At 61.9% G+C, this 56541-nt stretch carries 53 protein-coding genes and 1 tRNA gene (2 of these 54 cut by a window edge); 22 read left to right on the plus strand and 32 right to left on the minus strand.

What is annotated here, in order from left to right:
• A protein-coding gene (gene nadE, locus NKI61_RS02030) for an NAD(+) synthase (RefSeq protein ID WP_352560399.1) crosses the window boundary here: on the plus strand, positions 1-183 show its 3' end. Its footprint begins 822 nt before the window's first position; 183 of the gene's 1005 nt are visible here — the last part of the coding sequence; the start codon falls outside the window, past its left edge; its stop codon occupies positions 181-183.
• 176 nt (positions 184-359) lie between these two features.
• On the opposite strand, the gene NKI61_RS02035 is transcribed toward nadE, so the two are convergent.
• The 5 genes from NKI61_RS02035 to NKI61_RS02055 all read right to left on the minus strand — a co-directional run bounded on the left by NKI61_RS02035 (position 360) and on the right by NKI61_RS02055 (position 6558).
• The gene (locus NKI61_RS02035) at positions 360-1475 is read right to left on the minus strand and encodes a hypothetical protein (RefSeq protein WP_352838753.1); all 1116 of its coding nucleotides are present in this window, start codon (positions 1473-1475) and stop codon (positions 360-362) included.
• Positions 1472-2200, minus strand: coding sequence for a N5-glutamine methyltransferase family protein (locus NKI61_RS02040; protein ID WP_502899829.1), 729 nt, complete (start codon positions 2198-2200; stop codon positions 1472-1474). The genes NKI61_RS02035 and NKI61_RS02040 overlap by 4 nt, the downstream gene beginning before the upstream one ends.
• Before the next feature lie 169 nt (positions 2201-2369).
• Positions 2370-3476 carry a glycosyltransferase gene (locus tag NKI61_RS02045; protein ID WP_352838754.1) on the minus strand — a complete coding sequence of 369 codons (1107 nt, stop codon included), beginning with the start codon at positions 3474-3476 and terminating at the stop codon, positions 2370-2372.
• 1 nt (position 3477) lies between these two features.
• Positions 3478-5076, minus strand: coding sequence for a GumC family protein (locus NKI61_RS02050; protein WP_031202660.1), 1599 nt, complete (start codon positions 5074-5076; stop codon positions 3478-3480).
• A gap of 219 nt (positions 5077-5295) precedes the next feature.
• Positions 5296-6558, minus strand: a complete 1263-nt coding sequence (locus tag NKI61_RS02055) for a VpsF family polysaccharide biosynthesis protein (RefSeq protein WP_352560405.1) — start codon at positions 6556-6558, stop codon at positions 5296-5298.
• Positions 6559-6938: 380 nt separating this feature from the next.
• On the opposite strand from NKI61_RS02055, the gene NKI61_RS02060 reads away from it, so the two are divergent.
• Complete coding sequence (locus NKI61_RS02060; protein WP_198024378.1) at positions 6939-8042, plus strand: acyltransferase family protein; 1104 nt, start codon at positions 6939-6941, stop codon at positions 8040-8042.
• Positions 8043-8084: 42 nt separating this feature from the next.
• Here NKI61_RS02060 and NKI61_RS02065 read toward each other — a convergent pair whose 3' ends face one another.
• Positions 8085-9125: a glucosamine inositolphosphorylceramide transferase family protein gene (locus NKI61_RS02065; RefSeq protein ID WP_023691692.1), complete on the minus strand. Its 1041-nt coding sequence runs from the start codon at positions 9123-9125 to the stop codon at positions 8085-8087.
• 608 nt (positions 9126-9733) lie between these two features.
• On the opposite strand from NKI61_RS02065, the gene wecB reads away from it, so the two are divergent.
• From wecB to NKI61_RS02080, 3 genes are read left to right on the plus strand one after another with little or no spacing between them, the layout of a single operon-like run.
• On the plus strand, positions 9734-10888 hold the full coding sequence (gene wecB / locus NKI61_RS02070) for a non-hydrolyzing UDP-N-acetylglucosamine 2-epimerase (protein WP_352838755.1): 1155 nt from the start codon (positions 9734-9736) through the stop codon (positions 10886-10888).
• On the plus strand, positions 10881-12218 hold the full coding sequence (gene wecC, locus NKI61_RS02075) for a UDP-N-acetyl-D-mannosamine dehydrogenase (RefSeq protein ID WP_023820697.1): 1338 nt from the start codon (positions 10881-10883) through the stop codon (positions 12216-12218). Before wecB ends, wecC begins: the two co-directional genes overlap by 8 nt.
• Positions 12215-13018, plus strand: a complete 804-nt coding sequence (locus NKI61_RS02080; protein ID WP_031246989.1) for a WecB/TagA/CpsF family glycosyltransferase — start codon at positions 12215-12217, stop codon at positions 13016-13018. Before wecC ends, NKI61_RS02080 begins: the two co-directional genes overlap by 4 nt.
• Positions 13019-13058: 40 nt before the next feature.
• Here NKI61_RS02080 and NKI61_RS02085 read toward each other — a convergent pair whose 3' ends face one another.
• Complete coding sequence (locus NKI61_RS02085; RefSeq protein WP_352838789.1) at positions 13059-14498, minus strand: lipopolysaccharide biosynthesis protein; 1440 nt, start codon at positions 14496-14498, stop codon at positions 13059-13061.
• 167 nt (positions 14499-14665) lie between these two features.
• Here NKI61_RS02085 and NKI61_RS02090 point away from each other — a divergent pair, with 167 nt between their 5' ends.
• The gene (locus tag NKI61_RS02090) at positions 14666-15784 is read left to right on the plus strand and encodes a glycosyltransferase family 4 protein (protein ID WP_023737707.1); all 1119 of its coding nucleotides are present in this window, start codon (positions 14666-14668) and stop codon (positions 15782-15784) included.
• An 18-nt stretch (positions 15785-15802) separates the two neighbouring features.
• Here NKI61_RS02090 and asnB read toward each other — a convergent pair whose 3' ends face one another.
• Together asnB and NKI61_RS02100 are read right to left on the minus strand one after the other, a co-directional pair.
• Entirely contained in the window at positions 15803-17692 is a 1890-nt protein-coding gene (gene asnB, locus NKI61_RS02095; protein ID WP_023737708.1) for an asparagine synthase (glutamine-hydrolyzing), read from the minus strand.
• 222 nt (positions 17693-17914) lie between these two features.
• Positions 17915-19156, minus strand: coding sequence for a glycoside hydrolase family 5 protein (locus tag NKI61_RS02100; protein WP_031253214.1), 1242 nt, complete (start codon positions 19154-19156; stop codon positions 17915-17917).
• 14 nt (positions 19157-19170) lie between these two features.
• On the opposite strand from NKI61_RS02100, the gene NKI61_RS02105 reads away from it, so the two are divergent.
• From NKI61_RS02105 to NKI61_RS02115, 3 genes are all read left to right on the plus strand, one after another.
• Positions 19171-21177 (plus strand): heparinase II/III family protein, encoded by a 2007-nt coding sequence (locus NKI61_RS02105; protein ID WP_352838756.1) that lies wholly within the window; start codon positions 19171-19173, stop codon positions 21175-21177.
• 203 nt (positions 21178-21380) lie between these two features.
• Complete coding sequence (locus tag NKI61_RS02110; RefSeq protein ID WP_023686296.1) at positions 21381-22373, plus strand: sterol desaturase family protein; 993 nt, start codon at positions 21381-21383, stop codon at positions 22371-22373.
• Positions 22370-23524, plus strand: coding sequence for a GNAT family N-acetyltransferase (locus NKI61_RS02115; RefSeq protein ID WP_023696861.1), 1155 nt, complete (start codon positions 22370-22372; stop codon positions 23522-23524). The genes NKI61_RS02110 and NKI61_RS02115 overlap by 4 nt, the downstream gene beginning before the upstream one ends.
• A 306-nt stretch (positions 23525-23830) precedes the next feature.
• Here NKI61_RS02115 and NKI61_RS02120 read toward each other — a convergent pair.
• Positions 23831-23907: transfer RNA gene (locus NKI61_RS02120), tRNA-Met, on the minus strand.
• Positions 23908-24143: 236 nt separating this feature from the next.
• Between NKI61_RS02120 and NKI61_RS02125 the strand changes: the two genes are divergently transcribed.
• Positions 24144-25103, plus strand: a complete 960-nt coding sequence (locus tag NKI61_RS02125) for a Gfo/Idh/MocA family protein (protein ID WP_023669941.1) — start codon at positions 24144-24146, stop codon at positions 25101-25103.
• A gap of 64 nt (positions 25104-25167) precedes the next feature.
• Here the strand turns inward: NKI61_RS02125 and mnmA are convergent, their stop codons facing one another.
• Positions 25168-26358, minus strand: coding sequence for a tRNA 2-thiouridine(34) synthase MnmA (mnmA, locus tag NKI61_RS02130; RefSeq protein WP_023683624.1), 1191 nt, complete (start codon positions 26356-26358; stop codon positions 25168-25170).
• A gap of 255 nt (positions 26359-26613) precedes the next feature.
• Between mnmA and sciP the strand changes: the two genes are divergently transcribed.
• Positions 26614-26889: a CtrA inhibitor SciP gene (gene sciP / locus NKI61_RS02135; protein WP_013529904.1), complete on the plus strand. Its 276-nt coding sequence runs from the start codon at positions 26614-26616 to the stop codon at positions 26887-26889.
• Between the two features lie 64 nt (positions 26890-26953).
• Here sciP and NKI61_RS02140 read toward each other — a convergent pair whose 3' ends face one another.
• Complete coding sequence (locus NKI61_RS02140; RefSeq protein WP_352838757.1) at positions 26954-27883, minus strand: NADP-dependent oxidoreductase; 930 nt, start codon at positions 27881-27883, stop codon at positions 26954-26956.
• Positions 27884-27974: 91 nt separating this feature from the next.
• Between NKI61_RS02140 and NKI61_RS02145 the strand changes: the two genes are divergently transcribed.
• Positions 27975-28376 (plus strand): winged helix-turn-helix transcriptional regulator, encoded by a 402-nt coding sequence (locus tag NKI61_RS02145; RefSeq protein WP_023691645.1) that lies wholly within the window; start codon positions 27975-27977, stop codon positions 28374-28376.
• Between the two features lie 109 nt (positions 28377-28485).
• Here the strand turns inward: NKI61_RS02145 and NKI61_RS02150 are convergent, their stop codons facing one another.
• A complete protein-coding gene (locus NKI61_RS02150; protein ID WP_023669945.1) occupies positions 28486-28863 on the minus strand; it encodes a flagellar export protein FliJ in 378 nt (125 codons plus the stop codon).
• Between the two features lie 449 nt (positions 28864-29312).
• On the opposite strand from NKI61_RS02150, the gene ctrA reads away from it, so the two are divergent.
• A complete protein-coding gene (gene ctrA / locus NKI61_RS02155; RefSeq protein ID WP_006203583.1) occupies positions 29313-30008 on the plus strand; it encodes a response regulator transcription factor CtrA in 696 nt (231 codons plus the stop codon).
• A gap of 85 nt (positions 30009-30093) precedes the next feature.
• On the opposite strand, the gene NKI61_RS02160 is transcribed toward ctrA, so the two are convergent.
• The gene (locus NKI61_RS02160; protein ID WP_023669946.1) at positions 30094-30462 is read right to left on the minus strand and encodes a response regulator transcription factor; all 369 of its coding nucleotides are present in this window, start codon (positions 30460-30462) and stop codon (positions 30094-30096) included.
• Between the two features lie 244 nt (positions 30463-30706).
• Positions 30707-31336, minus strand: a complete 630-nt coding sequence (gene chpT / locus NKI61_RS02165) for a histidine phosphotransferase ChpT (protein ID WP_023669947.1) — start codon at positions 31334-31336, stop codon at positions 30707-30709.
• A 391-nt stretch (positions 31337-31727) separates the two neighbouring features.
• On the opposite strand from chpT, the gene NKI61_RS02170 reads away from it, so the two are divergent.
• Both NKI61_RS02170 and NKI61_RS02175 read left to right on the plus strand, forming a co-directional pair.
• Complete coding sequence (locus NKI61_RS02170; protein WP_245259859.1) at positions 31728-32264, plus strand: DUF1134 domain-containing protein; 537 nt, start codon at positions 31728-31730, stop codon at positions 32262-32264.
• Between the two features lie 155 nt (positions 32265-32419).
• Entirely contained in the window at positions 32420-33580 is a 1161-nt protein-coding gene (locus NKI61_RS02175) for a coiled-coil domain-containing protein (RefSeq protein ID WP_352838758.1), read from the plus strand.
• Between the two features lie 38 nt (positions 33581-33618).
• On the opposite strand, the gene NKI61_RS02180 is transcribed toward NKI61_RS02175, so the two are convergent.
• From NKI61_RS02180 to NKI61_RS02205, 6 genes are all read right to left on the minus strand, one after another.
• Positions 33619-34413: a TrmH family RNA methyltransferase gene (locus NKI61_RS02180; RefSeq protein WP_352838759.1), complete on the minus strand. Its 795-nt coding sequence runs from the start codon at positions 34411-34413 to the stop codon at positions 33619-33621.
• Between the two features lie 71 nt (positions 34414-34484).
• Complete coding sequence (locus NKI61_RS02185) at positions 34485-34823, minus strand: ArsR/SmtB family transcription factor (protein ID WP_023669951.1); 339 nt, start codon at positions 34821-34823, stop codon at positions 34485-34487.
• A 153-nt stretch (positions 34824-34976) separates the two neighbouring features.
• On the minus strand, positions 34977-35747 hold the full coding sequence (locus NKI61_RS02190; protein ID WP_352838790.1) for a HugZ family pyridoxamine 5'-phosphate oxidase: 771 nt from the start codon (positions 35745-35747) through the stop codon (positions 34977-34979).
• A 35-nt stretch (positions 35748-35782) separates the two neighbouring features.
• Complete coding sequence (locus NKI61_RS02195) at positions 35783-36949, minus strand: CaiB/BaiF CoA transferase family protein (RefSeq protein WP_352838760.1); 1167 nt, start codon at positions 36947-36949, stop codon at positions 35783-35785.
• Positions 36950-36955: 6 nt separating this feature from the next.
• Entirely contained in the window at positions 36956-37717 is a 762-nt protein-coding gene (locus NKI61_RS02200) for a 3-hydroxyacyl-CoA dehydrogenase (RefSeq protein ID WP_023686192.1), read from the minus strand.
• Positions 37718-37823: 106 nt separating this feature from the next.
• Complete coding sequence (locus NKI61_RS02205) at positions 37824-38360, minus strand: GNAT family N-acetyltransferase (protein WP_023686191.1); 537 nt, start codon at positions 38358-38360, stop codon at positions 37824-37826.
• A gap of 271 nt (positions 38361-38631) precedes the next feature.
• Here NKI61_RS02205 and NKI61_RS02210 point away from each other — a divergent pair, with 271 nt between their 5' ends.
• Positions 38632-39618: a glutathione S-transferase family protein gene (locus NKI61_RS02210; RefSeq protein WP_352838761.1), complete on the plus strand. Its 987-nt coding sequence runs from the start codon at positions 38632-38634 to the stop codon at positions 39616-39618.
• Between the two features lie 16 nt (positions 39619-39634).
• Here NKI61_RS02210 and NKI61_RS02215 read toward each other — a convergent pair whose 3' ends face one another.
• Positions 39635-40135: an NUDIX domain-containing protein gene (locus tag NKI61_RS02215; RefSeq protein WP_031195394.1), complete on the minus strand. Its 501-nt coding sequence runs from the start codon at positions 40133-40135 to the stop codon at positions 39635-39637.
• 71 nt (positions 40136-40206) lie between these two features.
• Here NKI61_RS02215 and NKI61_RS02220 point away from each other — a divergent pair, with 71 nt between their 5' ends.
• On the plus strand, positions 40207-41133 hold the full coding sequence (locus NKI61_RS02220) for a metallophosphoesterase family protein (protein ID WP_352838791.1): 927 nt from the start codon (positions 40207-40209) through the stop codon (positions 41131-41133).
• Here NKI61_RS02220 and NKI61_RS02225 read toward each other — a convergent pair whose 3' ends face one another.
• From NKI61_RS02225 to leuA, 4 genes are all read right to left on the minus strand, one after another.
• Positions 41134-41751: a hypothetical protein gene (locus NKI61_RS02225; RefSeq protein ID WP_352838762.1), complete on the minus strand. Its 618-nt coding sequence runs from the start codon at positions 41749-41751 to the stop codon at positions 41134-41136.
• 84 nt (positions 41752-41835) lie between these two features.
• Positions 41836-42639, minus strand: a complete 804-nt coding sequence (locus NKI61_RS02230; RefSeq protein WP_352838763.1) for an alpha/beta fold hydrolase — start codon at positions 42637-42639, stop codon at positions 41836-41838.
• Positions 42640-42742: 103 nt separating this feature from the next.
• Positions 42743-44512, minus strand: coding sequence for a tetratricopeptide repeat protein (locus NKI61_RS02235; RefSeq protein ID WP_352838764.1), 1770 nt, complete (start codon positions 44510-44512; stop codon positions 42743-42745).
• A gap of 193 nt (positions 44513-44705) precedes the next feature.
• Positions 44706-46382 carry a 2-isopropylmalate synthase gene (leuA, locus tag NKI61_RS02240; protein ID WP_352838792.1) on the minus strand — a complete coding sequence of 559 codons (1677 nt, stop codon included), beginning with the start codon at positions 46380-46382 and terminating at the stop codon, positions 44706-44708.
• Between the two features lie 482 nt (positions 46383-46864).
• Between leuA and NKI61_RS02245 the strand changes: the two genes are divergently transcribed.
• From NKI61_RS02245 to NKI61_RS02255, 3 genes are read left to right on the plus strand one after another with little or no spacing between them, the layout of a single operon-like run.
• Positions 46865-48031: an ATP-grasp domain-containing protein gene (locus NKI61_RS02245; protein ID WP_352838765.1), complete on the plus strand. Its 1167-nt coding sequence runs from the start codon at positions 46865-46867 to the stop codon at positions 48029-48031.
• A 5-nt stretch (positions 48032-48036) separates the two neighbouring features.
• A complete protein-coding gene (locus tag NKI61_RS02250; RefSeq protein ID WP_023683642.1) occupies positions 48037-48813 on the plus strand; it encodes an esterase family protein in 777 nt (258 codons plus the stop codon).
• Entirely contained in the window at positions 48813-49127 is a 315-nt protein-coding gene (locus NKI61_RS02255) for a nuclear transport factor 2 family protein (RefSeq protein ID WP_031208974.1), read from the plus strand. The genes NKI61_RS02250 and NKI61_RS02255 overlap by 1 nt, the downstream gene beginning before the upstream one ends.
• A 10-nt stretch (positions 49128-49137) precedes the next feature.
• Here the strand turns inward: NKI61_RS02255 and NKI61_RS02260 are convergent, their stop codons facing one another.
• Complete coding sequence (locus tag NKI61_RS02260) at positions 49138-50673, minus strand: MFS transporter (protein ID WP_352838766.1); 1536 nt, start codon at positions 50671-50673, stop codon at positions 49138-49140.
• Between the two features lie 146 nt (positions 50674-50819).
• Here NKI61_RS02260 and NKI61_RS02265 point away from each other — a divergent pair, with 146 nt between their 5' ends.
• Positions 50820-51716, plus strand: a complete 897-nt coding sequence (locus NKI61_RS02265; protein WP_352838767.1) for a LysR family transcriptional regulator — start codon at positions 50820-50822, stop codon at positions 51714-51716.
• A 53-nt stretch (positions 51717-51769) separates the two neighbouring features.
• Here NKI61_RS02265 and NKI61_RS02270 read toward each other — a convergent pair whose 3' ends face one another.
• The 5 genes from NKI61_RS02270 to NKI61_RS02290 all read right to left on the minus strand — a co-directional run bounded on the left by NKI61_RS02270 (position 51770) and on the right by NKI61_RS02290 (position 55406).
• A complete protein-coding gene (locus NKI61_RS02270; protein ID WP_352838793.1) occupies positions 51770-52522 on the minus strand; it encodes an SDR family NAD(P)-dependent oxidoreductase in 753 nt (250 codons plus the stop codon).
• A gap of 45 nt (positions 52523-52567) precedes the next feature.
• Positions 52568-53656 (minus strand): AbrB family transcriptional regulator, encoded by a 1089-nt coding sequence (locus NKI61_RS02275; RefSeq protein ID WP_352838768.1) that lies wholly within the window; start codon positions 53654-53656, stop codon positions 52568-52570.
• Positions 53657-53736: 80 nt separating this feature from the next.
• Complete coding sequence (locus tag NKI61_RS02280) at positions 53737-54045, minus strand: putative quinol monooxygenase (RefSeq protein WP_352838769.1); 309 nt, start codon at positions 54043-54045, stop codon at positions 53737-53739.
• A gap of 79 nt (positions 54046-54124) precedes the next feature.
• Complete coding sequence (locus tag NKI61_RS02285; RefSeq protein ID WP_352838770.1) at positions 54125-54904, minus strand: SDR family NAD(P)-dependent oxidoreductase; 780 nt, start codon at positions 54902-54904, stop codon at positions 54125-54127.
• A 73-nt stretch (positions 54905-54977) separates the two neighbouring features.
• Entirely contained in the window at positions 54978-55406 is a 429-nt protein-coding gene (locus NKI61_RS02290) for a DsrE family protein (RefSeq protein ID WP_023669972.1), read from the minus strand.
• Positions 55407-55506: 100 nt separating this feature from the next.
• Between NKI61_RS02290 and NKI61_RS02295 the strand changes: the two genes are divergently transcribed.
• Positions 55507-56541, plus strand: partial view of a hypothetical protein gene (locus NKI61_RS02295; protein ID WP_352838771.1) — the 5' portion only. The gene runs 63 nt beyond the window's last position; the window shows 1035 of its 1098 coding nt (coding positions 1-1035); its start codon is at positions 55507-55509; its stop codon lies off the right edge, out of view.

Raw genomic sequence — 56541 nt, forward strand, 5'->3', positions numbered from 1 at the left:
ATGGATCTGTGTCTCTACGGCCTCAACAACGGCGTGTCCGCCGAGGTGGTAGGGCAAGCGGCGGGATTGGCCGCCTCACAGATCGAACGCGTCTGGGCCGACATCGCCGCCAAGCGAAAGGCGACGCGCTATCTGCACCTGCGCCCGCAGCTCGTTGACGGCGTGGACGAAGTCGGCTCCTGACCTGATGCATATCGAGCAAAAGTGATCCGGTTTGCGATACGACATGCATCAAGGAAAAACTTAGAGCGCATCGCATGAACCCGATTTCATGCGAGGCGCTATAAGCTCTTGTTTTTAAGCGATTCCGGATGGAAAACCGCGCACCCTTTTCCTGGAATTGCTCTAGGCGGAACGCTTCAGGTGAAGCGGCCGCCGATCAACTGGCTCCACTGCTCGCCCGCAAGCCCGTTCAGAAAGACCTGCGCGTTCTTCATGGCATCCAGAAGCTCGGGATCGCGTGAATGCACGACGGTCGAGGCGACCGGTATGAAGGCTATGCGTCTTACAAGCATGGCCTCCAGAAGTGTGGGCTGGACGCGGCCGCGCAAGCCGGAGACACCGCGCCGGGCGGCATGCTCGACCAGGCAATCGATCACCGGCCCGGCCTGGCCGGGAAGAGCGAGGACCTGCAGCACGCGGCCGATCCCGTCGGGTCGAGCGTAGTAGGCGAAAGCGCCGACATTGGCGCCGTTCGGCGATGCCACCGACACGCAGACAAGCTCTCCGAAATCCGGCTTTTGCGCCGCATCGCCCAGAATATGGTCGAGCTGACCTTCCGCCCACTGCGGACGTAGCGGAAACTGGGCGCAAAGCGGCTCCAGCAGCCCCGCAAAGCTGCCGCTGTCGATCTCGGAGGTCCGAAATGCCCCCCGGCTCGATGCGTTGGCGACGACGCCGGTCCAGCGTCGTTGACCGCCCTCCATTTTGCGAAGGTAGAGCCGGTCGACCATCCGGGCGAGCGGGTTTAACATCCAGGCAAGCTTCATGTGACTGGCAAAAAGACTGAGCATGAAGGTCGCCGGCCGCATCACGCGAACCCAGTCAAGGCTGTATTGCGGCAGCACAACGCCGCGAAGCCGCGTCCACAGTTTCACGGACGTATCATTGGCGGTTTCGCTGAAGGAGATGTCCTGCGGACCATCGAGGAAGGCCTTCAACAGGCGGGCACCGGCCATCGGATCGGTCTCGTGATCCTCGACCATCAGCGAGCTGCAGATGGCAGCGTAGAGCTGCCGGCCGTTGAATTTCATTGGCAGCGCATGAACGCCGACGAACCCGGAAACCTGGCCGGCGTCATTGACATGGACAAGCGAACGGAGCCCGCTGCCCCAGTCGGGTGCGTCCAGATAAAACCGCCTCATGTAATCGACGAGGGAGGCCGGCCCTGGCCCCCGCTTCTTGCGCAGCATGCGTTGAAACATGCCCGCGACGGCCGCAAGGTCGGCCTGATCGAGGGCGCGGACGACGCTCACGCCGGGCTCCCGGTTCCGGGAACCCGGCCACCATGTTTGCGCGCCATGGCGACACGGGGCTGGCCGTCGGCCGTCACGGCAAAGGTTGGGGTTTCGTAGGATTTCGTTCTCGATAAAAGGGTTGCTATCTGCCGATCTTGACCTTCGCCGAACTCAAATAGCAGCCATCCGCCTGGCTTGAGGAAAGCTGCGGCATCCCGGACCAGCCTTTGGAGGATCGAAATACCGTAAGGGCCGCCGTCGAAAGCTTCCCGAGGTTCGTTCTCCAACAGATGCGCGCTTTCGCTATCGAGACGGGATGAGGAAATATAGGGCGGGTTGCACACAACCATGTCGGCAGCGCCGTGGAGGCCGTCACCCTCGATCGCGGCAAATAGGTCGCCTTGCCGGACCTTGATCCTGTCCTGCAGGGCGAGGCGCACAACATTGCGGCGGGCAAGCGAAACCGTGCTGTCGGTCAGGTCCGCCGCCCATGCCCGAGCCCGAGGACATTCGCTGACGATGCCCACGGCAAGATTGCCGCTGCCGCAGCACATGTCGATCAGGATCGTTTCGTGCGCCTGTTCGCCAAGAATGGCCGCGGCCGTCCGGCCAAGCAGTTCCGTTTCGGCTCGCGGCACCAGGACGTCAGGCGCGAGTTCCAGCTCAACCCGCATGAAGCGGTGCAATCGCGGCCAATTGCGATCGTTTGCACGGCCGGCAGGAAGGCTGTGATGCTGCGGCAAGGAAAATCCCTATCCTGAGGATAAAACGCGGGTTCCCTGTTGTTACCAACTCCGGGTAAATTGATGTTAAAGATCATGATTGGATTGGGAGTAACCGGCCTATGTTGGCGGCGTCCTGTCCCATCAATGGCAAATTCCTGTGCCGCCGCAGGCCGATCCATGCGCTAATTCAGAGCAACGCCTCGTACCGGTCTCCGATCTTTTCAATTTCGAAATCCGCCGCCCTGCTTTTCAGGATCGCGGCGGTTGTCGGCTGGTCGAGCATTCTGGCCATCGCCACTGCCAGAGCCCCGGCATCGCCGACCGGCACCAGGGCGCCGACGCGGCCGTCATCAAGTATTTCGCGCGGGCCGTGCGGCGCGTCCGTGGAGACCACCGGAATCCCCGCTGCCATGGCCTCGACCAGAACATTGCCGAAGCCCTCGCTGGTCGATGATAGGACGAACAAGTCAGCTACGGCGTAGCAGGCCGTCAGATCATTGACATAGCCCGCAAACAGAACGTCTGCGCCGACACCGGATTCTTCGGCATAGGCGCGCAGCTCGTCGGCCAGCGGACCCTCGCCGAAGATGACAAGCCGAGCCCGGCGGCCGGCGCGCAGCACAGCGAAGGCCCGCAGCAACGTCCAATGATCCTTAACCGGCACCAGGCGTCCGGCGGTGATGATGACGGGGCCGTCGCCCAGCGCCGCGAGCTCTGCCTGCCAGGCGTAGGAGCGTTGCTGGGATGCCGCAACCGGCGGCAGCGGGTTGTTGATGACCACGACCTTGGATTTCGAGAAGCCTCGGGCCACAAGATCGCCGCCGACACCCTCAGAAACCGCGATGGCCCTGGTGGCGCGGGCCGCAACCAGGGCCGAAAGCCAGACCGCCATTTTCGCGCCAAGGCTGCCGGAAGGCAGTGAGGCGGCGGCGTGGAAACTCGGGAAGAACCGCGCCCTGCTTCGCGCGAGGGAAAGCGCCAGCGCCACGACCAGATTGGCGAATTCCGGGGCGCTGTAGATCGCGTCGGGAGAAAGGCGGCCAAGCAGGCCCGCGCTTCTCACGATACCTTTCAGTGTCGCCCACTTGCCATAACCCTCGCCGCGAATGAGGAGGCCGAAATCGACCAGATGTACGGCAGGCGAAAGCAGGGCGGCATTGGGCCCCTGCGCGTTCCAGGTAAAAAGCGTGACGTTGTGGCCGCGCGATGCCAGTTCATTCGCCATCAGGACGAATACACGCTCGGCGCCACCGCCCCTGAGGCTGGCAATGTGAAAGACAATCCGCTTCGCCATTTCAGGCGCGGCTGGCAATGACGTCCGGGCGGTTCGGCGGAAGACGCATGTCGCGCACGATACCCAGGGTAATGGCGAGCAACATGCCAAGGATCATGCCGCCAATTGCCCCCAGGCCGATCATCACGACGGTGCGCGGGGGCCATGAACGGCCCTTTGGCGGCACTGCGGTGGAAATCACCTGCACATTGGTGCTGTCGATCTGTTCGCGCTCGGTTATCTGGCGTGCCCGCGACAGGAAGCTCTCATAGATAGCCGTCTTCGACGCGGCGTCACGTTCAAGCTCACGCAAGGCGACCTCGGAATCGCTATCCGAGAACACGTTGCCCTTCAAGTCATTCATCTTGGCATTGAGGGAGGCCGACGAGGTTTTGGCGGCATCGAGATTGACCTTCGCCAGGCGCAGGGTGCGCGCGTATTCGGCGCTGAGTTGCGCGCTGACCGTGTTGTACTCCGTCTTCAGCCTGACGATCGACGGATGACGGGGGCCAAAGGTCATCGACTGCGAATCGATCTGCTGGCGCAGGCCGTTGGCCGTTGCGCGCAGCGCCACAAGCGCCTCCGACGTGGCGGGACCGGAATTGGTGCCGTTTGCGCCGGCGGCAAGCAGGGCGTCGTAACTTGCCTGCGCGGCGATGACGCGCGATTGCGTCTCCACGATCTGGCCGTTGAGCTGGGTCATGGTTTGCGAGGAAACAAGCTGCCCATTGCTGGTGGCCAGATTGTGGCTGCGCCTATAGGCCTCGACCTTCTCTTCGGCCGCCTGCACATCGCTCTTGAGCTGGCCCAGCCGCCCGTCCAGCGCGGCCGCGGCACGGCTGGCGCCGGAAGCCTCGGCGCTGGCCAGCTCTTCCTGGAAAGTCTTGACGATATCCTGCGAAATCAGGATCGCCTTAGCGGGGGTTTCCGCCGATACCATCAAGGTCGTGACAAACGACTTTTCATCCGCGATGCTGCTAACCCGTTCCGCCAGGTTCTTCAGGGCGGTAAGCTTTGGATCGGGTTTGGCGCCGTCCGTCCCTGTGCGGCTTCGGTCCGCGTCGAAGAACTCAGGGTCACTGGCCAGGTCAAGATCGTCTACAACACGTGAAAGCACGCTGCCCGAGGTCAAGATGCGCTCTTTGCTGCGCGCGCTGAGCAGCTGTCCATCGACCTGGGCCGATTGCGGGTAAAGATCGTTCGGAACAACCTGAAGATTGGCGGGATTGATGAGGATGTCCGTGGTCACGGTGTAGCGCTGCTTGCTCAGCAGAGCGTAGGCACCGCCGATGATCCCGCCGGCGATTGCCAGCAGGCATACCAGAGCAAGGCCGGCGCGCAGCCAGACAAACAGACGCCCGAAATCGAGTTCGAGAAAGGTTCCGATCTTGTTGAGCGTCACCGTCGTGACGGGCTCGGCTACAGGCGGCGCCACGGGTGCAGGCGACACAGGGGCCGACGTTACAGGGGCCGACGTTACAGCGGGTGCCGCCGCATGTGCCATGATCGGCGCGGTTTGTTGCGGCTTTGGCCTGCTGGCGCGCCGCGCATTTTCGATCCGTTCATAGGGGCTAATGCCGGCGGCGGCCGCGGTTGGAGGAGGACCGGAAGCGGCGGACATCATGCTAACCCTTTAATATTCAATACGCACAGCCTGCTTTACGGAAACATCGTTAACATTTCATTTTCCAGGCGTGTCAGGCGCGTTCCGGAACAGCGATCTATCCACCCTTCGTCGGTATTCTGCCACGCCCGTCGTAGCCTGGCAAAGCGTGCAGGCGTTTCAAATGGAAATACAAGAGGTCGTTGCGAGGGCACCCACAAGGAACGGGCTTTGGCGTCATGTCGATGTTGATTCTCGTTGGCCTTGAAGGGGCGTGCCGGTTTGGCGCCCATCCGGCTTTCGATAAGCGAGCAACAAGATGACGAGCAGCATGATATCCGGCGCCTTCGAAGAAAGGGCATTGTTTGACAATGCCGCGAGAATGGACGCGGCCGCTGCGATATGGGCGGCCCGAGGCGTATTGCGCAGGAGCTTGAAAAGGAACCGGAAGAAAGCAAAGGCGAAGAGCAGGGCGATCGGCAGGCCGAACAAAAGCGTAAGAACGACCGGCGTGCTTTCGATGAAGGGGAGGTTGAGCTTTTCGTTGACGATCTTCAACAACTCGTTGGGATTCATGCCAAGCAGGATGTCCCTCCATTCAACAAACTTGAATACATCGTAGATCTTGACGCGCGCGTCGTAATTTTGATCAAAGAGCGTGTTGCTGAATCGGTTCAGCAGCCCCGCCGAAAAGAGTATCGCAATCATTATGGCGCCACCGGCCAGCGTCAGCATCAGCACCAGGAGTTTGGCCTGGCGTTGATGTCTGGGTGACAAGTCCGGCCAAGGCAGGAACACGAGCAGGAACAGGATCTCGCCGCAAGCGAGCAGCAGGGCGGTGCGCGCGCCCGAAGCGGCCGTGCCGATGAAGAGAATGAAGATGCAAAGCGCACACACCCAGATGCGCCACCGCGTCAATGCAACGAAACCTATGGCGGTGGTGCAAAGCGCGCCCAGCGCCAGCGGATGGGCCGACAGTCCGATCGGCCGAAAGTCCAGCTCAACGAGGGGATAGGGCAGGAATCGATGCTGGGTGACGGCCTCGATCGTTCCGATGATGGCGCTGAGGACAATCATGCCGACGATGACATTGCCAAGCGCCCTGCGCACATGGTCACCCAGGGCAAGCATGATCATCGCCGCGGCACAAGAGACCAGATAGGAATCGATTATGAAGCCGGCCGAGCCGGCACGGCCTATCACGAAGAGATAAGGCACCAGCCACAACAGCAGCAGCGAATATAACAATGTCGCCTTGAACAGCCTGACTTCATCGCCTTCGAGCCGAATTGGCCGGGTCGTGGCGATGACGACAAGCAGCAGAAAGATCGCATAGGTCCCGATATGCAGCTTTTCGGGAAACGACCCTCCCTCCGTCGAATAGGACATCACCATATTCATCAATTGCGGAGAGATGGTCGAGCGGAGCAGGAAAGCGAAGGCCGCGAGGAGAAAGAACAGGAGTGTGAGGGCGTCTTGGCGGCTGGCCTGCGCGGTCACGAACTGTTGCTCTGTGGGGGTGACACTCACGATTATCTGACCAGCGTTGCGGCTTGCGATTGAGATGGCAGGGGACGAACGCACCCCCGGGTACATTTTCCTGCACGAACGTAAAGGAATATGGATAACCCGATCTTAACAGTGGCGATGCCCGGCATGGGCCGCCACATGTCAGCTTTGTCGAAAAGCCGGACACCGCTCATTGAAATCTCACCAAAGTGCGCCGAAGGGAACGAATGCACGCAATGCACTTGTTGCGCGACATGCATCGGCAGCCGAATTTACGCTATTCATGAAGTCGGTAACTCACACTTAATTGGCCGGTCGTATTGATGGCGATGCTTTGCACGGCGCCCGACGCGCTGCCTGTGGACGGCACAATGGCATCAGGCGCCGGCAAAGCGCAGGAGATCAAGGTGAAGAAATTCTATTCGATTCAGTATCTTCGCGCCTGCGCCGCCTTGCTGGTTCTGTTCGCACACGCCTTTTCCTATCAGATTGGCGTGGACAATCTGATTATTGTGACGGCGGGCCGCCTGGGCGTCGTTCTGTTCTTTGTCATCAGCGGTTTCATAATGGTCCATATTACGGGAGATGGTCCGTTTTCCGCTGCCACCTTCCTGAAACGCCGAGCAATCCGGATCATCCCCCTTTACTGGCTTTTCACTAGCCTCGCCGCGGTTCTGGCGGCGCTCGCGCCAAGTCTGTTCCAGAAGACCGTCTTTACGTGGCCCCACTATCTTCAGTCGCTCCTCTTCATTGTTCACGAAGCGCCTGGACGGGATAGCGCCAGTCCAATCCTCTCACTCGGCTGGACGCTCAATTACGAGGTATTTTTCTATATCGCTTTTGCGGTGTTCGCATTCCTGTCCGTGACCTCGCGCGTATTTGTGCTGACGGTCTTTTTCATTGCGATGTGGATAGCCGGGCTGTGGCTGGCTCCCACCAACCCTGTTATCCAGTTCTATCTCAACCCTTCTCCGGTGGCATTCGTCATCGGTATGTGGATAGGGCGGCGCTATTTGGACGGTGATTTCACTTCCGACATACGCCATGCTTGGATATTCGGCGTAATGACCGCTGCGGGCGGGGTGCTTTCATTCGTCGATGACGGTACGCCGCTCTTGGGTCAGATCAGCTTCGCGGGACAAGCAATGTGGGCGGCGGGCCTACTTCATCTCAGCCTCATTCTGGAGCCGAAACTCAAGCACTGGAGCCTTCTCGAGCAGTTGGGCGACGCTTCCTACGCGCTTTATCTGTCGCATATCTTCGTGATCGGCGCTGTGGCGTACCTGGCCAGACGCACCGTCGGATACGAGCATCCGACAACGGTATTGTTGGTGTCGGTGGTCAGCATCGTGGCAGCCTGCCTCGTCAGTCTGGTGATTTACCAGATGATCGAGAAGCCGATTCTTCAGACCCTGAACGGCAAAAGGAAGACGAGAAACACACCGCTTCCTCATATTGCCACGGAGAACAAATAAGCAGGCCAAGCAACGGGACGGTCACGGCTTTCAGCGCTTCAGTCAGCCCGCGCTGTCCACGACCTCGACATTGCCGGCGCGGTTAAGCGTATGAATGCCCGTGCGTGCCCATGCCGGACCCGCGCCGATCGGCCGGGGCGAGGCGAAGCGGACATCGGACGCGTCGAGTCGCTCGAGCTGCATCAGCCCCAGACCACCGCCATAGGCCCTCGATCCGTTCTGCACCGGCAGCACCAGGGCATCGTCCTGGCGGATAAAGGCGCCGCCCGGCCGGGTGGCCGAATGATCGACGGCAATGGGATTGAGCGGATGGGCGACCCATGGCCCGCGCAGCGAGGGCGCGCAATAGACCGCCATCGTGTCCGACGCGCTGCCGTAGCCGAACCGCTCCGTTCCAACCAGCCAGAAGCGACCGTCGGATTCGAGCAGCGTCGCGTCGTTGAAATCCCTGTCCGCCATCAGCACCGTGTCGCGGACCCAGCGGTCGGGAAACTGCGCGGCGCGATAGAGCACAAGTTCGCGAGCCGAACCACTTTCGGGGATCATGAAAATCTCGCCATCGTGTGCGAACACCTGCGGATACGACAGGTGGTGCGCTTCCTCCAATACAACCCTTGGAACACCGAAAGTGCCATCGTCACCGAGCTCGGCGACGGAAATCACGCCGCGACTCGTCGCGTAGGGGAATTCCTCGACAAACAGATGATGGCGGCGGTCGGCCTCGAAGACGAACGGGTCGGCATAGAAGCGTTGGCCATCGTCCGGCAGGACTGTGAACGGTTTGCCGTCGAGTTGCCCGGTTTCGGCGATGCCTGGTCCGTCGATCACCCGATAGGCAACCTGCCAATAGAAGGGGCGTCGTCCCCGCCTGATTTTTTGCACGGCGCGATCGATCAAAGCCCTGCCAAAAAAGGGCACATAGTGTCGAACAAAACTGTCGTTCTTCAGGATCGGCACCGGGTTGTCGCTTACCGGCACAAGCTTGCCCGCAAAGAAGCGGGCGACGGTTTGCATGATCAGCGACATGGCGCCGGCGAGCAGGTCGTTGCAGCTTCGGGATAGCCAGAGCCTGTCTGCCAGCATCGGTCTAGCCTGGGCCACGACAACGCCATCGAGGCGAGCGCCAAGTTCAGGCAATTGTCCGCTCGCCAACATTGCGGCAACCCCGGCTGGAAAGCTGTTGCGACCGCAAAATTCGAGCCTCAGGACTGGCGCGTCTTGCCCCGTTGCGCTGGCAGTGAGATCTATGACGAGGTCCGGAGGGCCGCGATCGATGGGCGGCAACGGCTCGGACCGGCCCGCCAGCGAGGGACCGAAACGCCGGCTCTCGATCGCCAAGACAGTGTCCAGCCCCCGAGCGGTTGGCGCCGGCGCTGGCGCGTGGCAACTCGAGACCACGTAACCTGCCGCATCCAACCGCATAAAAAGCTCATTTTCCCAGCGCCGGGATCCGACGGCGTGGCCGATGATTAAAATATTAGTCAACCCAAGTTATTCTCGTTAAAGCAAAAAATGGCTTGCTCTGGTATCTTTCCCCACAGTTCCTGGCAAGGGTTGCCCAAGGGGGGCTGCGGACTCTAGCGTTAATCATACGTTAAAATTTTTGGATACGAAGGCGGTTCAGGGCGCTATTGTTAGGCTGAAAGCACATGTCAGCCGAGCGCCCACGCTTTCGGTGACCAGGGTCAACCATGAACGCCGTTTCACATCCGAGATTGCCCTCAAGGCGAAAACTGCTGATCGTGTTCGGCACGAGGCCGGAGGCGCTCAAATGTTTTCCGGTGGCGCGCGCCGCGCTCGCCCATCCAGGCTTTACCACGGAAATATGTGTGACGGGCCAGCATCGCGAGATGGTCGATCAGGTCATTGAATTGACGGGCCTGCCGGTGCACTACGATCTCAACATCATGCAGCCAGGTCAGACGTTGTTCGAGGTGACCTCGCGCGTGCTCCTCGGAATGGCGGGGGTGCTGGAGAAGGCGAAGCCGGACATCGTCATCGTCCAGGGCGACACAACCACCGCGATGACCGCGGCTCTAGCTGCCTTCTACAAGCGGATTCCGGTTGCCCATATCGAGGCGGGATTGCGCAGCCACAACATCAACTCTCCCTTTCCGGAGGAACTGAACCGCAAGATTGCCGGCAACATCGCCACCTGGCATTTTGCGCCGACCACCGAGGCGCGCGACAATCTCATCGCCGAAGGAAAGGCTGCGAACACCATCTTCGTAACCGGCAATACCGTGATCGACACGCTGCTGCATTTCTCCAGCGAGATCGATGCCGACAAGCTGATGAACGCCAAGCTCGCCGCTCGTTTCCCCTTCATCGATCCGACCAAGAAAATGATCCTCGTCACCGGTCATCGCCGTGAGAATTTCGATGGCGGCATCCAGAGGATCTGCACCGCGCTGAAGGCATTGTCGGCGCGCAGGGATGTGCAGATCATCTACCCGGTCCATCCCAACCCGAATGTGCGCTCCGTGGTCGACGCCGAAATCGGGACGGTGCCGGACATCCACCTGATCGACCCGCAGGACTATTTGCCGTTCCTGTACCTGCAGAAACAGAGCTACCTGGTGTTGACCGACAGCGGCGGCGTGCAGGAAGAGGCGCCTTCACTCGGCAAGCCGGTGCTGGTGATGCGGGAAAACACGGAGCGACCCGAAGGGATCGCCGCTGGTACTGCCCGGCTGGTCGGTACCGATATCGAAAAAATTCTGGCCAATGCCAATAGCCTGCTCGATGATGAGAGCGTCTATCGCGGCATGGCGGAGAGGCACAATCCATACGGCGATGGCCAAGCTGCGACCCGGATCGTTGAGGAATTGCTGAATCATGGCTGAAATCAAAACCGTTTCCGTTATCGGCATGGGCTATATCGGCCTGCCGACCTGCGCCATTTTTGCCAGCCGCGGACTCGAAGTCATAGGTGTCGATATCAATGAGGCGGTGGTCGCGAAGGTCAACCGCGGCGAAATCCACATCATCGAACCGGACCTGGATGGTTTGATCCAGAAAGTCGTCGCCAATGGCAAGCTCAAGGCATTCAGTACGCCTCAGCCGGCCGATGCCTATATTATCGCCGTTCCAACTCCGATCACCCCGGACCGCAAGCCGGATGTCAGCTACGTGCTTGCGGCAGCGCGAAGCATCGCTCCGGTGCTAAAACGGGACGACCTGGTGGTGCTGGAATCAACATCGCCGGTCGGTACGACGCGTGTCATGACAGCGCTGCTCGCGGAACTGCGACCCGATCTCAAATTTCCCGTCGCACATGGCGAGGAAGCTGACGTCCTGGTCGCCTACTCTCCCGAGCGCGTGCTGCCGGGAAAGGTGCTGACCGAACTGATCAACAATGATCGCTCGATCGGCGGGCTGTCCCGAAAGTCTTCGGAGCGGACAGCGGCACTCTATTCAAGCTTCGTCGCCGGCGACCTGTTCATAACCCAGGCCGAAAGCGCGGAACTGGTTAAGCTGACCGAAAATGCGTTCCGCGATGTCAATATCGCCTTCGCCAATGAGCTTGCGGCGGTGTGCCAGGATCTGTCGCTCAACGTCTGGGAGGTAATCGATCTCGCCAACCGGCATCCTCGCGTGAACATCCTGCAGCCGAGCCCGGGCGTGGGCGGCCACTGCATTGCGATCGATCCGTATTTTATCATCGACGCCGCACCGAACAATACGCGGCTGATCAGTTCGGCACGGCGCATCAATTCCGAGCGACCCTTGTCGGTGGTCAGGGACATCGAGGCATTGCTCGACCCGACCCGCAAGCAGACGATCGCCTGTCTTGGCCTCAGCTTCAAACCCAATATCGACGATATGCGCGAGAGCCCGGCTGTCGAGGTTGTTAAGCTTCTGTCCAAGATTCCCAATATCAAGATCGTCGCTGCCGAGCCCAATGCGCGTCAGTTGCCACACGAGCTCGAGGGCAGCGGCGTCATGTTCACCGATGCACTTTCCGCTATTGACCAATCCGATATCGTCGTCCTGCTGGTCGACCATCGACAATTCAATCTGATCGATCCCGAAGCGCTCAAGGACAAGAAGCTCGTCGACACACGGGGCCTGTGGACCTGGCGCAAGGCGCGCAAGCCCGACGCCCGCATCGAAGGCAAGAAATCCGAAATGGAACGCTCGCAGTCTCTCGCTCGCACCGGAGAAGCGGCATGAACTCGCATGACCCGGCATGGGCGCAACACTCCCTATTGGCATCACGCCGCCGCGAGTTTCTCGGTGCGACCATCCATGCGCTGACCATGGCCGAGACGCTGGCCATCGCAGACGAGGCGATGGCGACGCGGCGGCCGCTTCATCATGTTGTCGTGAACGTCGCCAAGCTTGTGAACATGCGCAAGAATGCCGAACTGCGCGAGGATGTCGTCGGGGCGGATATGGTCAATGTCGACGGCAAAGGCGTGCTTTGGGGCGCACGGCTCTGCGGCGTCGAGTTGCCGGAGCGTGTGACGGGCGTCGACGTCATGATCAACCTGCTTGCGCTGTGCGCCAAGCGTGGCTATCGCCCCTACCTGCTGGGCGCTGAACAGCACATTCTCGACGCAGTTGAAAGCCGACTTGCCAGAGATCATCCGAGCCTGGCCATTGCCGGCCGGCGCAATGGGTATTTCAAGGCGGAGGAAGAGGCCGCGATCGTCGAGGCCATCAACGCTTCAGGTGCCGACTGCCTGTTTGTGGCGATGCCCACGCCGAGCAAGGAGCGCTTTCTCAAGCGCTATCGCGACGCACTCGCTCCGAGTTTCGTCATGGGCGTGGGCGGCAGCTTCGACGTCTATGGTGGAAAGGTCGCCCGGGCACCGAAACTGGTTCAGGCGGCCGGCCTGGAGTGGCTGTTTCGCGTGGCGCAGGAGCCGCGACGCTTGTGGCGCCGCTACTACGATACCAACACCGCCTATGCACTGCTGCTGTGGCGTGAGTTCTGGTCTCGCCGGGGACGCCGAAACGTCAATCCGTAGGCTCGCGACTTTCAGACAAGCATGCCTCATTGCGCGGGATTTATGCGATCCGGAGCCGTGCCCTTATCTTGCCGATGAACTGCGTCACGGCCGCGGGGTGAAACAACCAGGTCAGTCCCAGGAAAGCCGCAGCGCCGGCGACACCGCCCGCCGCGAGCGGAAAGATCGCCGGCATATTGCCCAGCGCAGTGCTGGCAAGGCTGGCGGCCAGTCCGGTGCAGATAGAAATGATGGCCGAGACAGCGATGTCGCGCCAGGGAACCGGCACCGGCGTGAGCCTCTCGGCGATGACGATGCAGGCTGCAAGACCTGCCAGCGATCCGCCCGCCAACGCCAACGCCGCGCCAACCTCCGCCATGGTGGGAATCAACAGAAAAGACAGTGAAATCGTTGCCACCGAGCCGAAGGAATTGGCGATGATCAGCAACCACGGCCGCTTATGTGCGTGCACCACGACGCCATAAACGAAGCTTGTGAGATTGGCACAAAGAACGCTGAAGGCGATGATCGGAAACAGCAGACCGAAGCGACCATGATATTCCGCGGGCAGCAGGAGTCGCGTGATGTCGCCGCTGAGCGCGATAAGCGTTGCTGCGACCGGCAGGCAAAGGCGTATCATCAAGGCCATGAGTTGCGACAACAACCGCCCGGACGCCTCGGATCCCTCTTCGTCGAAGCGGCTGACCACTTCTGGAAATGCGCCCATGTTGATTGCGTTGGCGACCATATCGATCGGCTGCCGAGCCAATGCGTAGGCGGCTGCGAAGACAGCCACCGCGCCGGCATCGTAGTAGAGCTTGAGGAAGACGCGTTCAGCGCTGTTGAGACCGAAACCGACCAGCGCCATGATGACCAGGGGCACGCCGAGGGCAAAAAACTCCTTGTGGGTGAAGCGCGGCGGGCCGCCAATAACGCGCCCGGATGCCACCACGCACGCCACGATGCCGGCAATCAGCACGGCGAGGCTCGAGCCGAGCGATACCGTCAGAAAAGAGCGTTGGAAGATAAGGATGGCGGCGATCGGCAAGGCGAGTTGCAGCAGGCCGCGCAGATATTCAAGCATCGAATAGAGGGAATGACGCTGCTGCATTTGCAGCACCGTCAACGCGAACCGGCTGATGGAGCCGGCAATCAGATAGCTGCAGACGGCGATTGCAAATTCGATCCAGCGCTCCGGCACGATCACCGCCGAGGCGATCACGGATATGATCAGAGCCAGCACCGTGGTGGCAAGCAATACCTGTCCGGCAAGCATCAGGCTGCCACGGCTGACGTCGCCTTTTCCACCAAGCCGCAGCAAGGCAATGCGCAGCCAGTTGGTAACGGCAACATCCGTCATTTCGCCCACGGTGACCACCAGGGTCAGCAGGCCATACTCGGTCTGGTCGATCAACCGCGTCATGACGACCAGCAGGAGCAGAGCGGAAACCCGCGTCAGCAGAATAGCTGGGCCATAGATGAGCGTGGAACGGAGCAGCAAAGGGTTGTCCCGGAAAATTTGCCGTCGATTAACCGTTGACCGACAGGAATTCCAGCATGATGACGGCAAAGGGTGAACGGATACAGTTTGAACCAAAAGATTTGTCGTAAACCTTTTTTGGAACCTTTGCTTTACGGTCACCCGGCATCCGCAATCCAAACGGTGTCATGTTGCAGCGTCTCGCCCACAATAGAAAAATACATGTCCTGGTCGCAACGCCCTCGGGCGTTTCGGGACAAGGCGGCATCGACCGGATCATGGGGGCGCTGAAGCAGGAGTTCGAACGGCAAGAGATCGCCGACATCGATCTGCGCTTTCTTTCCAGCCGTGGCCCGGGACATGTCGGGCTTTCGATCTTCTACATGCTTGGTTTTTGCGCGCGGATGGTTGCGGCCCGCCTCGACAGACGCGCCGACGTCATTCACATCAATATATCGGTCTCCGGCAGCACCTATCGCAAGATGATTATCGCCGCCTGCGCCAGGCTGTTGTCGATACCGTATGTCCTTCATCTGCATGGGGCGCAGTATCAGACATTCTGGAAAGATGATCATAGTTTCATGAGCCGCCGTATCAGGGCTCTGTTCGAGCATGCCGGCCGGGTGATTGTCCTGGGGGGGCTTTGGCGCGATTTCGTCGCCAGCCGGGCACCGGCGAGTGGCGGCAATATTGTCATCGTTCCCAACGCCACGGCAGTTCCTTCCCTGGCGCATGTCGGCGGAGGCGATCACGTGCACATCCTGTTCCTCGGCCGCATCGGCGAGCGAAAGGGCGTGCCGCAGTTGGGCGAGGCGCTGGAGCGGATGAAACATCTCAGGGGTTGGCGTGCCACGATCGCCGGCGATGGTGAGGTCGAGCCGGCACGAGCGAGGTCGGTCGCTCTAGGGATTGCCGACCGTGTTGCTTTTCCGGGCTGGGTGGGACCTGACGAGGTCGCATCACTGATCGCTTCGGCCGATATTCTGGTGCTCCCCTCGTTCGCCGAAAATCTGCCAATGTCGGTGATCGAAGGCATGGCGGCCGGCCTGGCTGTCGTGGCCACCCCGGTGGGCGCGGTCGAGGACATCATCACCCATGAACAATCCGGTCTGTTGGTGCCGCCCGGCGATGTGGCGGCGTTGACCGAGGCGTTAACTCGGCTGGTCGAGGATACGGCGCTGCGCGCGCGGCTTGGCGCCGCCGCCATGGCGGTGCACCGGGAAAGGCTTGAGCTTGCACCGTTTGTCGACGCGATCTGCGATGTCTGGAGATCGGTCGCGTCCGAGGCGCGATCGGTCAAGCGCTGACGCTGTCCTTCATTGTCGTCACTGCGGCGGGCCAAGCGCGAATTCGCGGTGGAATATCTCCAGGTTCAAAAGCGCCCATATCAGTTTTTCGTGGTCCGCGGCGCGCTCGGCGTGCTCCCTGACAATCTGGTCCAGCTTCTTGGCGCTCAAATAGCTACGGATGACCGAATGGGACGAACACAGATGGTCCCGTACATAATCGCTCATCGGCCCGCGGAACCATTCGGCGACGGGCACCTTGAAGCCGATCTTTGGGCGGTTGAGGACCTCGTCGGGAACCATGCCGGCCATGCAGTCGCGCAGGATCTGTTTGCTGTGCAGGAGGCCCAGCCTGTAACGATCGGGCAGTTGGCTGACGAAGGAAACCAGATCGCGATCGAGGAATGGCATTCGCCCCTCGATTGAACCGGCCATCATCACTCGGTCGCCCCGTTCCAAGAGGTTGTCGGGCAACCACGATGTCTGATCAAAAAACAACACACGGCGCAGATGAGATTCCGTCACACTCGAAGAGAACGGGAAATCATTGCGGTCATGGCCGCAAGTGGCCAATCCACCGAGGAGCGAATCGCGTTCCCGCGCCGTCATGGCTCCAAACCAGGAGATCATCCGGGTGGCAAAGTCCCGTTCACCCGCGCTTCGGGCAAATATGTCGAACTTGGCCGATGCGCCGGGCAATGCGCGCATCAAAGGGGCGAGGAGATTGTTGTGAAGCGACGCTGGAACAAGTGACCGGTAGACACCCGCCAGAGACTCTGCGCGATGTTTGGGGTAGCCGCCGAGAATCTCGTCCGCCCCTTCGCCCGTAAGCACCATCTTGACGTCCCGCGAGGCTCGAACCGACATCAGGTAAATTGGAATGTCCGTACTTTGTGAAACAGGTGCCCCCCGATGGCGGACCATCTTGGGCAGATGATTCATCAGGTCATCCGCCTGGATGACGATTTCGCAATGATCGGTCTTGAAATGATCGGCGACGCGCCGGGCGAATGGAAGCTCGCTGTAAGCCTGTTCGCTGAAACCGACCGAAAACGTACGAATGGGGTTGTCGCTGTGCCTGGTCATCAGGGCAACGATTGCCGACGAGTCGAGCCCCCCGGACAGAAAGGCGCCAAACGGCGCATCACTGCGCATCCTGATCTCGACAGAACGGTCGAGCAATTCCAGAAATCGTCGCTTGGCGGTTCCTGGATCGATATCCGCTGTCAGATCGGTCTGATCCGGGGGCGCATAATAGCGCGTTTCCGTTACTTCCCCTTGCGACCACACAGCGTAGCTTCCCGGGTTGAGCTTGCGGATCTGTTTAAAAAGCGTCCGCGGTCCAGGCACGTACCGCCAGGTCAGATACTCGCGCACTCCATCCAGATCGAGCTGCTGGCCATCTGGCTGCGCAGACAACAACGCGCTGATCTCCGAGGCAAACGACAGCAAATTTCTGCCTTGCATGAGGTAAAGGGGTTTTTTTCCAAAGGGGTCGCGGGCGAGGATCAATTCGCGCCGTTGAGCGTCCCACAGCGCAAAAGCGAACATCCCGCTCAACCGGTCGAACATGGCCAGGCGCCACTGGTCATAAGCCCTGAGCAGCACTTCCGTGTCGGAGCGTGTGCGAAAACGGTGACCGAGACCGATCAACTCCTCACGCAGCTCGATGTAGTTGTATATTTCGCCGTTGAAAATAATCCGGAGCCGTCCGTCCTCGGTCTGCATCGGCTGATTTGAATCGGCGTTTAAGTCAATAATCGCCAGGCGGCGATGCACCAATGCCAACTGGTCCTCGCCTGTATTCAGGTCCAAGAGTTCGATGCCTTCGGCATCGGGACCACGATGCTGCAAGGCATTCGACATCCCGGCGACCCGATCTTGTGGCTTCTCGACCCTGCGCCCAATCCAGCCGGCAATTCCGCACATTCTTTCCCTTGGTCCTCTTTCCCTTGTTTGCGTATGATTGAGGACACCAATCTACAGCGAATATATTAAATAGCTGCTCGGTGGAGTGATTTTAAAACTGAGCCTGATTTGGTTCGATCAGGCTCTCTCGGCTGCAACTGGAGACGACAGTCCTTGGGTTTCACGCGATTGATCGCCAGCAACCACGCAGACCGCTCGAGCCGATCCTGACGCGATGACGAGTTATGGCAGGCCCAGTGCCCGCAACATCTCCCGGTCCGGGATCGCAGGCCCCTTGGGTTGGATAACACTCATTCCGTAAGGATTGGAGAATTCCCAGGCCGACCACGGCATCGCGAAGCGTTCCGCCTCTCTGCGCACTGCCATGAGATAGCGCAGGCGATCAGCATCGAAAGCTCCCATGCGGCCATCCGCAGACATCAAGATAACGCCGAATTCGCCCACGAACAGGCGTCGGCTCGCTATGCCATGGGCTTCAGCCCAGTCGACCGCCTGACGGAAACCCGCTTCGAGCTGGCTCTGCCCCCAATTCTGCTCAAAGTATCGGGCGATCGTTTCACGCGCCGAGGCCATGTTCATCACCTCTTCGATCTGGCTCAAGCCGGCGGCGTCCATCTGCGCCTTGAGGGTTTCGGCGACCACTTCGGGCGTGCTGGCGTCGGCAGGCCAGGGAAGGCCGGAGGAGAAAGCGTTCTTGTCATCGGCCCGCTGGTGCGTGAAGCTGTGCGGATCATACATGTGGAAGCTGTAATAGACGTTGGGGTCGTCGAAGTTGGGGTCCAGGTTGACCAGTCCCGCGATGCTCCCGCCGCAGGCGCCGGTCGCGACGATGGTGAGTTCGCCGCTGACGGCGCGAATATCGCGAACCGTGCCTGCCATGATCCGCTGCCAGTCATCGCTGCCGCTTGAATCGCACGGGTAGTAGGCGGGCTCGTTATAGGGCTCGAGGGCGACCTTGTCGGCGCCAATTTTGATCAGCATGGCAGCCACCGCCACTACCATTTTGCGATAGCGGGCAACACCCTCGCTGTCGGCCCCGCCATAGATCATTTCCATGCTGTAGGCCGGAACCTGGCTGACGCCATGCAGATCGAAAACCACCTTGAGCCCGCTTGAAACGACCCGCTGCACCGCAGCGGCAAGCATGTCCAGCGCCTGTTGTCGTTTGGCGCCCTCGCTGGCAAGCAGAGGGCCAGGGTCGACACTCAGCCGGACAAAGTCGAAGCCCATGGATCGAATGCGATCAAACTGGTCGCCGTCCGGCCAATCGGTGAGCGGCCTGCCGCCCGCAAGCCATTCCTTCTCGCTGCGATAGGGCGGCCATTTGTAGGAACCATCTTTCTCCACCGGCGACCAGTTGAGCCATTCATGGACGCCGACGCCGCGCTCAAGCGGGATCGGCGCCGCCTCGGCTGACATAGCCATGCCAAGTGCGCACGCTATGACGTAGACAACTTTTCTCATCGCAAAACTCCGTCATGGCCGAAGATATTAACCGCGGGAACGGAAAAGAGGATGCCGCCACACGCTTTTTCGACGGGATGGTGTATGAGGATCAAAATCTTGGCGGAGCGCGGATGAGGGTCGGGTGGTATTTCAACCGATTGCGCAGCATGGAGTTGGCCGAGATATTGCATCGGTTGGACGAGCAGCGCCGGAGGACCGTTTCGCGCCGCCGCGACAACGGCTGGCAGCGCTATGCGTCGCCGCAGTTGCACCCGGTGCTGCACGGATTGCGGAATGCTGTGCCGGCCGCTGCGACACCAGCCCAGCGGCAAGCTATCGAGGCGGCTGCGCAAAACACTCTTCGAGGCCAGTTTTCAGCACTTGGGCAGACCTGGCCACAGCGAGACCCCTATACTCTCTTTCCACCCGAGCTCTGGCGCCTTGATCCGGTGACCGGCCGGCTTTGGCCGGGCCCCAAGACCCATACTTTCGATATCGATTTTCGCCATGCCACCGGCCGTGGCGATGTAAAATATGTTTGGGAAATCAACCGGCTGCAGCAACTGCCGCCACTGGCTGCCCATCTGCTTCTCACCGGCGATGATCAATCCCGTGCGGCGATCGAGGCGGCGATCGAGAGCTGGCATTTCGCCAACCCACCATTTCGGGGCGTTGGCTGGGCCTCGGGCATCGAGGTCGCGCTACGAGCCATCAGCCTGATTGTCACGCTCGACCTCGTCGGCGAGCGGCTTGGCGCGGCGACGCGAGAAAAAGTCGGTGAAATACTGGCGGCAAGCGCCTATTGGCTGCCGCGGTTTCCCTCCCGTTTTTCGTCCGCCAACAACCATCTCGTCGCGGAACTGGCTGGCGAATATCTGATCGGTCTGGCTTTCGGGGCCGAGGTGGCTCGCGAGTCGCTCCTGGCTGAGGTGCTCAAACAGATCCTGGCCGATGGCGCCGGGGCCGAGCAGACCCCGACCTACGCCGCCTTCAGTGCCGAGCTTTTCCTGCTGTGCGCTGCGGCGGCGCGCCAGGCCGGACTGCCTTTTCCCCAGCCCGTCGAAGCGCGTTTGGCCGCTTTCGCCAATTTCGCAGGCTGGCTCCCGCCGAAAGCCAGCGGCTTCGGCGACAATGATGAAGGCCGCGTGATCACGCTGGGGGGCGAAACCGATTATGTCGGATCGGTCGCGGCCGCCATCCGTGGTTTTCTACGGATGGCGGGCAGCGCACCGGAGCCTGGCGATTTTCGTGCGCTTTTCTTCGGCGCGCCACCGCGGCCGGCGCCGGTGCCGAATGGATTGCATACATTCACGCAAGGCGGGCTCTCCGTCTGGCGCGGCGAGATGAATGGTCGCAACGTCCATCTGACATACGACCATGGCCCGCTGGGCTACCTTTCGATAGCGGCGCACGGTCATGCCGACGCGCTGTCGCTCACCCTGTGCATTGACGGCGATCCGGTGCTGGTCGACCCCGGCACATGGCTCTATGGTTCGGGGGGAGGCTGGCGCGACTGGTTCCGCTCGACGCCGGCGCACAACACGCTGAACCTAGAGGGTAAAAGCCAAAGCATCATCTCCGGGGCGTTCAACTGGTCGCACAAGGCGGTTGCGACATTGGTGGAGAGCGAGCCGGGGCCGCACTGGAGGCTGTGTGCCCGACATGACGGGTACAAAGGCCGCTTCGGCGTTGTGCATCAACGCGCCGTGACACGCGATGGCGACGGCATCCTCGTGACCGACCAACTGCTCGGCGGCAGCCGCGTCGCTGAGATCGTCTTCCAACTCGCCGCCGACCTCCACGCCAACAGGGATGGAAACATTGTCACGATATTGCGCGGCGCTGAACCTTTGATGACTATCCACTTTCCAGACGCAGCGATCCACATCCGTTCCGGCGGCGACACACCGGGCCAGGGCGGCTGGGTTTCGCCGCGTTTTGGTGCAAGGCAGCCAGCCGAACGCCTCGCATGGCGTGGCCAAGTAGGCGAAAAGGGAGTAGTCATCCGGCTCGCGCCAAGTCCGCCGCAGACCCGATAACGGGCAGGTTGCAGGCGCAGCGTTCGACATTAATTACGTTCAGATATTTAGCGGTTTTGACACCGTTGATCTGCTAATTTGGCCATGATTGTTCTGCCAGTCGCATCCCGATACACAGTTCCGGGCAGCATATGATAGGCCTGGCAATATGTGCTTCGCGACGAGCCGGATCACCATTTCACCACCTAGGAGCCACTGCATCGATGTTTTCGGAATTCGCCAGAGTGATCGTGGAAAAACTCTCACACATCGATCTGCTGACACTCGGTCTCCTGTTGCTCACGGCGCTGGGGAGCGCGGTGGTCGCCTACTGGCGAACGGTCGAACAGAAATCCTTCCGGGACTTTTTCGACTTCGCCTTTCCCGCGGAAGTCATCATGCACCCATCGGCGCGAGCGGACGCATTGTTCTGGATCACGAAAAGGCTGGTGATGCCCTTCCTGCTCATTCCCGCCGGTGTCACCTTCGTTGCCGCCACGGGATATGCAACAAACCAGGCAGTCGGCTGGCTCTTCAGCATCTCGCAACCGCTGATACCCGGCCCCGCCGGCCCAGTGACGATCATCCTCTTCACCGCAACCATGCTCGTTGCTTACGATATCTCCTACTACCTATATCACGTTGCCCAGCACCGTTTCCCGTTCCTGTGGGAATTGCACAAGGTGCATCATTCGGCCGAAGTGATGGTTGGGATCACCAAGGACCGGGTTCACCCCCTGGACGATCTGATGAACCGGATCTGGGACGGCGTCATACCGGGGATCAGTTTCGGCTTGTGGAGCCTGATTGCGCTTGATCCGGTCGAGATCGCCATATTTGGCATCAACGTCTATGTCATTCGCAACATTCTCATGATGGACTTTGTTCGCCACACGCATCTGAAGATTTCCTTCGGCCGGTTGAACGGCGTCATCTTGTGTCCGCACTGGCACCAGGTGCATCACAGTGTCGACCCTCGCCACTACGACAAGAATTTCGGGCTGCTTTTTTCATTCTGGGATCGCATATTCGGAACGCAGTTCATCCCGGATCCGGACGAAGACCTCAAGTTTGGACTGATAGATCGCGACGTACGCGACTATCAGTCGCTTTTCGGACTTTACGTGCTGCCGCTCAAGAAAATGGCAAACCATATCATGCGACTTTTTCAAAAGCGCATCGATGTCGCGCAGCCGCAGGACCGTCTCCAACCATGAACAAAATGGCTTCGATTGACGCTGTTGGTGCGGAGCGACTGGAAATCGTCAGTTCGACGGATCGCCTGGCCGCCATCGAAGCCGAATGGGTAGACCTATGGCATCGTACCCATGCACTGATCTTTCAGAGCCATGCCTGGGTTTCGGCATGGTGGAGCACCGTGCGTGACCGCGACCGGCGCTCGCTGCGGATCGGCCTGGTATGGAGCGATGACAGGCTGGTCGCTGTCATTCCCCTGGCGATCGGCAGACGAAAAGGACTTCGGCTCCTCGAATGGGCCGCCAATAGCTATACGGACTATGGTGATATTCTTGTCGCGCCGGAATGCTCCCTATCGGCCCTCCAGAACCTCTGGAACCGGATCTGTTCGGCGGGTGGCTTCGATCTTGCTTTTATCAATCGTCTGTCGCCGGATGCGGCAGCCCGCAGGATTTTTACACCGGGCTCTTCCAGCGGCGTCAAGCTTCGCGCCAATCACCGGGAGGAAGTCAGTTATCGCGTCGCTGGACAGTGGGCCAGCGGAGCAGCATGGCTGGCGGACCAGCCGAAAAAGATGCGCCAGAACTATCGGCGCGGCATCAAGATACTGGAAGAAACAGGCGAAGTGAAATTCCGCCTCCTGTCGGCCGACGAGCCGCTGCAGCCATTGCTGGAGCGACTGTCGGCGCTGAAGCGCAGATGGCTGGAAAAGCACACGCGTGAATCCGACCTTTTCGAAGAGGGCGAGCCGGTTCTTGCCGCCCTGGTGGACGCGCTGTCACGCGCCGGTGTGCTGCGCATTTTCGTACTTGAATGCAATGGTGCGATGGTCGCGGTTTCCATCAACATCGTCCAGCACAACGTCATGATGGCATTCGTTACCACCTACGACCCTGACTTTAGCCGAGCGTCGCCGGGTGCGGTCCTGATTACGGAGTATATACAGTGGTCGTTTGATCACGGCTTAGGATTGGTCGATTTCCTCTGTGGCGGAGAGGCCTTCAAACATAGGTTTGCAACACAGGCCGTTACCCTCCAATCCGTTCTTGGGGCACGCACTGTGCAGGGCGCGCTCGCTTCTCTCGCTGATCGTATCTGTCAGACGATCCGCGTACGCTCACGCGGATTGGCGTCGGCGAATCCAGAGCGCCCGCCCGATGAGACTGCTTAATTTAGCTGGATAACTTGGGCATAAGCCGCCGAGCGTTGAGGGCTGGCGTGCGACATGGGCGCGCCATTCGAAAATCCGCGTCGACTGCGCCTCGGAATTGGGACCGAATGGGTCCGCAGGTGCAGACTTCAATTCCCGCAAATCACGTCTCTCGAGGCGCAGTTTGTCGTCTGCGAAGCGTTGCAACACGTTCGTTGGCGTCACAATGGTAGCAGGCTAGGTCCTGAAAATCATTGAAGATTTTTTCGGACAGGGCGCCTACCATAGGTCGGCGTTTTTACTGTGATTTCAACAGCTTAGGTAGGCTGGTAGCGGGAGAGGGACTTGAACCCCCGACCCCAGGATTATGATTCCCGTGCTCTAACCAACTGAGCTACCCCGCCAGGGCGGCGAAAGGCCCGAAATCCGCCTTAAATCGAAAGGCATTTCGAGGCGTTCGCCAAGGTCGCGCGGATATAAGGTTGGGAGGGCGAGCCTGTCAAGCATCGATGCGCGAGGGGCGCCGGCATATTGTCGCCGGTAAAAGCTTTGCCGGGCTGGCATCTCCGGTAAGCCACCGGGGTTGAGTTCGACGGGGCACGCCGCTATGTCTCGGCCAAGAAATTAGAGTTTGAAGCTGATGAAGCCGCGCATTGCAGTCCTCGGTTGCGGATACTGGGGCAGCAACCACATCCGCACCCTCAAGGCGCTCGGCGCGCTGCATGCGGTTTCCGATGCCAATCGGGCGCGGGCCGAAGGCTTTGCCAGCGAGCAGGACTGCTTGGCGATCGAGCCCGACCAGCTGTTCGTGCGTGATGATATCGACGCCATCGTCATGGCGCTGCCGCCGCAGTTCCATGCCGATCTTGCCGTGCGCGCCGCTGAGGCCGGCAAGGACGTGCTGGTGGAAAAGCCGATTGCGTTGACCGTGCCCGACGCCGAGCGCGCCGTGCAGGCGGCCAGGGACAATGGCCGCGTGTTCATGGTCGGCCATGTCTTGCGCTTCCATCCCGCCTTCGAGACGCTGAAGGCGCTGATCGACAATGGCGAGCTCGGCGAGGTCCGCTACATCCACTCGCACCGGCTCGGCCTCGGCAAATTCCACACCGAGAACGACGCACTGTGGGACCTGGCGCCGCACGATCTGTCGATGATCCTGGCCATCACCGGCACCGAGCCGATCGAGGTCAGGGGCGAGGGGGCGGCACTCCTCGACAATCTCAGCGATTTCGCGCATCTGCACATGCGTTTTCCCAACGGGCTGCGCAGCCATCTCTTCACCTCGCGGCTCAATCCCTATCGCGAGCGGCGGCTGACCGTGGTCGGCACCAAGGCAATGGCGGTGTTCGACGATGTCGAGCCCTGGGAGCGCAAGCTGGCCGTCTACCGCCACGCGGTGTGGCAGGACAGCGGCCAGTGGGCCTTCACCACCAACGAGCCGTCCTATGTCGCGGTCGGCCAGGGGATGCCGCTGACGCGCGAGCTCGAGCACTTTATCCAGTGTATCGAGACGCGGGCCGAGCCGCGCACCAGCGGCGAGGAAGCCATCAGGGTGCTGCGCATCCTGACGGCGGGTACAGTCACGCACACAAAGTCCTGAGACCGTTTCGAAACTCTGCCCTTAAGGCAGATCGAAACTAAAACTGTCTCCGAGAGGGTAGTGTTTACTCTGCGGGAATCTGCGCCGGCCTGGCTGCGAGCCGGCTGAGCATGGCTTCGGCCTCGGCGCCGCGCTCGGAGCGCTCGATGAAGCCGCCGCCGAAGACGCGGGCTTCGTTGCCGTCGTCGGAATAGAGCACGCAGGCCTGTCCGGGCGCGATGCCGGACTCGCCGTCGACCAGTTCGACAAAGGTGCTGCCGGCGCGGTGATGCAGCACGGCCGGGCGCGGCGGCCGCGTCGAGCGCACCTTGGCGAACAGCTCCATGCCGGCGGCCGGAATGTCGGACAGCGCGCGATCGCCCAGCCAGTTCATGTTGCGCAGATAGATCTTGTGGGTCTCCAGCGCCTCGCGCGGGCCGACGATGACACGGGCCCGGTCGGCGTCGAGATGGACGACGTAAAGCGGCTCGCCCGAGGCGATGCCGATGCCGCGGCGCTGGCCGATCGTATAGCGCAGGATGCCGTCATGGCGACCGAGCACGCGGCCGTCGATATGGACGATGTCGCCTGGGTTGGCGGCAGCTGGCTTCAGCTTGGCGATGATGTCGGAATATTTGCCCTGCGGCACGAAGCAGATGTCCTGACTGTCCTGCTTGGCGGCAACGGTCAGCCCCATTTCTTCGGCGATGGCCCGCACCGCAGGCTTGGACAGCCCACCCAGCGGAAAGCGCAGATAGTCGATCTGCGCCTGCGTGGTGGCAAACAGGAAATAGCTCTGGTCGCGGTCGGCATCGACGGGCCGGAACAGCGCGCGGTGGGCGCCATTGGCCCCGGAGCGGATATAATGGCCGGTGGCGAGCGCATCGGCGCCAAGGTCCTTGGCGGTGGCCAAAAGGTCGGCGAACTTCACCGTCTGATTGCAAGAGACGCACGGAATGGGCGTTTCGCCGGCAACGTAGCTCTCGGCAAACGGGTCGATGACCGCCTTGCGGAAGCGCTCCTCATAGTCGAGCACGTAATGCGGAATGCCCAGTGTCTCGGAAACGCGGCGGGCATCGTCAATGTCCTGGCCGGCGCAGCACGACCCGGCCCGGTGCGTTGCCGCGCCATGGTCGTAGAGCTGCAGCGTCACGCCGACGACATCATAGCCTTCGCGCTTCAAAAGGCCTGCAACGACAGACGAATCCACACCGCCCGACATGGCGACGACGATGCGGGTGTTTTGCGGGCTGGCGGGAAGGTCGAGGCTGTTCATGGTTCTTTCGTTCTGCGGCGCTTCAATGGCAGTGGCGCGAATATAGGTCAACCACACCAGCGGCGCCAGCTTTGCGGCGGTGCCGATTTTGCGGGAAAATTGCGCGTCTGCCCGCCGTTGCCTCAAATGCCGACGAAAAGACTAACGCGGCGTTCATGATCCTTACCTACTCATTAGGGTTCGCTTAGGCAATTTTTAAAGCTGTGGCGGTAATGTGGTGGGGATTGGGTCTTTGAGTTTTTAGTAGAGAGTACGATGACCGATCTTGTTAGACCGCGAGTCAAATATGTTATTGGGCCTGACGGCAGCCCTCTTACGATTGCCGATCTTCCGCCGACGAATACACGTCGCTGGGTTATCCGGCGCAAGGCGGAAGTGGTTGCTGCGGTGCGCGGCGGGCTTTTGAGCCTCGACGAGGCATGCCAGCGCTACAAGCTGACCACCGAGGAATTCCTGTCCTGGCAAGCGTCGATCGACGAATACGGCCTTGCCGGGCTGCGCACGACGCGCATCCAGCAATACCGGCACTAGAGCCAGGACCACAACAGAAAAGGGCGCGGTAACCGCGCCCTTTTGCCTGTCGGTAATGCCTGCTTCAGACCGTCAGCACCACCTTGCCGATCGGCCTAGTGGCGAGAAAAGCGTGCGCGGCGCCCGCCTGTTCGAGCGGAAACGCCTTTGCCACATGGACCGCAAGCTTTCCCGCATCGACCAGTTTGGCAAGTTCGACGAGGCCTTCACGGTCGGGCACGACGGACATGCGCTCGACGCGGATCCCACGCGCAGCAGCCTTGGCTCGGGTGGTGTCGTGGACATTGAGCAGCGACACCAGGGCGCCACCGTCCTTCAGGACTGTCAGCGATTGGTCGGCATGGCCGCCGCCCATCGGCTCCAGCACCAGGTCGACGTCGCTGACCTCGGCGGTGAAATCTCGCTTGGTGTAGTCGACCACTTCATCGGCGCCGAGCGAGCGGACGAAATCGAGTTTCTTCGGGCTGGCGGTGGCGATGACATAAGCGCCGTGCGCCTTGGCGATCTGCACCGCCAGATGCCCGACGCCGCCGGCCGCGGCATGGATCAGCACGCGCTGGCCGCGCTTCAGGCCGCCATGGCGGACAAGGCCTTGCCAGGCGGTCAGGCCGGCCAGCGGCAGCGCGCCTGCATGAAAGTGATCGATGCCTTGCGGCTTCGGTGCGATTTCATCAGCCGGGGTGACAGCGAGTTCCGCATAGGCTGCGGCCTGCTTGGGAAAATGCGGCATGCCGAACACGGCGTCACCGACCTTGAGGCCGCCATCGACGCCTGGGCCCACCGCCTCGACCGTGCCTGAAATATCCCAGCCCAAAGTGAAGGGCGGTTCGCCCAGCAAAGGATAGTAACCGGCGCGCACCGAGCCATCGACCGGATTGATGCCGGCGGCATGCACGCGCACGAGCACTTCGCCTGACTTGGGCGAGGGCGCGGGGCGATCGGCGATGACGAGGACGTCGGGTCCGCCGACTGAATTCTGGACAACGGCACGCATGGGAGGCTCCTGCTGGGGTTTCTGTGCCACTATCATTTGGATAGTAATATTCCCTTGTCCAGTATGTACCTTTTCCATATATAGGCACCTAATGGATAGTGATAATGATTGCGGCTCCGGCTATGACGCCTTCCAGCGGACGTGTCCTTCGCACGCCGTGCTCGAGATGCTGGCCAGCAAATGGGTCTATCTGACGGTTTGTGCGCTGCGCCGTGGCCGGATGCGCAACGGCGAACTGGCGCGTAAGCTCGAAGGCATCACGCCTAAAATGCTGACGCAGACGCTGCGCGTCCTCGAGCGCGACGGGCTTGTGCGGCGCGAAATCTTTCCGGTGATCCCGCCGCGGGTCGAATATGAATTGACCGAACTTGGCCAGAACCTGGCGGGGCTGCTCACCCAGATACGGTCCTGGTCGGAAGAGCATGTGCCTGACATCAAGCAAGCGCGGGCGAGGGCAGCGGCGAACCTGGACAGGGATTTGGCACGGGCCTGAAGCTGCGGCCGCCTTACGGGCCGGATCAGCAGCGCCGGAGCCTTTTGGCGCGCTACACGCAAAGCAAAGCGCGGCGTCAGGCGGCGCCGGTCGGGTTAAAACCCTGCCGTCAGCCGATCATGGCGCTGCGACCGCCGAGTTCCGCGTCGCGGATCTTGGTGTCGCGCGATTCCAGCATCTCGGCCTTGGAAAGCTCCGCTTCAGCTTCGCCGAGTAATGATTCGGCAGCGCTTCGCTGCTGGGCGAGGTCGCTTTGAGAGTTTCTGAGGTTATCACGGCGCAGACGCGCCGCCTTGGCGAAGGTCGGATAGGCAAAATGATTGATGTCGGTGATGCCGGCCTTCTTCTCCTCGGCGGTGATCTGAAGCTCCAGTTCAACGGCCATGCGCTCGAACTCGGCGATCATCATGTCGAGCTGCAGCAGCTGCCGCCGCTTCTCATTCACCTGAAATTGCTTCAGCCGAACGAGGTTTTCACGTGACTTCATGATTCGGTACTCCCGGAAACGCACACCTGCACATATCGTCCAATCCGCCCGCCAGGGCCTGGCGCCGCCCGTATCCACCGGCATTCCCCGAACTATGGGAAACAAATCCCTAAAGTTTTTTGCCGGCGGTAACCATTCGTTTACGCGCATTGTTAATCATAAGGGCGAGGACTTAAGGCCGGGTAAAAATTCCGGCTCCCGATACGGAAGCCGGCCAGCGAGTCCCTTGAGTCACTTAGTCCGACTTATTAATGTGTTGCATTAGCGATTTGGTTCTGTGATTCATCATTAGATTCAAGAGGGTGTAGAAAGGGGTTAAAAAATCTGGTACCGTCTTTGGTGCGGAATTAGGTTTTGTTAACCATTCGATGGCAGCCTCTGTTCAGGCAATCACTGCTCCGGTCCCGGATGGGTCGTGACATGGTCCGGCGGCAGAAAAGGGGAATGAAATGCGCGTTCTGCTGATAGAAGACGACAGTGCAACCGCTCAGAGCATCGAGCTGATGCTCAAATCTGAAAGTTTTAATGTTTACACGACCGACCTCGGCGAAGAAGGTGTCGATCTCGGTAAACTTTATGATTACGATATCATTCTTCTCGACCTCAACCTTCCCGATATGTCCGGCTACGAAGTCTTGCGGACACTTCGCCTGTCCAAGGTGAAGACGCCGATCCTGATCCTGTCCGGCATGGCCGGTATAGAGGACAAGGTGCGCGGCCTGGGCTTCGGCGCCGACGACTATATGACCAAGCCGTTCCACAAGGACGAGCTGGTCGCCCGCATTCATGCCATTGTGCGCCGTTCCAAGGGCCATGCCCAGTCGGTCATCACCACCGGCGACCTGGTGGTCAATCTCGACGCCAAGACCGTCGAAGTCGGCGGCCAGCGCGTGCATCTGACCGGCAAGGAATACCAGATGCTGGAGTTGCTCTCGCTGCGCAAGGGCACCACGCTGACCAAGGAAATGTTCCTCAACCACCTTTATGGTGGCATGGACGAACCGGAACTGAAGATCATCGACGTCTTCATTTGCAAGCTGCGCAAGAAGCTCGACGCAGCATCCGGTGGCCAGAACTACATCGAGACGGTCTGGGGTCGCGGCTATGTGCTGCGCGAGCCGGAAGACATCCGCGTCAGCGCCTGAGCGAACACCATCCGATTGAACCAATGCAAAAAACCCGGCTCAGGCCGGGTTTTTTGCTGTCCTTTTTGGCCGAAAACGAGCCGAATCAGGCGGCAACCTTCAAGGTACGAAAACGTTCGAGCAGTTGCGGCCGGTTGAACGGCTTCAACAGATAACCCTGGGCGCCGGCGCGCTTTGCCTTCATGATCGAGGCAACATCGACCTCGACCAGCGAGATCAGAATCTGCGGTTTGATCGTGCTCTCCATGGCGCGGACCTGGCGAATGACGTCGACGGCTTGCATGTCCGGCAGGGCGCCGTCGACGACAATCACATCAGGCATCTCGGCAGCGCACATCTCGACAGCATCAAGTCCAGTTGCCGCTTCGATCACCACCATGTCGGAGCCGCCAAGAATCCGTTTTGCAACCTTCCTGATGACGCTCGAATCGTCGACAAACATGCAGCGCTTCATTTCCGGGTCCTCTTTGCCATGGGGCGAACCGGCGGCATCCGGGTATCGGGATGCACACTAGGCCGATCTGGTAAAGAAGCAGAAAAGCCGTTAGGTAAAGTTTTTACAAACATGTCGTTTGCAGCCCCATTCTGCAGGGGCGTTGCCGGCAATGAAACTTGCCTGTTCTGAATTGCCGCAAATATCAGCGGGAAAAGATACTTGATTGTTCTTGATGCTCGGACGTCCTGCCGAGCGGCTTCGCTCAGGCCGCGGACAGCACGATCTCTTCGGCGGTCGCGTGAATCGAGATCGTCATGTTGGCCTCACGCGCCAGCAGCAGCGTGTAGTAGGGCTGGACGGTATGGGCGTCGATAGGCTCCTCGGGCTTGTTGCCGGAATGGAGCTCGAGGAATTTCGGCGGCACGCGCAGCATCGGGCCGCTTGCGGCAAGCGCAAAGCGCGGCTCGGTGTCGAGGTTTTCCAGCGTGACCACCAATCTGCCACCGCGCGGGATGGCGGCATTGGCGACGAGCAGCAAATTGAGCAGCAGCTTGACCTTGTTCTTGGGCAGCAGGGCGCGAACCCCGTTCCAGATCAATTCCGGCTTCTCGTTCTTCAGGAAGGCGATGGCGACGGACTCGGCATCGCCGGTGTCGATCATCATGCCCGCCGAACCGGCGGCACCGAAGGCGATGCGGGCGAATTGCAGGCGGGCCGAAGCGTTTCTGGCGCTCTGCCGGATCAGTTTCATGGCGTCTTCGTCGGCGCCGCCCTCGTCCAGGAGTTCAAGGCCGTTGTTGATGGCGCCGACCGGCGAAATGATGTCGTGGCAGACTCGGCTGCACAACAAGGCTGCGAGATCGGGTGCGGAGAGAGAGAAAAGCTCAGCCATCGGCGAAAAATCCCTGCTAAAATTCACATCCTGGTGGCCGCGCGGCCGACAGCCACGCTCACCACCCGAATCACGCTCTCTCCCCCCAGGCATTCTGAATACACAGCGCCCGAGCGTGCAGCAACAATCCACAATTCTTGTGAGAAAAACGGCATCTTTGCACAGGATGGGAGCCCGCGCAGACCGTCAGAAACAGCCTTCGAACCGCCATGTTCATGTGGGAGGTTAATGGTTGAAAAAGGATTACGGCATAGTTTGCCCGTAACAGTCATCCTTAACGGCCGCCTAAAGAGCCGGACGGGGTGCGAGGCGTCGGCGAAAGTGCTCCCTGACGGAGATTGGAAGCATGGTTTCCCGATTTTACGACCGGACGTTTGTCCGCGTCTTCTTCATGGCGATTGCCCTCATGGGCGCTCTCGCTTTCTCAACCTCTGCGTCGCGGGCACAGGAATACACCGCTCAGGAGATCGTCGATTCCGGTCACAAGTTCTTCGGCGCGACGTCGGGCGGTCTCGCCACCGTCGTCGAGAAGATTTTTGCCTCCTACGGCCTGCCCAATGGCTATCTGCTCGGCGAAGAGGGATCCGGCGCGCTGATTGGCGGCCTGACCTATGGCGAAGGTACGCTCTACACCAAGAATGCCGGCGACCATAAGGTGTTCTGGCAAGGGCCTTCGCTCGGTTGGGATTTCGGCGGCGAGGGATCGCGGGTGATGATGCTCGTCTATAACCTCGACGACGTCAGCAATCTCTACAATCGGTTCGGCGGCGTTGCCGGTTCGGCCTATGTCGTGGCCGGCGTCGGCTTCAACGTGCTGCAGAACAACAGGGTGCTGCTGGTGCCGATCCGCACCGGCGTCGGCGCGCGGCTTGGCGTCAATCTCGGCTATCTGAAGCTGACGCAGAGGCCGACCTGGAATCCCTTCTGAGCGATTCCGACCACACTTCGACCCGATCAACAGATTCTGACCCGGTGCAGCTGCGGCAAACCCTTGCCGCAGCGCTGGATTTGCGTCATGCGAACATGGCAAAGTCCAGACTTGGCGGTTGCCGGATAGCGGCCCGCCCGTAACGGGTAGTCACCTTGGTTCAGTCGATCCTGTTCTTCGCCCTCGGCTTTCTGTGCGCAGGCTTTCTGGCGCTGCTGGTCGCGCCGGCCATCTGGCGGCGGGCGGTCGCGCTGACACGCAAGCGTGTCGAGGCGTCGGTGCCGCGAACGCTGGCCGAGATCCAGGCCGACAAGGACAGCTTGCGGGCCGAGTTCGCCATGACGACGCGCCGGCTCGAAATCAGCATCAAGACGCTGCGTGAGCAGGCGAATGAGCAACTCGTCGAAATCAATCGCGGGCGCGAGGCGCTGAAGGGCCTGGCGGTCGAGCGCAAGGACAAGAAGCAGGCGCTTTCGGAGCTCGGGGAAAAAAACGAATTGCTCCTGCATCGCGAGCAGCAGATACAACAGCTGTCTGACAGGCTTGCACAAACAGAGCGCATGATGGAAAAGCGCGCGCTCGAGCTGGAAAAGCTCGAGCATATGTACGACGACGCGTCCTTCTCCTCCAGCAATCGTCAGATCGAACTGGTGGCGCGCGAATCCGAGCTGGAAAAACTCGCCAACGACATTTCAGTGCTGCGCGGCCAGCGCAAGGAGGCCGACAAGCGCCATCAGGAAGTCGTCGCCGAAGGCAAGGCCACGCGCGATGCCTTGAAGGCCGAAAAGAAAAGAACCGCCGAGCTCGACAGAAAGCTCGAGCGCCTGCTCGCCACGCTCGCCGATCGCGAGGACAAGCTCGATCGCCGCGAAAAGGAACTGGCCCGGCTTCGCGAGCGGGTGAAGGGCGAGGCTACGGGAGCCGCCGCGGCTGCTGGCCTGGTTGGTGTGCAAGACAGTGCCCGCGCCAGGAACGAGGACATGGACAAGACGCTCGCCAAGCTCGAAGGCGACCGAGAGCGGCTCGAAGCCAGGCTGACGACGCTGGCCCGCGAAAACAAGCGGATGAAGGCGGAGCTTGGCGGTTCTGGATCGGCGAAGCCCGGGAATGGCCCCGGCAATGGCAATGATACCGGTTCTGCCTTGCGCGAACAGATGAACAATCTGGCGGCTGAGGTCGTCCATTTGACGGCCAAGCTCGAAGGACCGGATTCACCGATCGCCAAGGCGCTGGCGGCGCCGCAGGAAACGCGGTCAGGAACCACCAGCCTCGCCGATCGCGTCCGGGCGTTGCAGAAGGCAGATTTGCCGAGCTGAGTTTCAAGCCCCGGCTTGAAATTGCCTGACTACGCCTATCAGGGCGAAAAATGGTGCAGCGCAATGGCTGACGCGGCAGCAACATTCAGGCTGTCGAACCCTTCCGACATCGCGATCCGCACCGTCCGCAGGCGGGCAAGCAGGCTCTCCGGGAGGCCCTCGCCTTCGGTGCCGAGATAGAGCGCCAGTCGTTTCGGTCGCGCGGCATCGCGAATGTCAGCCTCACCACGCGGCGACAAAGCGACCTGGCCGAAGCCCAACTCGCCGAGCTTCGCGATGAAAGCTTCAGTGTCGCCGAAGGACGCAAAGGGCACCTTCAACGCGGCGCCGACGGAGACGCGGATCGCCTTGCGATACAGTGGGTCGCAACAGGTGGCGTCGACGAAGACGGCATCGGCGCCGAAGGCGGCGGCATTGCGGAAGATCGATCCGATATTGTCATGGTTGGCGATGCCGATGAGAACGACGATCAACGCTTCGGCAGGCAAGGTGTCGAGCAAGGCCTCGGCGGGCTGTGGCGTGCCCTTGCTGCAGATCGCCAATATACCGCGATGCATGTGGAAGCCGGCGATCCTGTCCATGACGGCGCTTGCCGCAACGTAGACCGGCAGGTCGGCAGGGGCCTTGCGCAGTATGTCGTGGAGCCCGGCCAGGCGGTTTTCGAGAACCAGGACCGACTCCGCAGCAAAGCGTCCGGCTGACAGCAGGACGTCCAGCACCACCTTGCCTTCGGCAACGAACCGGCCATGGCGGCCGGTGAGATCGCGCTCGCGGATGTCGAGATAGGCGGCGACCCGCGGATCGCGCGCGTCGTCGATCTGGATCGGATCCATCAATACCTCGGCCGGCGAAAAATCGTCAGCGAGGTAAGGAGCGATCGGAGCCGCCAGTCAAGCCCTGCAGGTCAAGTCCCGGCGCGGCGCAGACGCGTTGCCATTTGGGACAAGTCGCCTATCCCGAAAATGCCGTCCAGCATGCGCAACAGTTCGCGCACGGCTTCGGACTTGCAGGAATAGTAGATCATCTGCCGGTCGCGGCGGGTCTCGACAAGATCGAGCGCCCTGAGCTTGGCCAGATGTTGCGACAAAGCGGACTGGCTGAGCATCACCTTTTCGGCGATGGCGCCGACCGACATTTCACCGTCGGCCAGATAGCTCATGATCAAGAGCCGCTTTTCGTTGCCCATAAGGGTCAGAAATGTCGCCGCCGATTCGGCATTGGCGATTAGTTTGGTCGAGACCATCGATGCCCCATGTTTTCCTGCTCATCCAAACGCTATGGGGGCAAATAGCGTTGGCTGCTATAATTCAGCTATGGATCACGCTGCTGATTCAGCGTCGCCTGAATCGTAGATCATTTCGCCCAAATCTCAAGACGTGCTTTTGATTCATGACGATTATCCTTGCGTAGCTGGCGCACGACCGGCTTTGGCCAGGTCGACCAGAACCGGCCGCAGGTCGCGCGCGCTCTTCAATGGCTGCGGAAAATTGACCCTGCAAACGGTGTCGCCCGATGCCAGGTCCATGCCCTCGGCATCGAAGCCGGTGATGGTCCAACCATCACCTTCAACCCTGGCGAAATGATGGGCATAGACGGCGATGGCGTCGAGATGGTCGGCATTCATGTGGTCGAGACCGGACTGTTCGCTGGCTGCCAGCTCGTCGACGATCGGCCCCTCGGTGATGAGATGGGCACGGTCGAGCAGGTAGGCCTTGCCGAAGCCGCCATTCAGGCTGGCGCGCTCCGGCTCGAGCCGAAAGATCGAGAAATCGCCGAGCTCGGCATAGAGCTTTGCCTTGGGATTGCGGTTGAGATAGCGCCGCTCGGCGCGGGCATGCGCGCTCGACCCGCGTTCCAGCGGCTGCGCCCGGCAGACCAGCGTTATCCTGGGATGCGCCAGCGGATCGCCCTTGCCGGGTTCGCCGACAAGCAGCGAGCAGCGCGGCTCGGCAAGGATGGCGCCGGTATGGGCTGACAGCGCCGAGACAAGGATCAGAGGCGTGCCATCGATGTCGGTGGCGACTCCGACCCTGGAGGCCAGCGGTGCGCCGGTCGACGGCTCGATCACCGCGAGGGCGCCGAAACGGGCGCTGCGGATCAGCGTTGCGGCCAGCCTGATCGCCTCGGCGTCCGTCGCGCGAATGACGTCCTTCTTCGGCTGGTCCAAAATGCTCACCAGGTAAGTTGATTTTCTAAATCCAGTTATTGGCCAATCATGCCGGCTTTGACAAGCGCTTTGATCTCGGCTGTCGAAAAGCCGAAGCGCGCCAGCACGGTCTGGGGCAGCTGATCGTCATCTTCAGACATGCCGGCAAGCGCCGGCTGCGAGGCCGAGAAGCGTGGCGCGGGCGCGGGGCGCTCGAGCGCACCGGCCTTCACAAATGCGTGACGCGCCCGGCTGTGCGGATGATCCCTGGCTTCGGCCAGCGACAGAACCGGCGCCACGCAGGCATCGCTTGCGGCAAACAGCGCGTCCCAGTCGTCGCGTGTCTTCTGCCGGAACCGGTCGGCAATGGCCGCGCGCATGTCCGGCCACAACGCCTTGTCGTATTGGCCGCGGACAAAATCCTCGCCGAGCGGCAGCAGCCTTGCGAATGCGGCGAAGAAGCGCGGCTCAAGGCAGCCGACCGCAACGTGGCGTGCGTCCGCCGTCTCATAGGTGTCGTAGAAGGGCGCACCGGAATCGAGCAGGTTGGCGCCGCGCCGGTCGCTCCACAGACCTGCCGACATGAAGGCGTGTATGGGGGCCACCAGCATCGAAGCGCCCTCGACCATCGCCGCGTCGATCACCTGGCCTTTGCCGGAGCGCGAGCGCTCGAACAGCGCTGCAAGCACCCCGGCGATCAGCATCATGGCGCCGCCGCCATTGTCGGCGATCAGATTCAGCGGCGGCACCGGCCGGCCTTCCTCCCGGCCTATGGCATGCAACACACCGGAATAGGCGAGGTAGGTGATGTCGTGGCCGGCGCGACCTGCGAGCGGCCCGTCCTGGCCGAAGCCGGTCATGCGGCCGTAAATCAGCGCCGGATTGCGCGCCAATGCAGCATCCGGGCCGAGACCAAACCGCTCCATCACACCGGGGCGAAAGCCTTCGACAAACAGATCGGCCTTTTCGGCAAGGCGCAGCAGCAGTTCCGTTCCTTTGGCCTGCTTGAGGTCGACGCGCAGGATGGAGCGGCCGTGACGGTCGAGATTGTGCGCATCGGAGAGCGGCAGCAGGGGTTGGTCCGAACCGGTGCGCTCGATGCGCAGCACCTCGGCGCCCATGTCCGACAGCATCAGCCCCGCCAGCGGCACCGGGCCGAGCCCAGCCATCTCGATGACTTTCAGGCCGGCCAGCGGACCGGTCTTCACTGCGCCGGCCGCCATGGCCGTCTATTTCGGCGCCATGCGGATTGCCCCATCGAGGCGGATGGTTTCGCCGTTGAGCATCTGGTTTTCGACGATATGCAGGGCGAGCGCGGCATATTCGGACGGCTCGCCGAGGCGGGACGGGAAGGGCACGGCCGCGCCGAGCGAATCCTGCACCTCCTGCGGCATGCCGGCCATCATTGGCGTCTTGAAGATGCCGGGCGCGATGGTGCAGACGCGAATGCCGGAGCGCGCCAGGTCGCGGGCAACCGGCAGCGTCATGCCGACGACGCCGCCCTTGGATGCGGCATAGGCGGCCTGGCCGATCTGGCCATCATAGGCGGCCACCGACGCGGTGTTGACGATGACGCCGCGCTCGCCGCCCTGCAGCGGTTCGAGTTGGGCGGCACGGTCGGCGACGAGGCGGATCATGTTGAAGGTGCCGATCAAATTGATCTCGATCACCTTGCGGTACTGGTCGAGCGGATGTGGACCATCCTTGCCGATCGTCTTCACGCCGATGGCAATGCCCGCGCAATTGACCAGGATGCGCGCTGGCCCAAGTCTCTTTTCCACCTCGGCGACCGCGGCCGCACCGCTGTCGGCGCTGCTCACATCGCACTGGATGGCGGCGCCGCCAATGTCGCCCGCCACCTTCGATGCCCGGTCGATGCCGATATCGAAAATGGCGACGCGCGCGCCCTTGTCGGCCAGCGCGCGGGCGGTTGCCTCGCCGAGGCCGGAGCCGCCGCCGGTTACGATCGCAATCTGGCCGTTCGGGTTCATGCTGCATGCTCCGTGCTGTTCCAGGTCATGCTACGGAGGTCGCCGCCATGGTGCAACCTGACCAATGGGGATCCATCGCGACCGGTGCCGCGACCGATCCTGGAGCTCAGGCCATCACTGGTGCCTGCTCCGCGATCCTGGCAAGGCTGGCATGGCCGACCTCGCCGGAGAGCCGCGCCACGGCACCGGGCACGATCTCGTGCGACAGCAGCCGGTCGAGGTCGACCGGGCGCGGCATGGAGATCTGGCCGCGGGGGATCTTTCTGAAGCCGAGCGGGCCGTAATAAGGCTCGTCGCCGACAAGGATCACCGCCGGCGCGCCGGCCTTGGCGGCCGCCTCCAGCGCGATCGCCACGAGCCGGCGGCCGATACCGAGATTCTTGAAGGCGGGCCGCACGGCGAGCGGCCCGAGCATCAGCGCGCGTCCGGCGCCGGCGGCGATGCGGGTCATGCGCACCGAAGCAACGACGATGTCGCCATCCATGGCGACAAAGGATAGCGAGCGCTCGTGGCCGCCGGTCTCGCGAATCTTGTAGGCGGCCAGCACGAAACGGCCGGGGCCAAAGGCTTCGTCGTTGATGGCTTCGATTTCGGGATCATGCGCCGGAGTTTCCGGCAGGTATTTCACGTCGGCAAGGCTCATGGTCTTCGCGGTCCGATAAAGAGGAAAGGTTGCTGCAAGCGGCAGCGTTCGCCAGTCAGCGCTTTCTAAGCGCGGGCGCCCTTTCGTCGTCGGTCAAACCGGATCAAGCCAAGATCGAACATGCGGAGTGTCCGCTAGCATCAATTTCCGGCGGCTGCAATCGGCTGTTTTCATCCGGCGTTTCATACGAGTGACGCTCTGTTCAGCAGATGACGGCTTCGGCATTGCCGCCTTGCGACTACATTGGCCAAGGCACGCAAGGAGATTTCGTATGGGATTGCTGGTCGAAGGCAAATGGCAGGACCGTCCGGCCAATGTCGATAGCAGCGGCAGGTTCATCCGCGCCGAGACGCAGTGGCGTGACTGGATCACGCGCGACGGCGCGCCGGCGCAAGGTCGTACGCGCGGCTTCAAGGCCGAGCCCGGACGCTACCATCTTTATGTCTCGCTCGCCTGTCCGTGGGCGCACCGCACGCTGATCTTTCGCGCGCTGAAGAAGCTAGAAGACATCATCCCGGTTTCAGTCGTGCATCATTTCCTCGGTGCTGAGGGCTGGACGTTTTTGGCCGAGGATGGCGCCACCGGCGACACGCTCTACGGCCTCGACTTCCTGCACCAAATCTACACCAAGGCCGATCCAGCCTATTCGGGCCGGGTTTCGGTGCCGGTGCTGTGGGACAAGAAGGAAGAGACCATCGTCTCCAACGAATCCGCCGAAATCATCCGCATGCTCAATTCGGCCTTCGACGAGTGGGGCGATGCCGCTCTCGATTCCTATCCGCCAGGCCTGCGCGGCGAGATCGACAAGGTCAATGCGCTGGTCTTTCCCGCCGTAAACAACGGCGTCTACCGCGCCGGCTTTGCCACCACGCAAGCGGCCTATGAAGAGGCGTTCGGCGAGCTGTTCGCGGCGCTCGACACGCTGGGGGGCCGACTGTCAAAACAGCGCTATCTCACTGGCGAGCGTGTCACCGAGGCCGATTGGCGGCTGTTCACCACGCTGGTGCGTTTCGACCCGGTCTATGTGGGCCATTTCAAATGCAATCTGCGCCGCATCGCCGACTATCCGAACCTTTCGAACTATCTGCGCGACCTCTACCAGGTGCCCGGTATCGCCGGCACGGTGAACCTGCACCACATCAAAATGCACTATTACGGCAGCCACGAGAGCATCAACCCGACGCGCATCGTGCCGGTCGGGCCTGGGCTCGACTATGGCGCGCCGCACGACCGGGCGCGGTTCAGGCAGGCGGCGTGAGCATCGGATTGACAGCCTACCAGTACGGCGATACCGGCTCGCCTTCAAAAACCTCGGCAAGCCGCCGCAGCGTCGCCGGCGTCGTGCCATGCGGCAAGCGGTCGAGCGGAAAGAAGCCTGCTTCGGCGATCTCGTGGTCCGGCAGTTTCGGCGCGGTCTGGTTGAAGGTTTCGATGAGATAGAGGCCGACATGGTCGCGGCGGCTGGAGCGGCGGTTGAAATGCATCGATTTCAGCACCGGCTGGGCTGTCAGCGCGATGTTGCCTTCCTCGGCCAGTTCGCGCACCAGCGCCTCACCGAGCGTCTCGCCGACTTCGACGCCCCCGCCCGGCAATTGCCAGCCGGGAACGTAGGTGTGGCGGATGAGGAAGACAGTGTTCGAGGCGCGATCGTGGATCAGGCCGCGCACGCCCAGCGTCATCGGCCGCCGCAGCAGGAAATAGAGATGGAACAGCCTTGCCCTGAGGCCTGCCCAGCCGGTCTGGCGAAACGCCTGCTCCGGGTCCGATATAGCCATGACTAGCGAAACCGTGGATGGGCAGGAAACAGTGAGTGGAAAGCGGGGAGCGCGTCGCCTATGAAGGAAGGATGTTCAGGCTCGCGCATATTTCCGATGTCCATCTGGGGCCGCTTCCCGGTGTAACCTATCGCGAACTCGCGTCCAAGCGCGTCGTCGGCTACGTCAACTGGCAGCGCAACCGCCGCCGCCATATGCACGATGCCGTCATCGACACCATCGTCGCCGACATGAAGGCGAGCACACCCGACCACCTCACCGTTACCGGCGATCTGGTCAATCTGGCGCTCGACGGCGAGATCGAGATGGCCAAGCACTGGCTTGAGACGCTGGGTTCGCCGGAGGATGTCTCGGTGGTGCCGGGCAACCACGACGCCTATGTGCCGGGCGCCTTCGACAAGGTCTGCCGCTCCTGGGCGGCGTGGATGAGCGGCGACGGCGTGACTGCGCCGATCGACCGCAACGCTTTTCCCTATCTGCGCGTACGCGGCAATGTCGCGCTGATCGGCGTTTCGACGGCGCGCGCCACGGCGCCGTTCATGGCCAACGGCTTCTTCCTCGAAGGTCAGGCGCAAAGGCTGGCGACAGTGCTCGACGCAACGAACAAACGCGGCCTGTTGCGGGTGATCATGATCCATCATCCGCCGGTGCGCGGCGCCGTCGCCCAGCAAAAGCGCCTGTTCGGCATCTCCCGCTTCCACAAGACCGTTCATAGGCATGGCGCCGAACTCGTGCTGCACGGCCATTCGCATCTGCCGTCGCTGTTCTTCATCGGCGGGCGCGGCGCCAGGATTCCGGTCGTCGGCGTCGCCGCCGCCGGGCAGTCGCCAGGCAGCAAGAACCCGGCGGCACAGTACAATCTGCTCGATATTGACGGGGAGAAGGGCAATTGGCTGATTCGCCTGACGCGGCGCGGCCTGACCGGGCCGGCCTTGCCGCCATCGGACCTGCAGGTCATTGAACTCGGCGCGCAGACATCGAGGCCTTCAGATCGTTGATCAGAAGCTGATCTTCATCGCCATCAGGCGATCCCAAAACAGCGCGGCCGCCACCGCCAGGCCAACAAGCGCGCCGGCGGCGACGAAGCCCAGGCCTGCAAAGAAGGTTGACCAGCTCTTGCCTGGCGCGGCTGCTTGCAAGGGCGGCTCCGCTTCGACCACCGCAGGGCGTTTCAGGTCGGCGACGGCCGGCTCGACACCGCCCTCCATCATGCGCTGGCGCTCGACGATACGCTCCGCCACATAGCGCGTGACCTGATCGGCGACCGGTTTCATATCGGTCGATTCGGCGAGCACGACGCGGCCGATGCGGGTATCACTGAGAAAGCGGTAGGTGCGGCGGTCGCGCCCCATGGCGACATGGCTGACGGCGTCGATCCACAGGCGGGGCTGCAGGCCGGAGGAGACGACGAAGTCGAAATTGTCCATGTCGGCGGGCACGTCGGCAAAGACCGGGGCGAGCTCGGCGGCGAGCAGATCAAGCCGCATCCGGTGCGCCTCGCGCATGTCGACCACGACATCGTCGCGATCGGCGAAGGCATTTTTCACATCGCGAACGGCGTCGGACAGTTTGCGGGAGGTGTCGGTGGGGGTGATGTTTTCGCCAGTGTCCTTCATCGGCGTCGCCTCGCTGATATGGTTAATTGCGAGTTAACACAGGCGGCGGCAAAATGCACTGGCGAGATGCGGGCGTCAGTAAGGTTAGCTCGCCGCGGCCTCGAATGTCGGACGCAGGCGCCTGCCGCGGCGTGCCATGTTTCGGCGCACGGCCTGGGCGACCACATCAGGCACTTCCTCGACCAGCGTATGGCCGGCATCGAGCACGTGATGAATATGAAAATGCGCCGGCAGACAATCAGCCTGGGTAAAGGGCAACACCGGATCGTCCGTTCCCCAAACCACCATCACCGGCATGTCGAGGGTGTCCAGCTGTTCGCGGGGTATGACCCCCTGCCGCTCGTTCCTGGTCATGACGGCTGATATCTCAATCAGCTTGCGCAACTGGCCGGGGCGACGGCGTACGTCCGCCAGGACGCCAACGATGCGTTCGGGCGGCGGGCTTCGCGGTCCCGACATGGCGGCAAGGCAGGCGCGGATTTGCCGTCTGTCGGCGGCCGCGGCGTAGCGGCGCAACAGCGGTCCGTTGATCTCGGGGCCAACACCGCCCGGCGCCAGAAGCGTCAGCGAGCCTATCCTTTCAGGCTCGGCAAGCGCCATCAGGGAGGCGACCGCGCCGCCCATCGAATGACCGGCGACATGCACCCTTGCTATCCCGCGTGCGGCGATATCGGCGAGAACCGCTCGCGCCGCTGTTTTGGCCGGGCCGCTGCCAGGAAATTCGAGAGACAGTCCGTGTCCCGGAAGATCGTAGGCCAAGGTCCTGACATCGGGCCCTAGCGACGCGGTCACCTCGCGCCAGATATCATGGCAACCACCGAAGCCATGCAGCAGGACGACCGTCTTCGGCCCGGCGCCCCGCTCGGCAACATAGAGGGATGAGACCATGAAAATGTGCGATTATTGCAAGACTGGAGAGGAAATTCGAATCGAGGCTGGATTGCTCCCAGTCCAGACCGATGGCCAGTAAAGTTTTCGCGATCCGGAAAGACTAGCTGGCGTTGCCGAGGCCCGCGGCGCGTAGCGCCTCAACCAGCCGGTCGGTCAGATCGGCGGGATATTTGCGCTCGGCGAAGGCCGCGCGCGGATCGGCGGCGAATTTCGGGAATTTGGTGGTCAGCTCATCCAGAAGCTTGGCTGCCAGCTGTTCGCGGCCGGCAGCCTTGGCGCCGATCAGCCGCGCCGCCAGATAATGCGATTTCATCGCCGTCGTGCGCAGCGACTCGCTGGCTATCGCGGCCTTGTTCATGTCGCCCAGCATAAATTGCCCGGCGAAAAGCCCAAAATCCCACCATGTCGGATGGCCGCTGAACGTCTCGACGGCATGGGTCAGGATGGGTGTTCCCTCGGCATATTTGCCGGCAAAGATCAGGCCATAGCCGTAAGCGGCAGCCATGCCGAGGTCGTAGGGGTTGAGCTCATAGGCCTTGCGCATCCAGCGGATCGATTCCTCGGTGTTGCCGAGGCGCGAATTGAGGTAGCCATAGGCGCGGTGCGCATAGGGGCTGGTCGGTCCCATCTGGATGGCGCGATGGGCGAAAGACATTGCTTGTTCGACCGTCGCGCCAGGCGGATAGGCGTAATGATCGGTGGCGGCCTCAAGGGTCAGGGAGGCCAGTTCCGAATAGACCAACGACGATTTCGCACCCTGGCCGGCGAGGTTGTCCAGGCAGCGATAGGCGGCCTCGTGCGTCCTGGTGCTCTGGTCGAGATAGTATCTGTCGTTGAGGATCAGGCAGCTCGTCAGCCCGGTCTGAATGCCGTTCTGTTCGATGTAGCTGTAGAGCGGGCCGGAGGCGGGAACGGTCGAGCTGAGGATGGCGGCGATACGATCCTCGACGGTGCCAGGTGCGCTGTCGGCGGCCGTCAGACTGCGGGACAAAAGCACGCGGCCGGTCGCCACGCTCTGCAGTTCGAGCGTCACGTCACCTGCCATTGGTCCCGGCAGGACATCGAAAACGAAGCTGGTCGGGTCGGTGCTCGGATCGCGCTTGCTGTCGGCGTCGCGGCCGATGAAGTCGATCGTGTCGAAACCGGCAAGGCCGGCGCGCAGCGAAGCGGCGACGCGGCCGGCCTCGGGGCCGGTGGCCTTCACCGCGATGTAGACGAGGGGCAGGGCCTCCATCGACGGCGATGCGATGCTGCTCGTTACGCCCGCGGTCTCGACCACCGCGGTAGGATCGCTGCTGGCAAGCAATGCGCCGCTGCCCTGGCGCAGGATGAGCACGCCCAGCATGAGAATGACCAGCGTCATGGCGACCCAGAAGAACTGGAGATGGCGCGCCAGCGAAGGCCCAGGTTCTGTAACCCCCGAAGCTGTCGCGGCAGCGGGAACGGCGTCAAGAGCCGCCTGGTCGGGCGATCCGGGCAAGGTGGCTACCGCCGCCGCAAGCGGCTCCTGCCCAACCGGCAGGCGTATGGCGTTGAGCTCATAGGACGGCACGTAGCCGCCGCGCGGAATGGCAATGCGAACCGGTTCGGCTATGCCTTCATTGGCGAAATAATGCTGGAGAAGTTCGCGCAGCCGGCCTGCCTGCACCCGGACAACGGCGTCGGTCGACGAATCGAAATCGCCGTCCTTGCCGAAGACGTCCATGGCGATGGAGAAACCCTTGAGCCTGTCGGCTTCGCCGGCCTGCTCGCGCTCAACAAGATAGCGCAGCAACTTGCGCGCGCGCTCGGAACGTCCGAACGTTTCGCTGGCGAGCAGTCGCTCCAGTGTCTCGCGCACTGCGGGGGCGGCAGGCGTGGCATGCTGCAAGTGTCGATCCTCTCGAAGTCGGCACAGGTTGAGGCGCAATCATATAGAGCCTGCACTTCCATACAAGCATGCTTATGTTATGCGATCGCGTAACACACCGGATAGTTGCCGGTGGTTGACACAAAAGACCGGAATTTCCCTCGGCAAATGGGGGATTTCCGGGCGCCGCGGACATTCGGCGCCCGGGAAAATATCAGCCGGCCTTGCGGCCGATTATCCGGTTGGCGGCCGAAACAACGGCTTCCAGCGAGGCGGCGACGATGTTGGTGTTGATGCCGGCGCCGAACAGCTTGCCGCCGGGATATTCCATCTCGACATAGGAAATCGCCGAGGCGTTCGAGCCGCGCTGGAGCGAATGTTCGGAATAATCAAGCACCGACATGTCGACGCCAACATGACGCGACAGCGCATCGACGAAGCCGTCGATCGGGCCGGTGCCGGAGCCGGCGATTGTCGTCTCCTTGCCGTTGTCGAGGATCACCGCCTCGACCACGCGCCGGCCCTTTTTCTCGGTATCGGGATAGGTGTGATGGTCGAGGAACTTCAGTCGTGCGCCGGGCTGGTCGACATAGGTTTCAATAAAGCGGTCATGGATGCGTTTTGCCGGCACTTCCTTGCCTTCGGCGTCGGTGATCGCCTGGATCTCCTGGCTGAACTCGATCTGTAGGTTGCGCGGCAGATTGAGGCCGTAATCGGCCTGCAGTACATAGGCGATGCCGCCTTTGCCCGACTGCGAGTTGATGCGGATGATCGCCTCGTAGCTGCGTCCGACATCGGCCGGATCGATCGGCAGATAGGGCACTTCCCAGACCGGCGTGTTGGCCTTCTTCAAGGCCTTCATGCCCTTGTTGATGGCGTCCTGGTGCGAGCCGGAAAAGGCGGTGTAGACGAGTTCGCCGACATAGGGATGGCGCTCGGAGATCTTCAGCTGGTTGGAATATTCGTAGACGTCCTTCATCCGGTTGATGTCGGAGCAATCCAGATGGGGATCGACGCCTTGCGTGTACATGTTGAGCGCCAGCGTCACGATGTCGACATTTCCGGTGCGCTCGCCATTGCCGAACAGCGTGCCTTCGACGCGGTCCGCACCCGCCATCAGGCCGAGCTCGGTGGTGGCGATGCCGGTGCCGCGATCGTTGTGGGGGTGCAGCGAGATCAGCAGGTTCTCGCGGTCGTCCAGGTTGCGGCACATCCATTCGATCCGGTCGGCATAGATGTTGGGCGTCGACATCTCGACCGTCGACGGCAGGTTGATGATCAGTCTGTTGTCGGCTGTCGGCTTCACGATCTCGGTGACGGCGTTGCATATCTCCAGCGCGACTTCGAGCTCGGTGCCGGTAAAGCTTTCGGGCGAATATTCGAAGCGATAACCGCCGCCGGCCTTGGCCGCCATGTCGGTGATCATCTTGGCCGCGTCGGTGGCGATGCGCTTGATACCGCCGACATCCTTCTCGAAGACGACGCGACGCTGCAACTCGCTGGTCGAATTGTAGAAATGCACGATCGGGTTGGTGGCGCCCTTCAGAGATTCGAAGGTGCGGGTGATGAGTTCGGGACGGCACTGCACCAGCACCTGTAGCGAAACATCAGCCGGCACATTGCCTTCCTCGATGCACCAGCGGGCGAAATCGAAATCGGTCTGCGAGGCCGAGGGGAAACCGATCTCGATCTCCTTGAAACCCATGTCGAGCAGCAGGGCGAACATGCGCGCCTTGCGCTCATGACCCATCGGATCGATCAGCGCCTGGTTGCCGTCGCGCAAATCGACCGAGCACCAGACCGGTGCCTTGTCGATGACCTTGTTGGGCCAGGTGCGGTCGCTGAGACCGACCGTCGGGTAGGGCTGGTATTTTCGGGCCGCGCCCGGCATGTGGCCGGCCGCGCGTTTTACGCTTTCGGCTTCGCCGGCGCGGATGTCTTCTCGTGCGTTCATCGTCTTGTTCTCCCGGCGGCTCGCGGATCGGTCTTCGGACGGATTCCAGGGCGAGCAGCGCCTTATCAGATTTTCGTTCGCTTGATGTGAATTGCCAATTTCTGAACTGGCCAAGGAGCGTGCGCGCAAGCGGCGGTTCGACCGCCGGGCGCTCCTTCAGCGAACCCGGCGATCGCCGATAAGGCCGAGAAGAAGCAGGGTCGATGCCAGCGCGCGCACGGTCTCGCCGGCAAAGCCGGTCGGACGGGAAGCGACGGAGGAGACGCGCGTGTTCATGGCGGGTTTCATACAGGAGCCGCCATGGACAGGCAAGTGGGCTGCCATTCCACCACTCGCGAGCACTCTTCCCCATGCGCGGCAAATGCGCCAGACTTGCGTGTAGCCGGGGCCGCAATGCTTCGCCGTCTGAGGGGTCATCCGTGAATTTCGTTTTCTTCTCGCCGCATTTTCCCGCCAACGGCGCCGATTTCTGCGACCGGCTGAAGAAGGCCGGCGCCACGGTGCTGGGCATTGGCGATGCGCCTTATGAGGCGCTGGACGGCAAGCTGAAGGTGGCCCTGTCGGAATATTACCGCATCGCCGACATGGAGGACTACGATCCGGTGTTCCGGGCGATGGGTCATTTCATCCACAAATGGGGCCGCATCGAGCGCTTCGAGTCCCTCAACGAGCATTGGCTGGAGCTGGAAGCCAACATCCGCACCGACTTCAACATCTACGGAACCAAGCTCGATTTCGTAAAGAATTTGAAGCGCAAGAGCCGCATGCGTGCATTCTTTCGCACGAGCGGCGTCGACACCATCGCCCAGCGCAAATGCTCCGACCGGGCCGGTGCCATGACCTTCATCCGCCGCGTCGGCTATCCCGTGGTGGTGAAGCCCGATTCCGGTTCCGGCGCCTCGAACACCTTCAAGATTTCCAACGCCAGGGAACTTGACCAGTTCTTCAGAGACAAGCCCGAGGACGTGACCTTCGTCATGGAGCAGTTCATCGAGGGGCTGGTGGTGACCTTCGATGGGCTGGTCAACCGTGACGGCGAGGTGGTGCTGGCGGCCAGCCACCGCTACGACCAGAGCATCATGGAAGTGGTCAACAAGGATCGCCACATGAGCTACACCTGCTTTCCCAAGGTCCGACCGGCGATCGAAGAGGCCGGCCGCAAGATCCTCAAAGCGTTCGACGTGCGCGAGCGCTTCTTCCACATCGAGCTGTTCGAAACCAAGGACGACCGCGTCATCGCGCTTGAGGTCAACATGCGGCCGCCCGGCGCCTGGATGACCGATGCGATCAACTACACGTTCGACATCGACGTCTACGCGGCCTGGGCGGACATGGTGGTGAAGGATGCCGCCGGTGGTCCTTATGAGGGCAAGTATTTCACCGCTTATGCCAGCCGCAAGCGGCGCCTCGACTATTTGCACAGCCATGAGGACGTGATAGCCGCGCATCGCGACAAGATCGTCCATCATCAGCCAATTGAAGAGGTTTTCAGCCGCGCCATGGGAAATTACGCCTACCAGATGCGCTCGAAAGACGAAGCAGCACTGCGCGCGGCCGTCGCCTACATCCACGCGGAAAAGGCTTAGACGCGATGGACATCTCCTATCACAAGGGTTTCTCCGGCAATCTCGGCCGCGACATGGAATACAAGCGCTACGGCCATGCCGGCCGGCCGGTGGTGGTGTTCCCGACGTCGCAGGGGCGGTTCTACCAGTTCGAGGATTCCGGCGGGGTTGGAGCGCTGGCCGAATTCATCGATACCGGCCGCATCCAGCTGTTTGCGGTCGACGGCGTCGATTCGGAATCGTTCTTCAACAAGCATGCCGGCGCCGCCCACCGTATCGGTCGCCACGAGGCTTATTTCCGATATGTGCGCGAGGAGGCGCTGCCGGAGTTTCTGGCGACCGCTGAGCAAGCCAATGGCGGGCGCAAATTAAAGCCGCTGTTCACCGGCTGTTCGATGGGCGGTTATCATTCCTCGAACTTCGTCTTTCGCTTTCCCGAACTCGCCAGCGGCGTCATCGCGCTGTCGGGCGTCTATTCGGCGGGCGACTTCTTCGGCAAGGCGCTGGAAGGTGATATCTTCTACAATTCACCGCTCGACTATCTGCCCGGCACCGTAGACCCAAAGCTGCTTGCCCGGCTGAAGTCGCTGAGGATGATCTTCTGCTGCGGGCAGGGCGCCTGGGAAGAGCGGATGCTGGTCGAGACGCGCAGGCTGGAACAGATCCTGCGCGACAAATCCATTCCCGCCTGGGTCGACTATTGGGGCGGCGATGCCAGTCATGACTGGCCATGGTGGCACAAGCAGCTGGTCTATTTCTTCGGCCGCTGGCTGGATGACGATCTGATGCACCGGCTCGATTGATGGCCACACCCGAACCTATCCGCCGCTTTATCGAGGCCACCAATGCGGGTGATAGCGAAGCCGTTCTCGACACGTTCACAGCCGACGCGTCCCTGACCGACTGGGGGCGGTCCTTCCAAGGCCGCCAGCAGATCGCGCGCTGGAACCAGTCGGACAATATCGGCGTGAAGTCCAATCTTCGCATTGTCCGCATCGCCGAGGTCGAGGGCAGCTACCGCGTCCGCATTGCCGTGAAAGGCAATGGCTTCAACGGCGAGGGTGACATGACCTTCGTGCTGGACGGCCACCGCATAGCCAGCCTCGTCATCTCCTGACGCGGCTCAGCTACCCTTCCTGGCAAACCGGCAGAGCAATGGTCTCGTGTTCCACCGCCGATCCACGGCGCAAGCCGAGAAAGACGACAAGGGCGGTGACGATGGTGATTGCCGCCAGCACGATCAGCAGCCTGTCGAACGCGATCTCATAGGCCTGGACCAGGACCGTGGCTCCGGCACCCGGCAAGCGGGCTGTCGCTTCGCCGATGTTGCCGGTCACCAGCAGCTGCGCGGCGGCGGTTGCATCCAGGGAAGATGCCGTCCCCTGAGCCGCCAGTTGGGCTGCCGTGAAACCCGACAGGACTGCCATGACGATCGCCAGCGCCACGCCTTCGCAAGCGACGCGGGTGGTGTTGAAGATGCCGACCGCCATGCCGGCACGCTCTTTCGGCACGACGCCGACGGCAAGTCCGTCCATCAGCCCCCAGGGCAAGGCGATGCCGACGCCTATGAGGATCAGCGGCGCCACCAGCGCTGCGACGACAGGCGGTGTCAGGCTCAGCCAGACAAGGCCGCCGGCGGCCACAAGCAGGCCGACACCGCAGATCGTTGCCGGAGCGGTCCAGCGCGCTACCTGGCCGGCGAGCAGTGGCAGGATCAACAGCGGTCCCGACAGGCAGATCATCAACTGCCCCGCCTTGATCTCGCTCATCCCCTCGATGCCGATGAAGCGGATAGGCAACAGCACCAGCAGGACGACGAAGCCATAGGCGGGAGCGGCCGCCAGGAACTGGACGCCGACGAAGCGGGGAAAGCGGAACAGCGAGAGATCGAGCATCGGCCGGCGCACGCGCCGCTCGACGACGACGAAAGCGGCAAAGCAAAGGGCGGCCGCCACGAGAAGCGCGATCACCAGGGGATCGGTCCAGCCGCTCTGCGGCGCTTGCAGCACGCCGTAGGTCAGCGATGCCAGCGCGATCGTAAAGGTGCCGGCTCCCGCCCAGTCGAGGCCGGTCGCATCCGGATCGCGCGATTCCCTGATGGTGCGCAGGCCGAGCAAAGCGGCTGCAATCGCGAGCACTGCCACCAAGACGAAGATCGAGCGCCAGCCGAAAGCATCGATGAGCAGGCCCGACGCGATCGGCCCAAAAGCGAGGCCGATGCCGAAACTGGTGCCGAGGAAGGAGAAGGCGCGCAGCCGCAATGGCCCATCGAATTCCTGGGCAAGAGCGGAGGCGCCGCCGGCAAAGGCGGCGGCACTGCCGAGCCCTTGCGCAGCCCTGAGCACATCGAACCAGACGATATCAGGGGCAAACATCGATCCCAGCGATGCCAGCACATAGGTGGCGAGGCCAACAAGGAAGAGCCGCTTGCGGCCATGATTGTCGGCCAGCGCGCCTGATGCCATCAGGGTGGCGGCGAAGGTCAGCATGAAGGCGTTGGTCACCCAGTTGAGCGCGATCGGGCTGCCGCCGAGGTCGGCCGCAATGCGGGAAAGCGCGACGGCCGGGCCGGTGAAGGTCAAGGGCATTGTCATGGCGGCAAGGCATACCGACAACAGGACAAGCCATGGCGCGACCGCGCCGTTTGTGGTCTTCGGGGTCATAATTTTCCTATCTGAACCAGGATCCGCCGGCCTGCCGCAAGCTTGCTGCGCCGGTCGTAACGGGAAGATAGGCTCGCGACACTTCGAGAAAAATAGTGTTAAATCTCCAGATATACCGGACTGAAACGCTCGAATGGAGAGATGCGGTGGAACGCCTCAATGGGCTCCTGGCCTTTGCCCGCACGGCTGAGTTTGGCAGCTTCATCGCTGCGGGCCGCACGCTCGGCATCTCGGCATCGGCCGTCGGCAAGAGCGTCGCCAGGCTCGAGCAGGATCTCGGCGTAAGGTTGCTTCAGCGCAGCACGCGCCGCATCGGGTTGACCGAAGAGGGCAAGCTGTTCAACGAGCGGGTGCGGCGCATCCTCGACGACATCGACGATGCCGAGGCGATGCTGTCGCGGAGCCGCGAAACACCGCATGGGCGGCTGCGCGTTTCGACGCCGATCGTGACCTATCATTTGCTGTTCCCGGTGCTGTCGGAGTTCATGGCGCGCTATCCCGAAATCGAACTCGACATCGACTTTAACGACCGCCTCGTCGACCTCATCGACGAAGGCGTCGACATCGCGATCCGCAGCGGCGACCTGCCGGATTCGCGCCTGGTGGCGCGGCCGCTTGCACCCTTCCGGCTGCTGTTGTGTGCGGCACCCTCCTATATCGAGCAGCACGGCAACCCGAGCGGCCCGGACGATCTCGTGAACCATTACGGCATCCGCTTCCGCTTTCCCAACAGCGGCAAGCTGCAAGGCTGGCCGTTCATCGGCGGCAGCGCCGAGCCGCAGGTCCGCTCGATGCTGACCTGCAACAACACGGAGGCGCTGAAGGGCGCCACGATGGCCGGGCTCGGCATCAGCTCGATGCCCGATTTCCTGGTCCGCGAGGCGCTGCGTGACGGCTTGCTGCGCACGGTACTGGACGACCATGTCGATGGCCGCGGCCAGTTCCGGTTGCTTTGGCCGTCCAATCGCCATTTGTCGCCAAAGGTTCGCGCCTTCGTCGACTTTCTTCCCGACCGGCTTGCCGCGACGCTGAGCGGCTCTTGAATTAGTCCTTCGCGGCCGACAGGGACGGCGACAGCAAGGAACAGCGGCGCTTCTCAGTAGGTGGCGCGGCCGCCGGAGAGATCGAACGTTGCGCCGGTGGTGAAGGAATTTTCGTCCGATAGCATGAAGGCGATCATCGCAGCCGCCTCTTCGACTTCGACGAACCGGCCTCGCGGCACCTTGCCCAGCATATAGGCGACCTGGGCCTCGGTGAGCTGTTCGAGGATGCGGGTGCGGGCGGGCGATGGGGTCAGCGCATTGACGGCGATGTCGTGGCCAGCCAGTTCCTTACCGAGCGATTTTGTCAGCGCGAGCACGCCGGCCTTGGCGGCGGAATAGGCGGCGGCATTCGGATTGCCTTCCTTGCCTGCGACCGAGGCGATGTTGACGATGCGGCCGTAGCTGCGCGCGATCATGCCGGGCACCAGGCGCTTGCAGCAGTAGAAGACGCCGTTGAGGTCGATGTCGATTATCTGGCGCCAGGCGGCAGGATCATAATCCGCCACCGTCGCTGCCGGTCCGGCGATGCCGGCATTGTTTACCAGCAGATCGACCGGACCAAGCGAGCGCTCGGTTTCCGTCGCGGCGCTGTCGACGGCCTCCATCAGCGATTGATCGCACAGCAAACCCTCGACCCGGCCGAGCGGGGCGAGTTCGGAAACGGCCTTCGCCATGGCGGTCTCGTCCACATCCCAAATGGCGACGCTGGCGCCCGATGACAGCAGTCGCCGGGCGACGGCAAGGCCGATGCCTTGCGCGCCGCCGGTCACCACGGCGACCCGGCTCGAGAGATCGACGGCATTCACACGACGGTTCATGGGCACTTTTCCTCTTCCCTGCATATTTGAATCTCAGTCCCTGACGGCTCTCGCCACCAGCCGCGCTATGCTCGGCCCGGCGATGAGCACGACCAGGAAGCGGGCCGACTGCAAGGCCATGACGAAGGATATGTCGACGTTCTGGGCGGCGGCGGCAATGATGGCGACGCTGTCCATGCCGCCGGGGCTGGTCGCGAGATAGGCGGTCAGCGGATCGATACCAAGGACGTGGCTGATCAGCCAGCCTAGCCCGCCGCAAAAGGCGATCAGCACGACGATAGAGCCGACGATCTGCGGCAGCGCCCGTGTCGCATGACGCAGGATCGCCCGGGTAAAATTCAGCCCTATCGACCAGCCGACCATCGCATAGGAGAGCGCCAGCAGCCATGGCGGCAATTGCATCGCCACGCCGAAGCCGAGATGGACGATGGTGCCGATGATGAAGGTGCCGAGGAAGAAGGGTGACGGCAGCCGGCACAACCGGCCGAGCAGGGCGCCGACCAGCGCCACGCCGAGCGTGGCGGCAAAGGCTGCCGGTTCGATCGGCGGGAACCAGACGATGGCTGGTACCTCGATGCCCGAAGTGTCGACCCACATCTTGGCGACGAGTGCTGCCGTCATCGAGACGAAGATGACGCGCAGATACTGCATGAAGGCGACGAGGCGCTGATCGGCGCCGAAGGCACCGGCCATCAGCACCATGGCAGTGGCAGCACCCGGCGACGAGCCCCAGACCGCGGTGGTGCCGGGCAGGATGCGCCAGCGGCTGATCAACCAGCCAAGCAGGCTGGACGCCGCAAGGGTCGCCAGCACCACGACAAGGACCAGCGGCCATTCCTTGTAGAACACCGAAAAAATGTCGGTGGAGATCGACGCCGCGACCAGACAGCCGACCAAGGCCTGGGCGGCGGCGAACAGCGGCCGCGGCACGCGCACCGTGGCGCCATTGGTGCCGGCAAGGATCGCCGCCAGCATCGGGCCGATCAGCAGCGCCGCCGGCAGTGCGGCGTATTCCAGCGCGCCGGCGAACAGCAGCGAGACGATCAGCAGCACCAGCCACTGCCGAACCGGACGCATGCCCGCCATGCGTTCGACGGCCGGTTGGTCTGGCGAAGAGTCCATGTTTGGGTCTTAGACCTGGAAGAGAAAAATGCGAACGCTGTCTCGGAAGAAATTCACGACCCCGACCCCGCGTTGGGATGTCACTCGTTTTTGATGGCGGGCAGGCCGAAACCGCCGGCCGGATGGGTCTCGACCTGGAATTCGAAGCCGGCGATGATCGGCCGGGCCTTGGCGATCGCTGCCTGGACCTCCGGCAGCTGCAGCGAAGCCTTGTGGCTTGCGGCGTCGGTCCACACTTCGGTCACCCAGATCGCGTCGGCATCGGCCGGGTCGCGGGCGATGACATAACTCAGGCAACCCGGCATGGCGCCGGTCGAGGCGAGCAGCACATCCATGATCGCGTCGCGCTGGCCGCGCGCCACCCGCATCTTTCCGATCAATCCGTACATTGCCTCTCCCCTTTCTTCCAACCTCAGCAAACGTGCGCACGACATGCATGGTTTCGAGACGCAGTATGCAATTGCCGGCTCACGGCATCAACTGGCCACCGTTCACCTCGATGACCTGACCGGTGATGTAGCCGCTCAAAAGATCGGAGGACAGAAACAGATAAGCGCCGACGCAGTCTTCGGCCGTGCCGGCACGCCCTTGAGGAATGGTGGCGACCATGCCCTTCATCTGCTCGTCGGTGGAATAGCGCTCATGGAAGGGTGTCGCGATGGTGCCCGGCGCCACCGCGTTGACGCGGATGCCGAAGCCGATCAGTTCCTTGGCCATGCCGCGCGTCACATTGGAGACAAAGGCCTTGGCCGAACCGTACAGCCCGGCGCCGCCGCCAGCGCCATTGCGCGCCGCGATCGACGAGGTGTTGACGATGAAGCCGCCCTGCTTCTTCAGCCATGGCATCGCCTTGCGCGAGGCCGTCAGCACAGAGCGGGCGTTGAGGTCCATCACCGCGTCGTAGTGCGCCTCGGTCTGCTCCGCATAAGGTACGCGGCCAAGCATGCCGCCGGCATTGTTGACCAGCCCGTCGAGCCGGCCGAAATGCTCTGCGCTCTCCTCGACGACACGCTCGACATCCGCGGCCTGCGAGAAGTCGCCCTGGGTTAGAAACACCTCGCCGCCGTCATCGCAGATGGTCTTGGCCAGCGTCTCGGCCGCCTCGCGGCTCGAATTGTAGTGCAGCGCGACACGGCATTTCTGCGCGGCATAGGCGAGCGCGAGGGCCGCACCTATGCCGGTCGAAGCGCCGGTGACCAGCACCGCTTTGCCGGCAAGATCGGGGATGACGAGGGTGGTCGCGGTCATGAGCACTTTCCTTCGGGCTGTTTGGCCACCCTTCGTAGGCTCTCATGGCCTTCACGTTCAAGCCCGTGGCGGCTCAGGGCCGGAGATAGGCGTAGCCCTGGCGCTGCAGTTCGGCGAGCTTGACGACGCCGCCCTTGTCGGCGGCGTGGAAGCCCTCGAGCAGGTCGGCAAGCGTGATCTCCATGCCTTGCATGGTGTTGCCGCAGGCATGCGGCTCAAGGCCCTGTTGGACAAGGCCGGCAAAGCGTCCCGAGATCGCCGCCGATATGCCTTTCGACTTGAAGCCGGCGAGGGCCGGACCATGCACGACCAACACGATGTCGACATTGCCGCCGGTGCCTTCATAGTGGTTGTTGATGTTGCCGAGCACGAAGTTGACCTTATCGAGGTCGCTGAGGTGATAGGCGACCTTCGGTCTGTCTTCAGCGGCGGCGGCCCGGCTCAGCCCGAACAGGCCGGCGGCACCGGCAAGGCTGGCCCGGAACATGTCGCGTCGACGCATGGCATCCTCTCGGCTTGGCGCTCCCCGCAAATTGCGTGGCTGCGGCCATGATACTAGCATAAATTCACGTTACGTCCTGTCGATGCGAGGAGGGGGTCACATGGCGTTCAGGAAGTGGAAGGTTGTTGCCAGCGCTGGATTTGGCGCCGTGCTGCTCGGCGCGCTTGCGGGTTCGGCCGCGGCCGACGATGTGCTTAAATTACCCGAACTCAGCCCGAATGGCGCCGATGCCTGTTTCGGCCGCGTCTATGATGCGGCGCACCTCAAGGCGCATCCAAAGCAGAAGGTGGCGCGGATCTTCTTCCTCTATGGCCATGATCCGGTGAGCCATCCGAACGAGGAGCCGATGGCAAACGCCGACACCTCCTACAACGGTTTTCTCACCACCATGGTGCGCGGCGCCAAGGCGCCGCAATGGGCCGGCGGCTGGTGCAATCACGAGTCCGAGGACGGCAAGTCAGGTCCGATCCGCTGCGGCATGGACTGCGACCGCACCATGGCGTCGCTGAAGCTCGATGACAAAGGCCGCCTGATCCTCACCGACGTCTCGTCCGATCTCTATCTCGACGCCGGATCGGAAGACGAACTGGGCGAAGCCGAATATGACCGGCAGGCGCTGGGCTCGGAGGACGATAATTTCCGCCTCGACCCGATGCCGGCCGCAACCTGCCAGGCTGAGTTCGCCAAGATCGACCCGATCGATCCGGCGCTGGGTGCGCCGTTGCGCGAGCGGCTGAAGCCGGACCAGCCTTTCTGCTTCGGACGCGATTACGATGCCGCGCACCTGAGCTCTCATCCCGACCAGCTGACGCAGTCGATCCGGGTCTTCCGCGGACCGGTCGAGCTTGCCTCCTTCGCCTCAGGCGGCGATGTCACAAATTGGCCCGACGGCGCAGACATCGCGGTTTCGGTGACCACCAGGAAGAACGGCGCCAAGGTCACGCAGACCTATTCCTGCCAGGGCGAAGCGGACCAGTGGCGTTGTGCGGCCAGCGCGAAGATGAGCGATTTCTCGTGCGACATCAGCCAAAAGGAAATCTACCTCAAGCGCGGCGCCAACGGCACCATGATGCTCGCCAATCCCAACAGCAGCCTGGCGATCGTCGATTTGTGCTCGAAGACGGCGGATGGCAAG

The organism is Mesorhizobium sp. M0514 (genome assembly GCF_040321145.1).
GTDB lineage: Bacteria > Pseudomonadota > Alphaproteobacteria > Rhizobiales > Rhizobiaceae > Mesorhizobium.

Bases quoted from the DNA above. Each gene is read 5' to 3' on its own strand.
- NKI61_RS02280 (WP_352838769.1), bottom strand. From the start codon at position 54,045: ATGTACGGATTGATCGGAAAGATGCGGGTGGCGCGCGGCCAGCGCGAC.
- NKI61_RS02140 (WP_352838757.1), bottom strand. From the start codon at position 27,883: ATGCGTGCCGTTGTCCAGAATTCAGTCGGCGGACCCGACGTCCTCGTC.
- NKI61_RS02060 (WP_198024378.1), top strand. From the start codon at position 6,939: ATGGCATCAGGCGCCGGCAAAGCGCAGGAGATCAAGGTGAAGAAATTC.
- NKI61_RS02115 (WP_023696861.1), top strand. From the start codon at position 22,370: ATGAACAAAATGGCTTCGATTGACGCTGTTGGTGCGGAGCGACTGGAA.
- NKI61_RS02160 (WP_023669946.1), bottom strand. From the start codon at position 30,462: ATGAAGCGCTGCATGTTTGTCGACGATTCGAGCGTCATCAGGAAGGTT.
- NKI61_RS02200 (WP_023686192.1), bottom strand. From the start codon at position 37,717: ATGAACCCGAACGGCCAGATTGCGATCGTAACCGGCGGCGGCTCCGGC.
- wecB (WP_352838755.1), top strand. From the start codon at position 9,734: ATGAACGCCGTTTCACATCCGAGATTGCCCTCAAGGCGAAAACTGCTG.
- NKI61_RS02285 (WP_352838770.1), bottom strand. From the start codon at position 54,904: ATGACCGCGACCACCCTCGTCATCCCCGATCTTGCCGGCAAAGCGGTG.
- NKI61_RS02250 (WP_023683642.1), top strand. From the start codon at position 48,037: ATGGACATCTCCTATCACAAGGGTTTCTCCGGCAATCTCGGCCGCGAC.
- NKI61_RS02220 (WP_352838791.1), top strand. From the start codon at position 40,207: ATGTTCAGGCTCGCGCATATTTCCGATGTCCATCTGGGGCCGCTTCCC.
- NKI61_RS02045 (WP_352838754.1), bottom strand. From the start codon at position 3,476: ATGGCGAAGCGGATTGTCTTTCACATTGCCAGCCTCAGGGGCGGTGGC.
- NKI61_RS02145 (WP_023691645.1), top strand. From the start codon at position 27,975: ATGGATAGTGATAATGATTGCGGCTCCGGCTATGACGCCTTCCAGCGG.
- NKI61_RS02170 (WP_245259859.1), top strand. From the start codon at position 31,728: ATGGCGATTGCCCTCATGGGCGCTCTCGCTTTCTCAACCTCTGCGTCG.
- wecC (WP_023820697.1), top strand. From the start codon at position 10,881: ATGGCTGAAATCAAAACCGTTTCCGTTATCGGCATGGGCTATATCGGC.
- sciP (WP_013529904.1), top strand. From the start codon at position 26,614: ATGACCGATCTTGTTAGACCGCGAGTCAAATATGTTATTGGGCCTGAC.
- NKI61_RS02090 (WP_023737707.1), top strand. From the start codon at position 14,666: ATGTTGCAGCGTCTCGCCCACAATAGAAAAATACATGTCCTGGTCGCA.
- NKI61_RS02150 (WP_023669945.1), bottom strand. From the start codon at position 28,863: ATGAAGTCACGTGAAAACCTCGTTCGGCTGAAGCAATTTCAGGTGAAT.
- NKI61_RS02215 (WP_031195394.1), bottom strand. From the start codon at position 40,135: ATGGCTATATCGGACCCGGAGCAGGCGTTTCGCCAGACCGGCTGGGCA.
- NKI61_RS02125 (WP_023669941.1), top strand. From the start codon at position 24,144: ATGAAGCCGCGCATTGCAGTCCTCGGTTGCGGATACTGGGGCAGCAAC.
- ctrA (WP_006203583.1), top strand. From the start codon at position 29,313: ATGCGCGTTCTGCTGATAGAAGACGACAGTGCAACCGCTCAGAGCATC.
- NKI61_RS02205 (WP_023686191.1), bottom strand. From the start codon at position 38,360: ATGAGCCTTGCCGACGTGAAATACCTGCCGGAAACTCCGGCGCATGAT.
- NKI61_RS02105 (WP_352838756.1), top strand. From the start codon at position 19,171: ATGGCCGAAGATATTAACCGCGGGAACGGAAAAGAGGATGCCGCCACA.
- NKI61_RS02230 (WP_352838763.1), bottom strand. From the start codon at position 42,639: ATGGTCTCATCCCTCTATGTTGCCGAGCGGGGCGCCGGGCCGAAGACG.
- asnB (WP_023737708.1), bottom strand. From the start codon at position 17,692: ATGTGCGGAATTGCCGGCTGGATTGGGCGCAGGGTCGAGAAGCCACAA.
- NKI61_RS02195 (WP_352838760.1), bottom strand. From the start codon at position 36,949: ATGGCGGCCGGCGCAGTGAAGACCGGTCCGCTGGCCGGCCTGAAAGTC.
- NKI61_RS02110 (WP_023686296.1), top strand. From the start codon at position 21,381: ATGTTTTCGGAATTCGCCAGAGTGATCGTGGAAAAACTCTCACACATC.
- NKI61_RS02080 (WP_031246989.1), top strand. From the start codon at position 12,215: ATGAACTCGCATGACCCGGCATGGGCGCAACACTCCCTATTGGCATCA.
- NKI61_RS02180 (WP_352838759.1), bottom strand. From the start codon at position 34,413: ATGGATCCGATCCAGATCGACGACGCGCGCGATCCGCGGGTCGCCGCC.
- NKI61_RS02255 (WP_031208974.1), top strand. From the start codon at position 48,813: ATGGCCACACCCGAACCTATCCGCCGCTTTATCGAGGCCACCAATGCG.
- NKI61_RS02050 (WP_031202660.1), bottom strand. From the start codon at position 5,076: ATGTCCGCCGCTTCCGGTCCTCCTCCAACCGCGGCCGCCGCCGGCATT.
- leuA (WP_352838792.1), bottom strand. From the start codon at position 46,382: ATGCCGGGCGCGGCCCGAAAATACCAGCCCTACCCGACGGTCGGTCTC.
- chpT (WP_023669947.1), bottom strand. From the start codon at position 31,336: ATGGCTGAGCTTTTCTCTCTCTCCGCACCCGATCTCGCAGCCTTGTTG.
- mnmA (WP_023683624.1), bottom strand. From the start codon at position 26,358: ATGAACAGCCTCGACCTTCCCGCCAGCCCGCAAAACACCCGCATCGTC.
- NKI61_RS02260 (WP_352838766.1), bottom strand. From the start codon at position 50,673: ATGACCCCGAAGACCACAAACGGCGCGGTCGCGCCATGGCTTGTCCTG.
- NKI61_RS02290 (WP_023669972.1), bottom strand. From the start codon at position 55,406: ATGCGTCGACGCGACATGTTCCGGGCCAGCCTTGCCGGTGCCGCCGGC.
- NKI61_RS02185 (WP_023669951.1), bottom strand. From the start codon at position 34,823: ATGGTCTCGACCAAACTAATCGCCAATGCCGAATCGGCGGCGACATTT.
- NKI61_RS02275 (WP_352838768.1), bottom strand. From the start codon at position 53,656: ATGGACTCTTCGCCAGACCAACCGGCCGTCGAACGCATGGCGGGCATG.
- NKI61_RS02210 (WP_352838761.1), top strand. From the start codon at position 38,632: ATGGGATTGCTGGTCGAAGGCAAATGGCAGGACCGTCCGGCCAATGTC.
- NKI61_RS02225 (WP_352838762.1), bottom strand. From the start codon at position 41,751: ATGAAGGACACTGGCGAAAACATCACCCCCACCGACACCTCCCGCAAA.
- NKI61_RS02065 (WP_023691692.1), bottom strand. From the start codon at position 9,125: ATGCTGGCAGACAGGCTCTGGCTATCCCGAAGCTGCAACGACCTGCTC.
- NKI61_RS02100 (WP_031253214.1), bottom strand. From the start codon at position 19,156: ATGAGAAAAGTTGTCTACGTCATAGCGTGCGCACTTGGCATGGCTATG.